We start from the raw sequence: 57,671 nt of genomic DNA, 5'->3' as shown, positions 1-57,671 counted from the left end.
CGACGCCAGCGCCAACTCCGACACCCAAACCGACGCCAGCGCCGACTCCCGCGCCCAAACCGACTCCTAAACCGACTCCAGCCCCCAAACCGACTCCCGCACCCACTCCCGCACCCAAACCGACTCCTGCACCAACACCAGCGCCTTCGCCGGAACCTGCCCCAACTCCCGCACCGTCGCCGGAACCTGCCCCAACTCCCGCACCTTCGCCGGAACCTGCCCCAACTCCCGCACCTTCGCCGGAACCTGCCCCAACTCCCGCACCGTCGCCGGAACCTGCACCAAGTCCCGCGCCGTCGCCTTAACTCTAAACTTCTGGCAAAATTCCCCTAGACTGAGGTTGAGGCCAATTACTTGTTAGCTATTTGCCAATGAACTCGCTGCTAATTGCTGGAACTGATACCGACGCGGGCAAAACTGTTTTGACCACCGCTCTGGCTGCTTATTGGCAAATGTATTTTCCCGATCGCAGTTTGGGAATTATGAAGCTGTTGCAAACGGGAACGGGCGATCGCGAACTCTACACCCGTTTGTTTTCCCTCGACCAATCCCCCGAAGAACTCAATCCGGTGCACTTTGATGCACCTCTAGCACCGCCGATTGCCGCCGAACGGGAGGGGAGACGTATCGAACTCGAAAAGGTCTGGACGGCTTGGCAAAGCCTCTCGGAGCGCAAGGATTTTGTATTGGTGGAATCTTTGGGAGGATTGGGATCGCCTGTAACGCGGGAACTGACGGTGGCCGATATTGCCAGGGATTGGCGGCTGAGAGGGGTTTTGGTAGTACCTGTGAGGTTGGGGGCGATCGGGCAAGCTGTGGCGAATGTTGCTCTCGCCAGACACACTGGTTTTAAGCTCAGAGGAATTGTGCTTAATTGCGTTCAAGCTTGTTCCGAACAAGAAATGGCCGATTTAGCGCCCGTTGATTTGATCCAGTCGCTGACTCAAATACCTGTGTTGGGTATTTTGCCGCATTTAGATGACCCGACTGACCTTGCTAAATTAGCTAAAGTTGCTTCAGATTTAGATTTAGAGCGGTTACTGCCAGGGGTTAATTTAGTTCCTCAAACTTCTAAATAACCCTATTCTCAACACCTCTCTTTCTCATTCTTCTCTTCCTCTGCGTACTCTGCGCCTTCTGCGGTTCATAAAAAAATCTCCTGCACAACTCAGATAGGATTGAAGAAGATTTTATTTGAACCGCAGAGACCGCAGAGAGCGCAGAGAAAGAGAAGAGAGAGTTTCACAAATTATTCAGAATTGCTATAAGGAGAATAAAACATGGTTTCTACTTTACCGAATTTAACCTCTGTCGATTTATCTCAGTTGCGGCTGGAGATTAGAAATTTGCAGCCTCAGCTAGTCGAATGGCGTCGCCTTTTGCACCAAAAGCCGGAGTTGAGTTTTGATGAAAATTTAACGTCGCAGTTTATCTCGCAAAAGTTGCAGGAATGGGGCATAGATCATGAAACTAATATTGCTAAAACTGGTATTGTTGCAACTATAGACAGCGGCAAACCGGGGCGGGTTTTGGCAATTCGGGCGGATATGGATGCTTTGCCTATTCAAGAAGAAAATGAGGTGGATTATCGATCGCAGCATGATGGAATTATGCACGCTTGCGGCCACGACGGTCACACTGCGATCGCCCTCGGTACTGTTTGTTATCTGGCAAAGCACAAACACAGCTTTTCGGGTAAAGTAAAATTTATCTTTCAGCCCGCCGAAGAAGGGCCAGGAGGCGCAAAACCGATGATTGAAGCGGGTGTTTTAAAGAATCCTGATGTTGATGCGATCGTCGGCTTGCATTTGTGGAACAATCTACCTTTAGGCACTGTAGGCGTCCGCAGCGGCGCGCTGATGGCTGCTGTCGAAGTTTTTGACTGCACGATTTTTGGCAAAGGTGGACACGGCGCAATGCCACATCAGACTGTGGACTCGATCGTAGTTACAGCCCAAATTGTCAGCGCTTTGCAGGCAATTGTCGCGCGTAACATTGACCCGATCGACTCAGCGGTAGTAACTGTCGGCCAATTCCACGCAGGCCACACCCACAACGTCATTGCCGATACTGCTCAAATCGGTGGCACTGTGCGGTATTTCAATCCAGCATATCAAGGTTATTTTGCAAAGCGAATCGAGCAAGTAATTGCCGGAATTTGTCAGAGTCACGGGGCAAATTACCAATTAGATTATTGTGCGCTTTATCCGCCAGTTATTAATGATTCGAGAATAGCTGAATTAGTGCGCGGCGTTGCAGAATCCGTTGTAGAAACTCCTGCGGGAATCGTTCCCGAATGTCAAACAATGGGCGGCGAGGATATGTCGTTCTTTTTGCAAGAAGTCCCCGGTTGCTATTTCTTTTTAGGTTCAGCAAATCCCGAGAAAAACTTGGCTTACCCGCACCATCACCCGCGCTTTGATTTTGATGAAACTGCGCTGGGGATGGGTGTAGAAATGTTTGTGCGCTGCGTGGAAAATTTTTGCGGTTAGCTTTATATGTAGGGTGCGCGCCGCGCACCTTACCGCTATTTAATTATCGAGTTTGAAAGATATTCTGCACCATTTTCTTATCTACACTCGCCGCCGCCTTATCCAATTCTGCAATCTCGCCCGAGTCCAACTCCCACCCCAAAGCACCAATATTATCTCTCGCCTGGGCCACAGATTTCGCCCCAGGAATCGGAATAGTTTCTTTGCAGATGCACCAGTTGATTGCTACCTGCGAAACAGTCTTGTTTCTGAATGCCGCTATTTCTCGCAAACATTCCAAAAGCGATCGCATTCCCGGAAGTAGCTGCTTGCACGCCAAACCTCGAATACCTTTAGGAATAGAGCCATTTTCCGAGTATTTACCCGTCAGCAAACCCAAGGCTAGAGGACTGTAAGCAATCAATTTTATCCCCAATTCATCGCAAACATCTTTCAACCCGAGTTCTGTCACCGGATAGGTAGAAAGTAGCGAATATTGCACTTGTAAAGTAACAATAGGAATTTGGCGATCGCTAAATTTTCGATGCACCCATTTCAGCCGTTTCGGCCCGTAATTAGACAAGCCCACTCCCTTAACCAATCCTTGCTCATAAAGATCAGCCAAACCGTCTAAAAGAGCGCTTTCTTGCCAAGGAGCGTAATTGGCTGTAGACCAGTGCATTTGCACCAAATCTACATTTTTTCCGAGGCGCGCCGCAGAGGCGTTGCAAGCCGATATCATTGATTGTCGCGTCAGTCTCCAAGGATAAGCAGCCAGTTTTGTCGCAATATAAATACCGTCTTTATTGACCCCTTGATATTGTTGAGAAAATTGCCCCAAAAGCTGCTCGCTGCGTCCATTTAATTTGCCCGTTCCGTAAGAGTCGCCGGTATCGAATAAAGTGACGCCGTTACTAACACAAAGATTGAAAACGGCTTGCAATTCCTCGTCCATACTTTCATTGTAGCGCCAGAGGAATCTGTTACCCCAAGCCCAAGTGCCGCAGCCCATTTTTGGCAGTAAAATTTTTTGGTGAGTTGGCATTTTTATTGATGGTAGTTGTTGGTAATATGGATATTTTATAGGAACATAACTCGGTATCCCCTAGCCCCCAGCAGAGCTGTTTCATTCTGCCACGGGCCGCCAGGGACTCAAGTCCCTGTCTAATAGCATAAGTCGGTTAAAACCGACTCAAATAGTAATCTCAATTTGGAAAATTAGAGTTACACATATATTCTGCGCTAACTTTATACAAAAACAGCTTTGATAGAATTGCTAGAGTCGTCTTTAGACGACTTCAGCTATGAGACAGGGGTTTAAACCCCTGTTGGACTGTCGGACTAATGGCACACCCTACAAAATTACCAATGACTGATGACTCTTTAATTCTTTTACGTGGTGGGCGAGGGCGAAGGTGCGCTGTTTTTGGTAGGTTGATCTGGCTTAGCTTTCGGCTCTGGTTTGGGTGGCGCAGGCGGAGGGAAAGTCGCCGCGCGTCTGGGTATTTGTAGAGCTGTTCGGAATGCAGAAGACGGGAAGAAATCGCTAAATTGAGCAAGTCGATGGGCGATGGGTTCTGGCGCATTTTCCCACAAGCTTTCGTAGTAGAAGAAAGCGACGCCTAAGCCGTATCCTTGGACTGCTTGCACCTGAGATTTAATTTGATGAATCGGTACTGGATTATTTCTCAAACCTGTCATAATCCCCACTCCGGTGGGAATTTTTTGCTGTGCTTCTTGCATTTCTGGACGGTTAATCTTGTCCACAAATGATTCTAGATTGGGATGGTAGACTTGTACGATTAGCTCGTCGGCAATATCCAAACGCACCCAAGCCAGCCAATCTTGGAGGTGATGTTTGTAAGCAAACTCGTAGTAATTGGGAGAAATCGAGAAAATTGCATTGGGTTTGGCTGCTTTGACGGCTTGATTTAGCTGCGACATAAAAGCAGTGATTTTATTGGCTCGCCACTGCACCCATGCTGGGTTTTGAAAATCTTTGGGCGGAGCTTTTTTTGTTTCTTTGGTATACAAAGCAACTGTGTAGTCATCGTAGCCAAATTCCGACGGCAAACTCATGTGGTCGTCAAATTGAATGCCGTCCGCGTTATATTGAGTGGTGATTTCTAGTACAAGTTCGGTAATGAATTGCTGCACTTCTGGATGAAAGGGATTGAGCCAAACTACTTCGCCGCCGGCGTCGTTTGATGTTTGGCTGCCGTCCTGTTTTTGTGTCAGCCACTCGGGATGAAGTGTGGCTAATTCTGATGTGGGAGGAGCCATGAAACCAAACTCAAACCAAGGAATTACTAGCAGGCCTTGGCGGTGAGCTTTATCGATTAAATCTGCGAGCATATCTTGTCCGTCTAACCCTCTGTAAACAAAGGGTTGAATGTCTCTTTGCTGCGCTACATAGCTGGGATACATGGCATAGCCCGAATTCCAGGCTACAGGATAAATAGTGTTGAAATTTAACCGCTTTAATTGGCTGACAGCATCTCCTAGTTTGCGACGATCTCTGAGGATGTCTTTGTCGTTTGTCGTCATCCAAACGCCGCGAATTTCCTGGCGGGGTTGCTGGGCGATCGCCGGAATGAAGTTGTTCGCCAGCAATACTATAATCAATGATAGGGCAAACAGAAGCGGGAAAAGAGTTTTAATCGATCGCTGCCAACTGCGCGGAATGATGCGTAATGTCATAGTTTTGAATGGTGAGTTAGCTATTGAAACACACCCCGGCATAATTTGGTGATAAAATTTGCTCGCTCTACAGTCTACAGCCATTCGCGTTGAATGTGAAATCGGTTAAGTGCAATGGGTGGATTGATGTTATGCGATCGCAAATGAGCTAAGTATAATCTCAGAGACAGAGGGTAAGTGAGAGCATTCTGTCTAACTGCTGGGAAATCATTAATTACGCACTGCAAGCTTTCCTTACCGGATAGTGCGGCCCAAGGAGTTCGAGTGCTGTACAATATCGGTGCTGGAACATTTCGATCGAACATCTGTAATTGTGAAACATTTAGTGTTAATTGGTGGCGGTCACAGTCATGCTATTGTATTAAAAATGTTCGGCCTCAAACCGCTGGCAGGAGTGCGTTTGACTCTGATTACCGACGTACTGCACGCGCCTTATTCGGGGATGCTGCCGGGGCACGTTGCCGGATTTTACGATTATGATGAATGTCACATCGATTTGCGATCGCTCGCTGAATTTGCCGGGTGTCAAATATTGGTCGATCGGGCGATCGCGATCGACCTTAACAAAAATTTAGTTATTTGTCAAACTCACCCTCCGATTAATTTTGATGTGCTTTCTGTGGATATCGGCACCACTCCTGAGACTTTATCTGTACTGGGTGCTGCTGAATATGCAATTGCAGCTAAACCCGTACCGGAGTTTTTAGCTAGCTGGAATCAGTTAATTTCCGAAAGAGCAAACCATCCCCAAAAACCGCTGCGTACCGCGATTGTAGGCGGCGGTGCAGGCGGCGTAGAATTAGCATTAAATATGCAATCTCGATTGGGGAAGGAAGAAGGAAGAGGGAAGAGGGAAGAAGGAAGAGGGAAGAAGGAAGAGGGAAGAGGGAAGAAGGAAGAAAATTTAGAATATTTATCCTCAGAAATTCATTTGTTTCACAGCGGGGCTGAATTGATGCAGGGACACAATCAGCGCGTGCGCCGCCGCCTTAAAGAAATTCTGATTAATCGTGGCGTTAAAGTGCATTTGCAGGAAAAAGTCTGTGCAGTAAAAAAGATTGAGAGAGAACCCAATCCTCAATTCCCTACCGATTACCAAATTTCCTGTAAATCAGGTTTAGAATTAGAGTGCGATCGCATTTTTTGGGTAACACAAGCATCGGCAGCCAATTGGATCAGAGAATCCGGTTTAGCAGCGGACTCAAACGGCTTTATGCAAGTCAACGATTGCCTGCAATCAGTCTCTCACCCCAACGTATTTGCGGCTGGCGATATCGCTGCGATGGTTAATTATCCGCGTCCGAAAGCAGGCGTGTTTGCTGTGCGTCAGGGCAAACCGCTGTTTGAAAACTTGCAGCAGTTTTTATTGAAAAAACCGCTGAAACCCTTTGCACCGCAAGAACAATACTTAGGGTTAATTGGTACTGGGAATAAAAGGGCGATCGCATCTCGCGGATCTTTCATGTGGGAATCGGCGCTGCTGTGGTACTGGAAAGATTGGATCGATCGCCAATTTATGCAAAAATTTAGCAATCTGCCCAAAACCCGCAATACCAAATAGCAAGACATTCCCATCTCATCTTCTCTTCCTCTGTGATCTCTGCGTACTCTGCGATAAATAAAAAAAGTCTTATTCCAAAACCCTTTAAGCTTGCTATACTAATATCAGAAATAAGAAAAACTAACTATGTTCAGAAAAATTGGATTTTGGCTGCTTTGGATTGCATTTATCACCTACGCCTTTGTATTTGCACCACCCGACAGCCCAGAAAAAACCATCACACTAATTACCAATATTTCCACAGGCAAAATAGCAGACATCAACCCTTTAATTGTAGCGTTATTCAACCTCATGGGAGTCTGGCCACTCATCTACAGTTGCGTCTTATTTGCTGACGGCAGGGGGCAGAAAATACCTGCATGGCTATTTGCCACTTTATCCTTTGGCGTCGGCGCCGTTGCCTTGCTGCCTTATTTAGCCCTGCGCGAACCGAATCCAGAATTTCCCGGTCATAAAAATATCTTTTTAAAGATATTAGACTCCCGTTTTACTGGAACTTTCTTAACATTAGCTGCTGTTGGTTTAGTTGCCTTTGGCTTGACACAAGGCGATTGGTCTGATTTTATTGGACAGTGGCAAACCAGCCGTTTTATACACGTAATGAGTTTAGATTTTTGTATGCTTTGCCTACTATTTCCTGCCTTATTGGCAGACGATAGGGCGCGCCGAGGAATGCAGAACTCTACAGCATTTTGGGCTGTAACATTATTACCGCTGTTCGGGCCGTTGGCTTATCTGTGTAGGCGCAAACCGCTGCCGGAAACTAATACGGAAACTGTTACAAATTAGACAGCAGTGCAGGCAATTCTCACTTTAATCTAGGAATCAATCACAAGTAATCAGACAAGAAACAGGCAAGATACCTGTTCCACAATAAGTAAGTTTTATTGTGGGTGGGCTCCTAGCCCGCCCATGAAACACTGATTACAAATAGTGCCAAATCTGAGTATTAATGTAAATAATTATCTCCCAGTCTCTAGCAAATGAAAAAATTTCCGATTGTTGGCATCACAACATCCAACCGCTGTCCAGCAGGCGAATATCGCTTAAATGGAACTTATATTGATGCAGTTCAGGCGGCTGGTGGCATTCCAATTTTACTGCCGCCCAATCAATTAGATCCGGCTAGTATTTTGGATGCAGTAGATGGTTTAATTTTTTCCGGGGGCGGAGATATTAACCCAGAACTTTATGGCGGTTATGTCGATCGCACAGTTTACTCGGTTAATGCAGAACGCGACAATTTTGAATTAAACTTAGCAAAGCTAGCTTTGAAGGCTGACATACCTGTGTTGGGGATTTGCCGGGGAATGCAAATCCTCAACGTAGCCAGCGGTGGCAGTTTGGTGATTCACGTACCGGATGCTTACGGAGACGAGGTTAATCACGGATCGGGAATTCCCCCGCGTGCGATCGAGCATACCATTGAAATTGAGCCAAACAGTCGGCTAGCAAAAATTATGGGAAAAACTTCAACAACAGTTGTTTCCTGGCATCATCAAGCAGTGCGGAAAGTAACATCCGATTGGCGAATTGTAGCCAACGCACCTGATACTTTGGTAGAAGCAATGGAACACTGCTATCACCCTTGGATGATAGCAATTCAATGGCATCCCGAAATGTCGCCAAACTGTTCGTTCAACTCTCGAATTTTTCAGGCTTTTGTGGAAGCAGCAGCTTCAAGATTTATGAATTCTACCCAATCAGCTTTAAAATTGTCGGCGTGAATTTTGCACATTTAGTATCTCATGCTAAATCGGGCTTAAATATCCCCTTACTCTCTTAGCCTGCGAAGGCAGACTTCGTTTGTATAGTAGCGGTTTCAACCACCTACTCTTGATAGTCAGTATCTATTTCAATATCCAGGGTATCTTCATCTATTCTGACATACAGAACATTCGGGCGACAGCAAACCTGACAATCTTCGATATAAGATTGCTCCATACCACCGCTGATATCAACAAAAGTTGTACTCGGTTCGCCGCAGAAAGCACAGTAATATTCAGCCGTTGTTTGCATCTTTCTCGCACTCTCTTTTTGTGACTTCGTGGCGGTAGCGAAACATATCTGTTAACCGCATTTCCACCCACCAACCTAACAACAAATCGACAATCGGGCCGCCCGGTATCGAAAATGCGATCGCATCTGTCAATCTAGTCTTGCCATTTTCTGAGGTAAACTCGTGTCGGTGAACCCAACGTGCCATCGGCCCCTCAGTTTGTTCATCAACAAACAACCGATATTTTTCGCACTCAGTGTGAGTCGCCACCCATTTTACAGGAATCGGCCCCAATAACAGACGAAATTCTGATACAGCACCCACATCGAGTCCCCCTTCGCGGCGAATGATTTTCACCGGTTGCCAAGGCGGAGTCAAAAGTTGCAGAATATCCCGCCTTTCGTGAAAGTTCCAGACTGCTTCAACGGTGGCATTAATCAGCGACGAATATTTAAAATTGGGCATTGTATCGTTGGGCTAGACAGTTAAGTGCGATCGCGTTTCAGCATTTGCAGTATTATCCTCTGTATCAGTACAAACAGCAACTGTTAGTTTCAATCCCAAAGCATTTAGCCAAGTTCCCAGATTGTAAACCGCATCACTTCCTTGCTGCGACAGCAATTCCTCCAGTTTTTTTAAGTGCAATTCATATTCTTCAGGAGTCATTGTTGGTTGACCTAGAGCTTCAGCTACATTGCTGAGAGCAAGTCTGAGTAATGCTTCGTCAGGTTCTTCGCCTTCATCTAATTCAAAATGAGTTTCGAGATAGACTGCCGCATAACTGGGGCTTTTTAGCCGTGCCATCAAAAAGTCATGATATGGTAAACTTTTAGGCATTTTTTTAACTCCTATAATCTGTCCAGTATTCTATGGCTTGGCGAATGTCTCGGTCTTGAGTGCTTTTATCTCCTCCGCACAGAAGAAGTATAATTTTTGTTCCTACTTGCCCAAAATAGATTCGGAAACCAGGACCATAGTCTATCCTTAATTCAAAAACTCCATTTCCAACTGATTGACAATCTCCCAAATTCCCCAAAATAACTCGGTTAAGTCTTTTATCAATAATTGTTGAAATTTTGCTATCTCGGAGCGAATCATACCAGTTATCAAACGGCACTTGACCGTCTGAGGTAACATAACGCTGAATTTCCCTCGGTTGGACTTCTGCCATAATTGTATTATAGTATGTCGCTCCTCATCTTATCTTGAACCGGTTGCCAAGGCGGAGTCAAAAGTTGCAGAAGGTCCGGCCTTTCGTGAAAGTTCCAGACTGCTTCAACGGTAGCATTAATCAGCGACGAATATTTAAAATTGGGCATTGTATCGTTGGGCTAGACAGTTAAGTGTGATCGCGTTTCAGCATTTGCAGTATTATCCTCTGTATCAGTACAAACAGCAACCGTTAGTTTCAATCTTTTGCATCCCGCTATTTCCTAAGTCGTCAACTGCAAATCCTTCGTCCTAAAATGACTCATCGCGTCAGCCAAATGCTTCTTCAAAGTCGCCTCCGGTAGCGGCCCTTTTAAATGACTCCAAGGCAAAACCCGATCCAATTCCCACTCTTGAAAAACATAAAAATCCATCTCCGGCAACTGTCCCCGCAACTCCTTAAATGCCCGCCGATAACTGCCCAAAGTATCGCCGTAGTGCCGCACTAATTCCAACAGCCGAGACAACCGCCGATCGCCCCTGGAGAGCAACCCTTGAATCACAGACCAGTTATAGCTTTCAGGTCTAAATTCTAAACCCAGCTTACGCAATTCTTTATCTAAAAACTTCAGCCTCTTTTCAGCATCTTTATTCACTCCAAACCACTGAAAAGGAGTGTGAGATTTCGGGACAAAAGAGCTGCATCCCAGAGTCAACCGCAAACCGGGAACGGCTTTTCTAATCGCCCGCATCATCGCCACCGTCTCCTCTAAATCCTCCATTTCTTCGCCGGGAATTCCTGCCATCCCGTAAAGTTTAATTCCCTTTAAGCCGCCAGCCTTAGCATTGATAGCAGCTTGAATAATTTCATCATTAGTGAGTTTTTTGTTAACGATTGTGCGGAGGCGATCGCTCCCGCTTTCCACCGCAATTGTCACCGATTTGCTGTCTCTGTTGGTCAATATTTCTGCTAGCTTAACTGTCACCGTATTCGTCCTTACCGAAGAAAGACTCAGCCGCACGCCGTCGTATTTCGGATGATTCAAATGATCCAGCAACGCTTCAAATTCCGGGTGCTGAGTAACTGAAGCACCCAACAAACCCAAACGATTAGTCACAGCTAAACCGCGATCGATCGCCGGAATTAGCGAACTCTCCAAACTCGCAGTTCTAAACGGCAAAGTCAGATAACTTGCCAAACAAAAACGGCACATTTCTGGACAACTCCGAACCACCTCCACCATGTAAATATTTTCCCAAGCAGCTTTTTCTGTCACCACAGTGGAAGCAGATAAAGTATTGCCGCGATAAGTCTGTTTTTCAACCATACTGGGAATTCCCGAATCGACAGGCTGAATCGATTTAATCCCCTCAGCCGCATCCAGATAAGTTACTTCGTACAAACTGGGGACGTAAACTCCCGGAACTTGGGCTAAATGCCGCAATTTAGTTGGTCTGTCGGCGGTACGGACTTGTTTACAAGCATCAATAAAATTGTCTATGAGATTTTCGCCATCTCCGAGCAAAATCACATCAAAAAAATCGGCAAAAGGTTCCGGATTAGCAGTAAAAACCGGGCCGCCGCCGAATACGATCGGATGATTATCAGTTCGTTTTGACGCCCAAATGGGAATTTCTAGAGATTCCAATAAATTGAGAATATTTACATAGTCTAGTTCCCAAGAAAGCGAAAATCCGAGTAATTCTGGATGTCGGGGAAGTTGTTCGCGGATATCAGTAAATAAACGGCCCACTTCAATATCCGATCGCACAGCCAAAGTTGCCCACACTATCTGATAGCCGAGACTGGTAATACCCACCGTGTACTCGTTGGGAAAAGCAAAAATAGTCGGGATAGCATCAGCATCGGGGGTTGCTGGGGCAAATAGCAAGCGTTCTTGAGCAAAGGGATTAGGAGTCATCCGATTTTAGATTTTAGATTTTAGATTTTAGATTAGGGAATTTATCCCACGGATAAATCCGGGGGTTTGTGACCACATTGCTTAGAATCGCGAGCAAGTTTAGCTTTAGCAATAAAAAATCTAATTATAGCTCATAAATGACTCTAGCCTGAAGTTGACACCTCTACCTTCTGATAACTGACTATTGACAAATCACCGAAAGCTATTGGTTGCGAAGCCTCCCGATCCATCAGTGGATAAGCAAAAAAGAGTTCCCCAGCCGATAAACCTGAGAACGGTACAGCCCGTGGGTGGGTTAATTTAAAATCGAAAATCGAAAATCGAAAATCCATTGACTTGTTGAAAGTTAGTCTGAAATAGAATTGCGATCGTCCTGACTTCTAGGTGGCGGTGCACTGTGAAAAGTTGCAATTAGCAAACAGATAATCCCAGCATTAATAAACACATCTGCCAGATTAAACACCGGGAACCGAATGATCCGAAAATCGATAAAATCTACAACATGGCCCGAAACAAATCGATCGATCCCGTTCCCCAGTGCTCCCCCCAAAATCAAACCGTAGCCAGCTTGTTCCCAGCGGTTAATTCGCGGCCCGAACCAAGCCAGCACAATCAATCCCACACTAACGCCCAAAGACAGCCAGCGCAACCAAATCGCCCCGCCATTGCTGAAGAGACTAAAAGCGGCACCAGTATTAACAACATAAGTGAAGTGGAACACTCCGGGTAACAGCGGCTGCGTCTGCGGAGGAATCGTCAAGTCAAAATTTTGCACCACCCAAAACTTAGTCAGGTGGTCTAAAACTAAACTGATAACAGCAGCAATCCAGAACAAGGGATTTCTTTTAAAACGCATGAATTAAGCAATTTAATAGGGGGCATCGGGCATGGGATAATTTACTCAAATTTAGCTGGTTATTGTCACTAGAATGCAGTGAAACTCAGCAATCCCAGCCTTAACGGGATGACTCTCCCGTTGGGCAATGATAGTATAACCTTATTTTGCACAATTCCGAGTTATCTCTTCCTTTTTCCTTCTTCCTTCGCAATTAATAAAACATCAACCGACGTAAAGTAAATGACAGCACTGCGATCGCACAAACAACCGCCAATTGTCCCGGCAGAGGATAAACCGAATATTTAAGAATCTCATCCAATAAAGGTGTTTTTTTTGCCGGAGGCAGCAAGTAAGTAAAAATTAGATAAATTAAGCCGATCGCATGAACAGTAAACAAACCGCACAAACAGCTAAAAGCCATAGATTCCAGCCGCGAAGCTACCTTAAAAGCCACCCAGCCGCACACCCAAGCACCAGGCACAAAACCCAGCAAATACCCAAAACTCGCTTCTTTGAGATAGCCGATGCCGCCGCCTTGAGAAAAAACTGGCCATAAAGTTAATCCTAATGCTAAATAAGCAATTTGCGAGAGAGCCGCAGCATTTTTTCCCCCCATGCAGCCTACTAGCAAAACGGCTCCAATTTGATAGGTAACACCTAAAGAGTACGCCTGAAGTCCTCGATCGTCCCACAAACCAATAGGAATTGTGACAGATGCAGGCAAAAAAGTGCCTCCTATCGTCAGGAGCAAACCAATAACAGCCCAGATTAATTCAATAGGAGCAGGCATTATCATCAAACGGCAGTCGTCATTCGGTATAAGGCAGAAGGCATTTGTCAGAGGCAAGCTTCCATGCCCGCAGCTTTTAAATTCTTAATAGTAGCACTACTGTCCAAAAAACCACCATTCTAGGGTTTTCTGGTTCTCAAGGCTGGATCTTGTGATAATTTAATGGGGAATATTTCGCGATCGGGCGATCGACTGCTTGTTTTCGTAGCTATTTCTCTGCCATATATAGCCATCCTAAATCATTTGTGAATTTCTTACTCCCTCCCCTTGATAAGGGGAGGGTTGGGGTGGGGTCAAAAATTTACGACTCATGTAGGATGGCTATATCTTATAAATGCACAATCGTCAAGCTCATAAATAACATTCATAATATTAATTAATATTAATTTGCGATTAAGTGTAAAGATTCTTAACCTAACCTTTACTTTTGCGCGCTATGCTGATGCGGGACACCCATATAACGATCGCAGATTTTTTATACCTATGCTTTTTCGTCTCAACTTGATTAATCCAAACCGTCTGACTACAGCAATTTCGGCTATGGCGATCGCCCTGAGTTTAGCAGCTTGCGGTGGCGGCAGCACAACCAGCAGCAGCCCCAGCCCCGGCGACACCGCAGCCTCCCCCGGCGCATCCCCCGTTGCAGCCACGGGCACAGCGACAAACACCAAACTTGCCCTCGCCTCAGACGTAGCCATCACCGCAGCCGGCGCGTCATTCCCCGCCCCCCTGTACCAGCGTTGGTTTCAAGACTTCAACAAAATCAACCCCAAAGTACAAATTAACTATCAATCAGTAGGCAGCGGCGCCGGAGTCGAACAATTTACCAAAGGCACAGTAGACTTTGGGGCCAGCGACACCGGCATGAAAGACGACGAAATCGCCAAAGTTCCAGCAGACAAAGGCGTCATCTTGCTGCCCATGACAGCCGGCAGCATCGTCATCGGCTACAATTTACCAGACTTAACCGAACCACTGAAACTGCCCCGGGATGTTTACGCAGATATCTTCGCCGGCAAAATTACCAACTGGAACGATCCCAAAATTGCAGCCGCCAACCCCACCGCTAAATTGCCAGACCAAGCCATCACAATCGTCCACCGTTCCGACGGTAGCGGTACCACCGCCGTCTTCACCAAACACCTGAGTGCCATCAGCCCCGACTGGAAAAGTGCAGTAGGCGACGGCAAAACAGTACAGTGGCCCGTAGGCGTAGGCGCAAAAGGCAACGAAGGCGTCACAGCCCAAGTCCTCCAAACCGTCGGCAGCATCGGCTACGTAGAATACGGCTACGCCAAAAACAACAATCTCAAATTTGCATCTTTGCAAAACAAAGCAGGCACATTTGTAGTACCTACCGACGAATCAGCTTCTCAAGCTTTAGCAACTGTGCCGCTGCCGGAAAACCTGCGAGCATTTATCGAAGACCCCGAAGGCGCTCAATCCTATCCAATTGTCACCTACACTTGGATGCTCGTCCCCAAAAAAGTTACTGACCCCAACAAAGCCAAAGCCATCGAGGCAATGGTTGAATACGGCTTAACTGAAGGTCAAAAAGTTAGTTCCGAATTGGGCTACGTTCCTCTACCCCAAAGCGTTAAAGAAAAAGTAGCAGCGGCCGCGGACGGCATCAGCCCAGATTACAAGATTGAGGTTGGCAAATAGTAATTGTTGACTGTTGACTGTTGACTGTTGTCCGTTGTCAGAGGGAAAAAAGCCCTTGGGCATTGCGCGTGCGGGTAAACATCAGGAAGAACGAAGAGAGATATTTCTGTGGGGCGGGTTTTATCAGAAATATTTGTTGAAAAGTCAGGGGATTAATAAATCCGCCCCTCTTCTATGTAACAATCGGTGCATCTGTGTAGGGGTGGGTTTGACCAGAAATATTTGTTGAAAAGTCAGGGGATTAATAAACCCGCCCCTCTTTGATTTTATTTATGGTCTTTCTTTCTGCTTCCTTCTAGCTTTTTCGGAAACAGACTATTTTTCGCTACTATAGATTTGGTTTTTTTTCTATGATTTCAGATAATAACAGCGCTCAACCACAGACCCGATCGCGCTCTGGGGCAGAAAAATCCTTAGACCAAGGCTTTATCTGGCTCACGCGGATTTTGGCCATAGGAGTTGGTGTAATTTTGCTCGTAATCGCGCTCACCGTTGCTTATCGGGCTTTACCGGCGATTCAACAGTACGGTTTGGGATTTCTATTTGGCAGTAGCTGGAATCCGGTTAAAGAAGAGTACGGTGCGCTGCCAATGATTTACGGGACGATCGTCAGTTCGGCGATCGCGCTCTTAATTGCAGTACCATTAGGAGTAGGGACTGCCATTTTCTTGAGCGAGGACTTTCTGCCGCTGCCAGTGCGTACAGCTTTAGTTTTTTTAGTAGAACTTTTAGCCGCCATTCCCAGCGTAGTCTACGGTTTGTGGGGAATTGCTGTATTGATTCCCATGATTACCACTCTCGGCAAGTTTCTCAACGGCACTTTCGGATGGCTGCCGATTTTTAGCACCCCGCCAGTGGGCCCGGGAATGTTACCAGCCGGAGTAATCTTAGGAATCATGACTTTGCCCATTATTACTGCTATCTCCCGCGACTCTTTGGCAAGTCTCCCCCCCGAATTGCGGCAAGCATCTCTAGGTTTAGGAGCTACTCGCTGGACAACAATTTTTAGAGTGCTCGTACCGGCGGCTTTTTCCGGCATTGTCGGCGGAATTATGCTCGGGCTGGGTCGCGCCATGGGAGAAACAATGGCTGCAACTCTGTTAATTGGCAATTCCAATCAGTTAAGTTTTTCGGTACTAGCTCCCGCAAATACTATTGCTTCTTTGATGGCCAATCAGTTTGCGGAAGCCTCCGGGTTGCAAGTAGCAGCTCTGATGTACACTGGGCTAATTCTGTTTATTATGACACTGATTGTTAATATTTTGGCAGAGTGGATTGTTTCTCAAGTAAGAGCGAAGTACAACTAGAAGTTTGCCGCCATTTCCTACATAGTCTTAGTTTATGTCAAATAGCGTCTCCGACGAGAATCCTTTGGTATCAAAAACAGGCAGTTTAAAGAAGGTTAAAAACAGCCCGCAAGCGCTGTTTAATCTGGCGATGACTGTACTGGCTGGATCTAGTCTGGCCATCACTCTGCTACCTTTGTTTGCGGTGCTTTCCTACGTCACCGTACAAGGTTTCAATCGCCTGAATTTAGATTTGTTTACCAAGCTGCCACCGCCGCCCGGACTATCGGGAGGCGGTATCGCGAATGCAATTGTCGGTACGTTAATGACCGTAGGAATTGCTTCTCTAATTGCTGTTCCTTTTGGTGTATTGGCCGCCGTTTATTTATCTGAATTTAGCAAAGGCTCAATAGCTCGCTGGGTACGCTTTGCTACTAATGTCCTCAGCGGCGTTCCTTCGATTATTGCCGGGGTATTTGCCTACGGTTTGTTCGTGGTAAATATGGGAGGTTTTTCGGCAATTGCAGGGGGTGCGGCGCTGGCTGTGCTGATGTTGCCCACGATTGTGCGGACTACTGACGAAGCTCTACAAATCGTCCCGCAAGATATTAGATGGGCGTCGGTTGGTGTGGGCGCTTCTAATTATCAGACGGTGTTGCAGGTGGTTTTGCCTGCGGCAATTCCGGCTATTTTAACCGGTGTGACTCTGGCAATTGCTCGCGCTGCTGGAGAAACTGCTCCTTTGATTTTCACGGCGCTCAATTCGCCTTTTTGGCCCGCAGGATTTGATAAGCCAACTCCGAGTCTTTCGGTTTTGGTGTACAACTTTGCAACGGTTCCTTTTAAGGCACAGAAAGAATTGGCCTGGGCGGCATCTTTGATTTTGGTGTTGATGGTTTTGCTGACGAGTATTCTTTCTCGCTGGGCTACTCGCCAAAAAGTTTATTGAAGTCATTAGTCATTAGTTATTAGTTATTTGTTAGTCGCTGGGTAAGGCTAATAACCAATAATTAACAACCGATAACCAATAACATTTTCGGCTTAGTTTGTAAAATTCGATTGGATTGTTACTTGTATGATGATAGATTTAGACCAGCAAACGGAAACAGTTTTACGGACAGAAAATATCAATGTTTTTTACGGCGCTTTTCACGCGGTTAAAAATGTTTCAATGGAGATTCCCAAAAATCGCATTACTGCCTTGATTGGGCCGTCGGGCTGCGGTAAAAGTACAATTCTGCGGTGTTTTAACCGCCTCAACGATTTAGTTAACGGTTTTCGTTTAGAGGGTAGAATTGATTACCACGGTCAAAATCTTTACGATCCTGATATTGATGCTGTGGCGGTGCGCCGCAAGATTGGGATGGTGTTTCAAAAGCCGAATCCTTTTCCGAAGTCGATTTATGACAATATTGCTTACGGTGCGAGGGTGAACAATTATAAGGGGGATATGGATGAGCTGGTGGAAAAATCGCTCAGCCAAGCTTATTTGTGGGATGAGGTGAAGGATAAGTTGAAGCAAAGCGGTTTTTCTCTTTCGGGTGGCCAGCAGCAGCGTTTGTGTATTGCTAGGGCGATCGCGATTAATCCTGATGTAGTGTTAATGGATGAACCTTGCGCTTCTCTTGACCCGATTTCTACGATTAAGATTGAGGAGTTGATGCGAGAACTCAAGGAAAAGTATACGATCGTGATCGTTACTCACAATATGCAGCAGGCTTCTCGGGTTTCTGACCTGACTGCTTTTTTCAATGCTAAACTTTCTGACGATGGGAAGCGGTTTGGCTATCTTGTGGAGTGTGACAAGACTGAGGTAATTTTCCAAAGTCCGAAAGAAGAGTCTACTTTGGATTATGTGAGTGGCCGTTTTGGTTGAGTCCGCGACAGGTTTTAAGCTATCGCTACACAAACGAAGTTTCTTTCTAAGAGATTAAAAATATTTAATTTGCTGAGTCTGGTAGCGACAAAAAAAACCCCGTAAAGCTTTTGTGAATTCAGAATCCCCCTTTCTTGGAGAAAGCGGGATTCTGGATTTTATGATTAAAAGCTCGATCGCACTTTTTGCAGATACAAGCCACTGATTTTTGTGAAGAAATGCTCGAAGAGTTCACATTTTCTTCATCCAATACTTGAACAGGTTTTCTTTGACCATGTTTTGCCGCATAACTTCGAGCAAGTATTCCTGAGCTTGGTCTTGGCTTAACCTTTTGACTTCTTCGCGCAGCACTTGAAGTTTGAACTGCTGTTCCATGCTGAGGCTGGTTGTAGGCATATCCATAAATCGCTCCTCCAGTTTGCTGAGATTGATGCGAAATTGATCGGAATGACGTTTCGCAGGATTTGTTGTGTCTCCTACATTGTAAACTATCATAACATTCCCTTGACAATATGTCCAAAGTACACATTTTGAAACTAATTTGTGTCGCAAAAGTACATCAAAGTGGGGGGAGCCTTATCATAAAAAGGCGTAAAGACAGGGAAGCCTAAGCCAAAGGAGCTAGTTCGTATGGATGCAATGGAGTTTTTTCAAAGCAGTGCTGGGGAGTGGCGTTCTCAGCGCAGCACTCACCACCTCGCTTTCCGCCAAGCGGAGATTGGGGATTCAAATATTCAGGTAACGGCGCTGGGTGCGGATGACGCGAGAGTCGCCGAGATTTGCAAGATGCACGAAGTCGATCCGAGCCGGGCTGCTGGGGGGGCTTTTGTGACTTGGCACGGCTCGATGGCGTGGGATAAGGATGATGAGAATCATAAAGGGTCTACGGTGTTCGCGATCGTCCCCGATCCTGAAAATCCCCGGCAGGGTTTGATGTTGCGCGAACGCGGCTATGCGGAAATTGTGCCGGTGGCTGGCCGTTTTGAGATGGATGAGGAGGATGGGCTGCTGCTGATTACCGAATACGAGACGATGAGTTCGATCGAGCGTTTCTGGTTTCCTAATCCGAACGTGCGGATGCGGACGAGTACGGTAAAGCGCTTTGGCGGTTTCAGCACTTCGACTTTTTGCACCGAAATTCGGGTGCAACCAGACTCGGATGCAACATCAGAAGCAGCAGCCGATCAAGTACCCGCCAGCGAGTTTTATTCGGCTCTGGGCTGGTAATTTGTAAGCTCGTTCCCCAGCTCTTAGGCTCGTTCCCCCAGCTTGCCTGGGAATGCTTGGCGGGAGCCGTTTGCCTCCTGTTTGACGAGGCAGAGCCTCGCCGAGTGGCGTTCCTGCCCGCTTCCGGGGAACGAGCCTTCTTTCTGCATAACTTCCCTCTCCCCTCTTCCTCCTTCCCTCTTCCTCCTTCCCTCTTCCTTCTTCCTTCTTCCTTCTTCCCTCTTCCTTCAACCTCCCCAAAGTCAACAAATGTTACAGATTGTTGCAAAAATTCAGGAAAATCAGATTTAGATTGCGGGAATCCCCTAATCTGTATGTTGGTTAGTTGTATCCGTTATGCTGGCAGCTCACGGTGTCAACTATTTCTGAAATTTGAGATAACGGAGATTTTAACGTGGCGCTACCTTTATTAAGCTACGCCCCCAAGAGCCAAAACCAGCGCGTTGCTGGTTTTGAAGTGGGGAGCGACGAGCAGCCGAGAATTTTCACAACTGAAAATGTGCTCTCGTCTGGAGACATGGAAAATTTGATTTGGGCTGGATATCGCCAGATTTACAGCGAACACCAAATCCTCAAGAGCAACCGCCAAAAGTCTTTAGAGTCGCAACTCAAGTTCGGCCAAATTACTGTGCGGGACTTTATTCGCGGTTTGGCGACTTCTTCTCCTTTCCTAGAGCGGAATTACCAAACTAACAGCAACTATCGGTTTGTGGAAATGTGCGTGCAGCGCATTTTGGGCCGGGATGTGTACAGCGAGCGCGAAAAGATTGCTTGGTCGATCGTGGTAGCCAATAAGGGGCCTCAAGGCTTTATTGACGAGTTGGTCAATAGCGAAGAGTACCTGGAAAAGTTCGGCTATGACACAATACCTTACCAGCAGCGCCGAATTTTGCCTCAGCGAGTTGGAGGGGACACTCCTTTCAACTTGAAGACGCCCCGCTACAGCGAATACCACCGTTCGCAGCTTGGCTTCCCGCAAATCATCTGGCAGACTGGCGTGCGCCGTTTTGTTCCTCAAGAGCAGCAACCGAAGGCTGGCGATCCGTCGAACTATTTGGGTATGGCGCGCAATATGCCCCTGCCTGCTAGTCCGCCGCAGCGCGTGCCTCTGGCCAATATCAATATCGAGACCATGGTTCCCCGTCGCCGGTAATTGATGCTGTCTGATGCAATTAGTTGTGTCGGGCGAGCGACTGAATCGATCGGCTTTTAGGCTGAGAGAGTTTTGAGTCTTGAGTTTTGAGGTTTGAGTTTTTTACTAAACTTGGAATCCAAAACTCGGGACTCATAATTTTTTGTCAGTTGACTGTTGACTGTTGACTGTTGTCGGTTGACTGTTGTCATTACCAATTACTAATGTTCTATGCCCTATGCCCTATGCCCAATTATCAAATGTGCGATCGCAGGCGCAATATTTTTAACAAAGTGTTGAATTGATCCGGTAAAGGTGCGATCGCCTCTATTAATTCTCCTGTTACGGGATGCTGCAATGTCAGCCGCCATGCGTGGAGAGCTTGTCCGGTTAAATTGACGCCGATAGAACGGTTGGAACTGTACATCGGGTCGCCGACAATGGGATGTTTTATCTCCGCTGTATGCACGCGAATTTGATGGGTGCGGCCGGTTTCTAATTGATAGTGCATTAAGCAATAGTTGCCGATTCTTTCTTTGATTGTCCAGTGAGTAACTGCGGGGCGACCGCCTTTTTCTACTGGTACTACCGCCATTTTTTTCCGGTCTGTGGGATGCCGCCCTATGGGTAGGTCTATTGTGCCTGTTTCGGTGTTGGGAGCGCCGTAAACTATGCCTAAATATTCGCGGCGGGCTGTTTTAGTTTTGAGTTGGGCTTGCAGGTGTTGGTGGGCTATGTCGGTTTTGGCGATCGCGATCGCACCTGTTGTATCTTTGTCTAATCTGTGTACGATTCCCGGCCGCTGAACTCCGCCTATTTCTGCTAGGGGACAGTGCGCTAACAGAGCGTTGACTAATGTACCGTCTTGGTGTCCGGCGGCTGGATGGACTACTAATCCGGCGGGTTTGTTGATAATAATTAGGCTGTCGTCTTCGTAGAGAATGTCGAGGGGAATTGCTTCGGCCTGCAAGGAAGTGGGCTGGGCTTCTGGTAATGTGAGGTGGATGCGATCGCCCGTTTTTACTGATATTTTTTTCGAGGTGCAGGTTTCGTCGTTGACTTTTACATTGCCTTGTGATATGAGGCTTTGGATTCGCGATCGGGATAAGTCCGGTATCTGGTTTGACAGCCAAATATCTAATCGCTGATTGACATTACTGCGATCGAATTTCTCTGTATTTTCTACTGTGTAAATCTGTGCCGCAGTGTCTGTTTCTATCATTTACTTTTTACTATTTTTTGCCAAGTGTGTAAAGCAAATATCTTCATCATAACATCTGTGAGTTAGTTCGCGATCGCACGGGTAGCGAGAAACCGGGTTTTTTCACTGCAATACTTCGTTTCTGCCCGCAGACTGGGTAAAAAACCCGGTTTCTTTGGTCGGAGTGGTTAAGTCGTTTGAGTATAATCGTCTTTTCTATCGACAATTGTCGCAGTGGCCGCACTGCATAGATTTTGCCTCATTTGCAAACCCAAAAGCTTGCAGCAAAAATTGCCACCTACACTGGCGATGTTTGAGATATTTTGCCATTTCTTCGGCTGCGGTAAAATTTGATTTTTCGGCTTTTTGCTGTGCAGATTTATCGATCGCATAATTAAAAGGATCTTGCCATGTTAATTGTCCGCTGCTGTGCAAGATTGAAAGGGCGAGATCGCTTTCGGGAAATTCGCGGGAAACTGCTTCTATATCGCCTTTAACTGGCAGTTTTTTGGCTAATTGCTGAGCTTCTCGATATTGCGATCGCAATTTATCTTGAAAAAATTGCCCTCTTTGTTTATCTTCAGGATAAAGCAAACCCGTCGGTTCGCTAATCAATGTCAGGGCGATCGCCGATTTGCCGTCGCGTCCGCCTCTACCAATTTCCTGAATGTATTCCGATAATAGCAAAGGTGCTTGAAAGTGAACAACCCACCGGACATCGGGCTTATTAATTCCCATCCCGAATGCTGAGGTACAAGTCACAAATTTAAGCTCATTGTTCAGCCAAGCTTTTTCTATTTTTCTTCGTGATTCGGGGCTCAAACCTGCATGATAGGCGGCTGTTTCATAACCTGCTTCTTTCAACAAATCCGCCAAGTTCTCGCTATCTTTTCTGGTGCGGACATAGACTAAACCGGCTTGTTTTGGTCTAGCTTTGATAAAATTTAATAACTGCTGCTTGCGTCCTCTCCGTGTCCACACAGTCTGCACTTGCAGGTGCAGGTTAGAACGGTAGGGACTTAGCAGAAAGGCTTCTGGTTTTTGCAGTTTCAAGACATTTTTGATTGTTTTTTGTGCTTCCGGGTTGGCGGTAGCGGTGAAAGCTGCGATCGCAATTTTACTATTTGCTGGTTTAGCTTTCAACAAAGCCGATCGCACTGTGCCCAAACGGCGGTAAGCTGGTCTAAAAGTATCGCCCCACTGCACTAAACAGTGAGCTTCATCTAATATTAAACCGTTGATTTGGATGTGCGGCTGACTGATAATTTCCCAGACAGGTTTGCTGAGTAATGTTTCGGGAGACAGGTACAGCAATCTTAATTTGTTTTGTTGCAGCGACTGCATAGTTTGTCGGCGCTGCGCTGTTGGCAATTGACTGTGGAGGAGGGAAGCGGGAAGATTGCGATCGCGCAATTCTTGCACTTGATTTTCCATCAGTGCGACTAACGGCGAAACTACCAACGTTAAGCCTGTTTGTAACAAAGCTGGCAGTTGAAAGCAGATTGATTTGCCACCACCTGTCGGCATAATTATAATTGTATCTTTTCCGGCTAATAAACTGCCGACGATTTCTCCTTGGGGTGGTCGAAAGTCGTCGTATCCCCATATTTTTTGGAAGGCGGCGCGGGCTTGATTTAATGATGTTGGTTCTGGTTGGCATTTCATTTGATTTATCCCCAAATCAGACGTAATGTGAGCAGTGCGTGCCCTACATAATTAAATTTTGTGTAAGTCCTGATGTACCAATAAACCGGGTGGTTGGTTTCATAGTATGCAAGTATCGAGCAGAATAAGTGTTAATTTAATAACAGTTAATAATTTTACTTTTGGAATTATGAACGCAAGCACGTTAAGCGAAGTTTTCAGCTATCGGCAAAAGACTTGTGATCTTTTGGATACCGCAGGTCTAGCAGAAGCAGTGCATGAAGATGGTTTTGCGCTGATTCCTGGTGTACTCAGTCCGTCGGAAGTGGCGCAAACCAAGGAAGCACTCGATCGCCTGCAACCCTTCGGACTCGACGGTAGCAGTTGGAGTGAATTGAACCAGCATTTTAAGTGCGTTTTTAATCGCGATCGCCTGTGGCTCTCCTATGCCGATCGACCCGGTATCATTGAATTAGCCGAAGCATTAATGGGCAGCGATTGCCACATTATCGGCATGACTGCGTGGAAAAGCGGGCCCGGTTATGATGGTTGGCGCGTCCACGTCGATCAGGTGTTTGTACCCGTGCCCGAAAGCGTGTTTGCCGATCGCACTTTTCAACTGCCAGTATGGATTTGTACAGCCCATTTCTATCTCAGCGACATCGCAGAAGACCTCTGTCCTACCTACATTATTCCTGGTAGTTACAAGTCTGGTCGAAAACCAGATCGCGGGGAAGAAACTTGGAACGGACACTCCCCAGAACCAGTTTTATGCAAAGCCGGAGATGTGTTATTTTTTCGCAGTGAAATTTGGCACTCCGGCGGCCGAAATACGACCACAGATGGAACTCGCTACTTACTGCAAGTGCATTATTCCCACCGCAACATCGCCCAGAAATTTTCGCCTTGGCCGTGGCAGTTTAACCCCGAAATTATCGCTACCGCTACTGAACGGCAACTGCGGCTTTTAGGCAAGCATCCCGAGTCAAATTACGGGTGAAATATATGATAAATTTGAGACTTAAATTGCATTAATTGCCTCCCCATAACAGGCAATTATCTGCGTTTATCTGTGTTTATCTGCCTTAGATCTGCGGTTGACGGACCCTCTCAAAAATTTATGTAATTGCTCGTCTATTTTAGATTTTGAGTTTTGGATTTGAGAAGATCGTCCATTCTAGAACCCTGCGAATTCCCGAATATCTTCAGCAATCCAAAATCCAAAATCCAAACTCTAAAATCGCCTAAGATTGACCGTCACGGCGGCCGAGTTCGTAAACGCCGCCACCAATACAGGCGATCGTACCCATAGATACCGCCCAACCAGTGCCCAGAGACAATTCGACCCCCCAATTGCACAATCCGCCCACAATCAAAAAGGGCAAAATGCTCAACAGCGAAGCGTAAAAGGCATTTTGAGCTTCTCTCGCTTGGCGGGTTCTTTCAAACTCGGCTTCCGACGTGTAGAGGGATCTCTCGGCAAAATTCATCCAGCGGTTGAGTTGCAGGATTACCCATTCTGTCAGGGGCGACAAACCCCAGTACAAAGCCAAAGACCACAAGGACGCACCGGCGATCGCAGTTGCATCTATCGCAAAACTAAAGGGAAAAATTTCAGTAAGCATTGCTTGATGTGTGTTATGAATTTGAGATGTTGGATGAGATCCAAAATCCCCGAACTACTATAGTGTTAAGCAAAAGCTCGATCGAATTCAACCGCAGCACGAATTCCTCGGCCAATTTTTTTTTATCACCCCTGGGCATTTACCCGGAAGCCTTGACACGGGTTTTGGATGGAGTAAGATACACGTTGTTGATAAACTGATTCGCGATCGCGGGTAGAGCTCAAAGCCAATCTTGCAGCGAATTGGCATAATTTACATCTTGCGCCCTTCTCAACAACGGGGAAGATACCCGTTCCACAAAGAATGATTTTTTTGGTGGGCCGGAAAGCCCGCCCCTGAAAGCTTTATTGACAAGGGTGCAAGATGTGAGCCTAACAGACAACGCACACTCACACACACATTTAACTTTGAGCCGTGAAAAAAATCCTGCAAGACTCTAGAGGCCCGCTGACGGTAAAACGCTTTTTTCGTCTCAGACAGATGCTGCTGCTGGCACTTTCGATCGGCATTGTGTTAATCAGCCCTTATTTGCAGCAGCAGGTGGTCAAAGCTCAGTCAGGCTTACCAAGCAGAGTAGCGACGGGTAATTTGTGGCAAGAAGCTTCTTTTCCAGTCGAAAACTTTGAAACATACACTTCCGCCTTCGGCCCCCGCGGGGGAGATTTTCATTACGGTTTGGACATGGCGGCCCCGGAAGGCAGCTATATCCGCAATTGGTGGGCCGGGCAAATTGTGGAAGTTTGGGAAGATGGCCGGTGCGGCACTGGTATGGTGGTGCGATCTGGAAATTGGGAACACATCTACTGTCACCTCAGAGGCCGAGTGCTAACGGCTAACGGCGGGCGTTATTATACCGATAGCGAAGGTACCTTGCAAATTTGGCAGGGTCAAACTGTGCCTGCGGGTGCGAGAATTGCCAGAGTTGGGATGACCGGCCGCACGAGTGGGCCTCACTTGCACTGGGGATTGAAGTACGGCGGCCGCTGGGTAGACCCGGCTTTGGTACTCCGGGAAATGTACGCGCAACAATCTTAAACAGTTGACAGTTGACAGTTATTACCAATAATATATTGTCCGGTTAAACACTTGTCATTGCGACCGTAGAGAAGCAATCGCAGAAACATTGCGATTGCTTGGTTTCACTCCCTGCGGACATATCGTAAGTGATTAGGCGGACATGATATAACGAATGACCACTGACCACTGCCAACTGACTCTTTACCTCGGTGTCAACTCTTTTTTGGTCAACTCGCTGTACCGAGAGACAATTTGACGGAATTCGTCGCCGTCGATCGTTTCTTCATCCAACAGCGCTTCGACAAGTTTGTCTACCAAATGGCGGTTTTCACGGATAATCCGGCGAGCTTCTTCGTAGCAGTTAAAGGCAATTTCCCGGACTTGCCGATCGATCTTGATTGCCATTTCTTCGGAATACTCTGATCGCGAATTCCAGCTCTGACCCAAAAAGACCTCATTGTTCGGACTTTCCAAAGCCACAGGCCCCAAATCCGACATTCCATAAAGCGTTACCATCTCCCTCGCGAGACTGCTAACTGCTTTGATATCGCCGCTGGCACCCATGGTTACTTCAGCATCGCCGTAAACTTCAGCCTCTGTCGCCCGTCCCCCCAAGGCTACTGTAATCTGGCTTAACAGCCAAGCCCGACTCCTCAGACCTTCACTATCGAGCATTTCGTCGTCGAGGGCAAACTTAGCAAAGCCTGCGATACCGCCGGAACGGGGAATAATCGTTACTTTTTCAAGTGGATCGGCATTTTTGAGCATGGTCGCGACTAGGGCGTGTCCGACTTCGTGGTATGCTACTATCCACTTTTTCTTGCTATCTAGCAGCGGGTTGAGGCTAAGCCCGATCGTGATCCGGTCGAGCGCGTCGTAAACTTCTAAGTTGCTAATAGTGTCTTTACGACGCCGCGCGGTGAGAATTGCTGCTTCGTTGAGCAAGTTTGCCAAGTCGGCGCCGGAAAAGCCGGGAGTGCGACGGGCGATCGTGTCTAGGGCAACTTCTGGGTCGAGTTTTTTGTTGCGCGCGTGAACTTGCAAAATCCCTAAACGCCCTTTGTAACTGGGCAAATCTACCGTTACTTGGCGATCGAACCTGCCGGGCCGCAGCAGGGCGGTATCGAGTACGTCGGGGCGGTTAGTAGCTGCAATCACAATCACGCCACTGTTACCCTCAAAGCCGTCCATTTCTGTCAGCAACTGATTGAGAGTTTGTTCGCGTTCGTCGTTGCCGCCGCCGATACCAGCGCCGCGCTGCCTTCCTACGGCGTCTATTTCGTCGATGAAGACGATGCAGGGCGAATTTTCTTTAGCTTTGCGGAACAAGTCGCGGACGCGGGAGGCGCCAACTCCGACAAACATTTCGACAAATTCGGAACCGGAGATGCTGAAGAAGGGGACGGCTGCTTCGCCTGCGATGGCTTTTGCCAGCATTGTTTTGCCGGTTCCTGGAGGCCCGATTAACAGAACTCCTCTGGGAATTTTGGCGCCTATGGCGTTGAACCGTTCGGGTTTTTTGAGGAAGGTTACGACTTCTTGCAGTTCTTCTTTAGCTTCTTCGATGCCTGCTACGTCGTCGAACATCACGCCGGTTTTGGCTTCCATTTGGAAACGAGCTTTGGATTTGCCGAAGTTCATGGCATTTCCTTGAGATTGGGTCGATCGGCGCAGGATTGCCATCAACACTGCCAACACTGCAAAAATCACTAGCAAGTTTACTACTAAACTGACTGCGGCCGCGTTGTCGGCTGTTTGTTTGACTTCAAAGTCAATCTTTTTGGCGCGGATTTGCGAGTACAGTTCTCGGTTGTTGTAGTCGAACAGACTAACTGATTGGGTTAAATCGCTTTTTTGATTTTTTAGCTTAACCTTGGCAGTTTTTTGAGTTTCGTCTACTTCGATTTTACTGACTTGCCCTTTTTCTATGTTGTCGATCAGTTGGCTGTAACTCATGGTGTTTGGCGCGCTGTCGGCAAACACCGGGGTCGAGAGCAATATTCCTTGAGAAATCACCAAACTGCCCAGGATGCGCCAAAGATTCCGTCCTGGAATTGATTTTTTAGGATTCTGGCTCGATTTGTCTTTGTTTACAGCTAGATGCCCCAGCCATGCGTGTTTCCAAGAATTTTTCATATTGCTTTGCCCAAGGTTGAAGACTGCCAAGATTGACCGCTTTTGGTTTGCTACGTTCATTTATTTTAACAAGATGGCGAGTGTTGAATGGGTTTATCTCTCGCTGGATCTCAAGAGACCCCTCAAGAGGGGGGTTTTGAATCCACTGTTCCTCTAGAAACCGGGTTTTTTACCTAATCTGGGGGCTGCAAGGAAGTATTTTGCTCAAAAAACCCGGTTTCTGGGCCCCATCCGTAAATCTAAAATCTAAAATCGATTGACAGTTGTCTATCGAACTTGCTATGTTAATCATACTCGTAATGAGTACGTTTTAGAAAAACAGTTATTGTTTTTAAGCTTTATGGTAAAAATAGTCGGCATTGGTGGAAGTTTGCGGGCTGGCTCCTACAGCCAGTTAGCATTGGAGGTGGCAGCAGAACGGGCGCAGGTCCTGGGCGCAGAAGTTGAAATCTTCGATTTGCGATCGCTAAATCTGCCATTCTGCAATGGTGAGAATGATTATATCGATTACCCGGATGTGGAAAAGCTGCAGAATGCGGTTAAGCAAGCCGACGGCTTGATATTGGCAACACCGGAGTATCACGGTAGCGTCAGCGGTGCTCTCAAGAATGCCCTAGATTTGATGAGTTTTGAGCATTTGGACGGGAAAGTTGCGGGTGCGATTAGCGTTTTGGGAGGGCAAGTTAACAGCAACGCACTCAACGATTTGCGCGTGATTTTGAGATGGGTGCACGCTTGGGTAATTCCGGAACAAATTGCGATCGGACAAGCTTGGAAAGCTTTTAGTCCTGATGGTAAATTGTTGGATGAAAAACTGTCTGAAAGGTTCGACGAATTTGCTCGGAGTTTGGTAGAAAATACGCGGAAATTGCAAGGAATTTCGTAATTGTATTTCAGGAAAAACGCACTCCTGGACGCAACTGGCCTATTATTCGGATGCGTCAGTTGCCATAATTTCTCGATTTGAAGAGCTTTTTTCTCTAGTAGAGCACCCTACAAGCTGTAATGTAACAGTCAACAGTCAACAGTCAACAGTCAACAGAGTTAAAATGGCATATCGATCATGTCTCCGAAAGGATGGGGTACGTCGATCGGCATTCTTCCGGGTTTTGACTCATATTTGTCAATCCAGTTTTTGGCCAATTCCAAAGCTTCCTCCTCAGTCTTGGCATTTTGGACGGCGACGTGGCGGTTGCCGCGACTATCCCAAACCTCGACGTAGAAGACTTTCTGAGATTGAATAATCCAACCTTTATAAGTGTCTGCTGGTTCCATAGTGAGAATCCTAAAATAATCGGGCGGGGAGTTCCACTGGCGAGCTAATTGTAAATATTGCCCTGCATAAAATGAATTTTACGGAGGTTTCTATAGTATTTTTGGAAAAAAGTCAGTTTTACGGTTAACCTCATGACTCGACTCCTGAAGCAATTATTTAACTGGAGAAAATATCTCCAACCTTTGGCGACGACGATCGCGATCGCCCTAATCGCATCGCAGATGGCGGTATTGCCAGCATTGGCGACGGGTGTATACGAAATCCCACTGTTGTCGGCGGGCGATCGAACTTGGGTGTTCGACAAAGGCGACGTGCTCAGCCGCAGCAGCGAAAGCAATATCAGCAGCGTGCTCGACAATCTGGAAAACAAAACAGGGAAACAAGTCAGATTTGTCACCATCCACCGCTTAGACTACGGCGAAACGGCTGCCACTTTCACCGACCAACTGTTTGAACAGTGGTTTCCCGCAAAAGAAGACCAGACTAATCAAATTTTACTCGTTCTCGACACTGTTACCAACAGCGCGGCAATTCGCACCGGCGAAGGGGTTAAGTCCCTGCTAACCGATGAAATTGCCCAGAGTGTAGCTGGGGAAACCGTGCAAGTGCCGCTGCGGGAAGCCAATAAATACAACGAGGCATTTACGGCTGCAAGTACGCGCATTGCAACTGTTTTGTCGGGCGAACCCGATCCGGGTCCTCCTGAAGTTGTGGACAACATTCAAGTTGAAGGCACGTTTAAAAAAGCTGAAGAAACAGACCAAGGCAATGCCACAGTTGTTGTGGTTGTGCTGTTGGTATTGGCGACAGTGATTCCGATGGTGACTTATTTCTGGTATCAAGGTTTTTCTTGAACAGTTGACTGTTGACTGTTGACTGTTGACTGTTGACAGCGAGGTTTTTAAACAGTTGATGCTTCGACTAATCTTGAACGTATTCTCGATCGCTCAACAATGCAATTTCTGCCCGTACAAATTCCCGTCCCAGATAAGCCGCGTGATCTAACATTGTCACCGGGCTGGGGCGGGTTTCTTCTAGGATTTTGACGCAAAGCTCTTTGGCGGTTCTGCCGGTAAAAAGTGTGACTTCTGTGCGTTCTACTTTGCCACGGGCGGGGATTGGTTTACCAGTTTCGGGATCGACGGCCAGGCCTCGATCGTCGATGATGTTGGTGAAATGTTTGGCACAAATTAAGCTGGTTTCGCGATCGAGATAGATGATGAAGTAGCCGCCTGGATCGAGGTCGATGTGGCGTTTGGATAGCTTGTCATCAATTGCGGTGAGGTTTTCCAAGGTTTGACTCATGGTTGGTGAAAGAAAGTAAACAATAGCTGTAATTTTTGCTGCTATTTCTAGTTTAGTCGGCTGCGGGACAAGTTTGGGACATTGGTTGGATGCGGGGGAAAGTTTGGGCGATCGACATTCTCTGGGATATCTCTGGGGACAGGGCTGAGCCTAAGTCCGGTGCGGGGTTGTGCGATTTTTAATGAGTGGTATAAGATTGAGGGCTGTAGGAAGAGTTGTTGAAATTGATAGAATGAACCGCAGAGAGCGCAGAGAACGCAGAGTGAAATAAGAGAGAAAAATAAAATATGTTATCATTGGGATGAATAACATTTTGTATTAAATTAGAGATGAAATTTATAGATTTGTTTTCAGGAATAGGAGGTTTCAGACAAGGTTTTGAAAGAGTTGGCTTTGAATGCGCTTTTTCCTGCGAAATTAACAGCAAATGCCGAGAAGTTTACCAGGATAATTTCAGTGACGTTCCTTTTGCCGACATCAGTAACATCAATCCCGCCGATTTAGCAGACTTTGATGTTTTAGTCGCCGGCTTTCCTTGCCAACCTTTTAGCATCTGTGGCAAAAAGTTGGGTTTTGAAGATACGAGAGGCACACTGTTTTTCGAGATTTGTAAAATTATTAAAGTAAAACAACCTCAAGTAATTGTCCTAGAAAATGTCAAGCACTTAATCCATCACGACAAGGGAAATACATTAAAAGTAATTATTGCCAGCCTGAGAGAGTTGGGATACAGCGTGAAGTACAAAATGCTGAATGCTAAAGACTTTGGAATTCCTCAACATCGTGAAAGAATATTCATTATTGCAACTAAAGGTAAAGACTTCAATTTTTCTCGACTTAAAAGCAAGTTTCCTCCGCAACTCAGAGAATTTCTAGACGAGACAGGGCATTTTGAAATATTGGACAAATCTGAGTATACTTTAATTGAGTCTCCGAGAAAGCAAGATTCGGGACTGGTATTTGTAGGTTACAGAAATAAAGGTACTTGGAAAACGGGCGTGAGGCCAAATACAGAACATTTATCGAGAGTTCACAGACAGCCTAATCGCATTTATTCGGTAGATGGAGTGCATCCCACAATTCCTTCGCAAGAAACCTCGGGCAGGTTTTTTATCTACATTCCTGAGCAAGATATTGTGAGAAAGTTGACGCTTAAGGAATGTTATCGACTTATGGGTTTTCCTGAAGATTTTAAAAGTTATCCGAGTGCAGGGGAAAGTTACAAGCAAATTGGGAATTCGGTTTGTGTACCGGTTGTGGAGGCGATCGCCAAAGAAATATTAAGTCAAAATTTATTATATGATGAAAAGAAGGAACTACAAAGATGCCCAGAGTTTCAACTGCTTGTAGAAGCCGGGACTCTAGTTAACACTATTACTTGAAATAAATTTTGTTATTAAACAATTTTAGCCTTAACCAAGCGCTAACTTTGAGCTATAATATAAGTCACCCAAGATAGATATAGTTGTCATGGAAGAATTACTCACCTTAAAAAGCTTACTGCTAAAAGGGGATATACCTGGGTCATTAGCTATAGTTGAAGAACTAGAAGAAATGAGCAAAAAAGACATCATTAAAACTATTCGCAGCTATGCAGTGATTTTACTATTGCATCTGATTAAACAGCAAGCTGAAAATCGTACAACTCGCTCTTGGGATATCTCGATTCGGAACTCGGTTTTAGAAATTCAGGAGGAAAATAAGCGACCGAGAGGCGCGGGATTTTACTTACCTCTAGAAGAGTTACTCATTGTTTTAGAAATGGCGTATCGACAAGCTATTAATAAAGCTTCCCTAGAAGTGGAAGAAGGGCGTTATGAACCAAAAGAATTGTCGCAGTTAGTGAATCAAGAGGCACTTATTAATCAAGCAATGACTTTAATTTCACAAGAAGCTGAAGATAAGGACTAAAGTTACCCAAAGTCAGGAGACGGCAATGCCGTTTCCCTACCTCAATTAATTGTAGGGAAACGGCATTGCTGTCTCCTCGATTTTTGTAAGGACACGCCAGTGCCGTTTCCCTACTTGATTAGGCGGGAACTTGGATTTTTTCGGTGCCGGCCAGTTCAAAGGCTGCGTGAATTGCTTTCAAAGCAGTTACACCTTGTTCCTCATCCACAACGCAGCTAATTTTAATCTCAGAAGTTGCAATCATTTGAATGTTGATTTGCTGGCGGGAAAGCGCTTCAAACATCTTTGCCGCTACTCCCGGATGCGCTACCATCCCGGAACCGACAACGCTAACTTTGGCAATTTGTGTATCGACTGCTACTTCGCCCCATCCGAATTCAAGCGCCGATTTTTCAAGGGCGTTTTTAGCAGCTTCGGCGTCAATTTGCGCTACGGTAAATGCAATGTCGCGAGTTAATATGCCGTCTATATTGTGGCAGCGCTGCGACTGAATGATCGTGTCTACGCTGATATTTTCCTCGGCTAAAAGTCCGAACAGTTTTGCTGCTACTCCGGGGCGATCGGGCAATTGGCGAATTGCTAGACGCGCTTGATTGATATCCAACGCAACGGCGCGGACTGCGGGCGGTTTTTGGGATGATGAACGCAGCCCAATAGGGGAGTTGGCAACATCAAATGTTTTGCAGAGTTCGGCAACGGCCCGATCGCAATCTTCGGCATCGATCGCACAACTAACTTTCACCTCGGATGTAGAAATCATTTGAATGTTAATTCCCGCATCCGCTAAAGTCTTAAACATCTGCGCCGCTACCCTCGGACGACCGATCATTCCCGCACCCGCAATGCTAACTTTAGCTATTGGCCGCTCTTCTGCTTTCACTTCCGGTTCTCCCAATTCTGGGCGAGAATTCTTGCCGAGGGTGGGAATAATTGCATCTGCAACCGCAGTAGCTTGTTGGAGAGATTTTCGCGTCACTGTGAAGGCGATATCGTTAGTATTTCCTTCATGAATTGACTGGATAATTAAGTCTACATCGAGGTTTTGTTGGGCGATCGCACCAAACAACCGCGCTGCTACGCCGGGGCGATCGGGCAAACGCAGCAGCGACACCCCTGCCTGATCTAAGTCAAATTCCACCGCATCCACCGCGGTTGCGAGCTCCAAACCCTCCAAAGGCCGAAGTTTCGGGGGTGGGGACACTACCCGCGTACCGGGGGCGTCACTCCAGCTAGAAAGCACTACCAGCGGCACGCCGTAATTTTTGGCAATTTCTACCGCGCGCGGGTGCAGGACTTTTGCGCCCAAACTCGCCAATTCAAGCATTTCGTCGCAGGTGATTTCGTCCATTAATTGGGCGTCGGCAACCAAGCGCGGATCTGTAGTCAGAATTCCGGGCACGTCGGTATAAATTTCGCACCTGTCTGCCCGCAGCGCTGCGGCGAGGGCAACTGCTGTCGTGTCGGAACCGCCACGGCCCAAGGTGGTAATTTCCAATTCTCCGGCATCGGCTATGCCTTGGAACCCCGCAACCACAACGACTTTACCGCTTTTTAACTGGCTCTCAAGCCGATTTGGGTCGATTCGCAAAATCCGGGCGCGGGTGTGGGCTGCTTCGGTGACAATGCCGACTTGGGCGCCGGTGAGGGAAATGGCGGGCTGTCCCATTTCCTGCAATGCCATGCTCAAAAGTGCGATCGAGACTTGTTCCCCAGTGGAAAGCAACATATCCATTTCCCGCTTGTTGGGATTTGCGGAAATTTCCTTGGCGAGTTTAACTAAACCGTCGGTGGTTTTGCCCATCGCCGAAAGTACGACAACGAGAGAGTTGCCAAGCTGTGCTGTTTTTACTACTCGTCGGGCTACTTCCAGAATGCGATCGACTGTGCCAACCGAGGTTCCGCCATATTTCTGAACAATTAGTGCCATAGGACTTACACAAAAAGTGATGCAATACTTAAGTTAATATACGCAAATTTTTGATAATAACCGATGAATGTTTATATCGTTTCTGAGGAGGCTGCTAGGCGATCGGGTTTTTACAGCACATGCAGTATTGTCCGTCGGGATGAATTTGGTCTAAAATGGGTCGAATTGATGTTGTTAATAGGATGCTTTGAGGGTGTTCTTGAAAATTTTTCACAAAAGTACCGTCGGAGTCTGGTAATTGAGTGTGGTCTGGGAAATCAGTTGCTACAATTTCGGGTTTTTCGGTGACACTCATGTTGACCTCTTGAATGTTGAAAAATTATACTTATAATTGGTGAAGGAGAGATTAATTATGCTATTATGTCGTGGCCAACCTCCGATTGCTATCTAGAATATTTTAAATAATATGAGTCAGTACAAGTTAATTATTTTTGACTTCGACGGCACTTTGGCAATTACTCACAAAGCTATTGTATTTTGCTTTACCAAAACTTTTGAAAGTTTCAATATTACCCCGCCTGCTGCTGATACTATTATAGGTACGATTGGCATCAATTTACCCAATAGTTTTAAAATCCTCCATCCGGCGATTGAGGAAAGCGCAATTCCCGAATGGGTTGAAACTTATCGCTCTTATTATCGGAGGGAAGGTGAAAAGCAGGTAGATTTATTCCCGGGGACAAAGCAAATTGTGCAGTTGGCGCGCCATTCTGGATTGAGCCTGGGAGTTTTTAGCAACAAACACGTTAGTTTTGTGAATTTGTTACTGCAAAAATTGAAAATCCAGAGTTTTTTTGATTTAATTTTAGGTGATGACGGACAAATTCTTCTGAAGCCGAATCCGGCTGTTTTTCACTCGATTATTAAACCGCTGTTCCCGGAGTTGGATAACAGTCAAATTTTAATGGTGGGCGATACAGCGATTGATTTGCTGTTTGCTAAAAATGCTGGGATAGATGTTTGTTGGGCAGCTTACGGATATGGCGATCGCGCTCAGTGTCTCGCCCTAGAACCGACTTTCGCGATCGAGGATATTTCGGAATTGGTCGCGCTCGTTCAAAATTAATCTTGACTCTGTTTTTTTTAGAAGAGTGTGAATCCTTTAAATAAAAAAATAAATAAAAAAATATTTTACTAGAGCCGGACGCTCAATTTGTTTTGATTCACTCGAAAAAATAAATGCGCGAACCTGTAAGCCGCCCAAACTCTGCCAAGTAAACCATACCAGAGATAGAGTGATCGCCGGAACAGCTATTATAAATTAACAAGTAGGATTCCTATGAAGGTAGAAGGCAGAAGCAAAAAAAGATGGATGCCAGATTTTTTGTAGGTATAATTTATCGCTCAAATTTTGCATAATAACCTTCTAACTTCTGCCTTCGCTAAACAGGCAATTCTGTTAAACATTAGGGTGTGCTGTCAGTCGGGATCGACAATAAACTCAATATATAGAAACTCATGCAGATCGATATAAGCATTCCTTCTGAAACGCTATCGCCGACTCGCACTGGCGGCAATGCACCGAATTTAATAGAAGAAGTATTTCGACTGTACGATCGCGCCCTGGCAGCTACCAGCAACGGCATCGCGATCGCGGACGCTACCCGGCCGGACAAGCCAATAGTCTACTGCAACCCGGCTTTCGAGAAGATTACAGGCTACGATCGCAGCGAAATAATTGGGAAGAACTGCCGCTTCCTGCAAGGCCCGGATACCGATCGCGCTGCCGTCGATCAAATCCGCGTAGCGCTGAAAGAACAACACGACTGCAAAGTAGTTCTGAAAAACTACCGCAAAGACGGCACCCCATTCTGGAACGAACTCACCATCTCGCCCGTGCGCGACAGCAGCGGGCTCGTCACCCACTTCATCGGCGTCCAATCGGATATCAGCGATCGCAAACAAGCAGAAGAAGCCCTCAAACAAACCGAGGCAAAATACCGCAGCATCTTTGAAAACGCCACCGAAGGCATATTTCAAACCACCCCAGACGGGCGCTACCTCAGCGCCAACCCGGCACTCGCCCGAATGTACGGCTACGATTCCCCGTCAGAACTGATTGCAAAATGTTCGGCAAAAAACCTTTACGCCGATCGCACCCGCCGCGCTTCCTTCATTGCAGAAATCAGCAAAAATGGCTCCCTGAAAGAGTTTGAGTCCTGCGTCCGCCGCAAAGACGGCAGCACTACCTGGATCTCGGAAAACGTGCGCGAAGTCCGCGACGAAGGCGGCGAACTCCTTTACTACGAAGGAACCGTCGCCGAAATCGCCGCCCGCAAACAAGCCGAAGCAGCCCTGCGAAATCAAGAATACTGGCTGAAAACCGCGATCGACGCCGTGCCCGACGCGATCAACCTCACAGACAGCGAGGGGCGCTGGCTGATTGCCAACGACTGCGCCCTGCAACTTTTGGGCTGGGAAACCGCAGACTACCAGGGCAAAACGACTGCCGAACTCGCTGCCGTCGCCACTGGGAGAGTCAGAGAAATCCTCCTAACTTGGCAGGAAACCGACGAAACCACCTGGGAAGCAGGCACTCTTACCTCCAGCCGCCAAATTGTCTCCTTGCCCACAGGCGGCAGCAATTTGTTTGAAGTGCGGAAAGTGCCACTGTTCAACCCCGACGGTTCGCGCAAAGGTTTGGCAGTGGCGGGGCGGGACATCACCCAGGAAGTGGCAGCGGATGCAGCTTTGCGAGACAGCGAACAGCGGTTTCGGGCAATTTTTGAACGCGCTGCGATCGGCATGGTAGTCGCTACCCTCGAAGGTGTTGCGATCGCCACTAATCCGGCATTTCAAGCTATGCTGGGGATCTCGGAAGCTCAACTGCGGGGTATGGGACTCGACGACTGCGCGCACCCGGAAGACGCGCCAGTTTCGCGGGAGTTGCACCGACAGTTGGCCGCGGGTTCGCGCGAAGCTTACCAAATCGAGAAGCGCTACCTCCGCCCAGACGGCAGCATCAGGTGGGGACGCCTCAGCGCCTCTGTCATCGATAGCAGTCAGGGAACGCCACAGTTTATTTTGCAAATGGTAGAAGATATTACCGATCGCAAACAAGCTGAGTCAGCTTTGTTGCAAAATGAGGCTAAGTGGCGATCGCTGATTCTCAACAGTTCCGACATCATTACTATTCTCGACAAAAGCGGTCGCATTGTTTACGAAAGCCCTTCTGTAGAAAAAGTGTTGGGCTACGAACCAGAGGAACTCGCCCGTCAAATTGCCGTCGATTTCATCCACCCTGACGACCTTCCCTCCCTGATGTCCGACAGCGAAAAAATGATCGCAAATCCAGGCGATCCCATCGCCGTAGAAGGTCGCTTCCGGCGCGCTGACGGTTCTTGGTGTTTTCTCGAAGGCGTGGGCATTAACTTGCTAGCAGACCCCACTGTGAGGGGAATTGTGATCAACTCCCGCGACATGACGGCGCGCAGGCAAGCAGAGTACCGCCTCAGCAAAATCAACGAGTGCTTTTTGGGATTCACCACCGACGCCGCTGACAACATCCAGCGCCTGACATCCTTAGCCGGCGAGCTTTTGGGCGGAAGCTGCGCCATCTACAGCCATGTCGGTGACGGTCTGCTGCGCGCGATCGCAACTTGGCAAGCGCCGCCGGACTACCCGCTGGTCGATCGCGCCGAGGGCCACATCTGCACCGACGTATGCAGCAAAGGAAGCGATCGGGCTGTAGCCATTCCTGACTTGCAGAACACGATCTACGGCCAAACCGATCCCGCTGTCATCCGCTACAAACTGCAAAGCTATCTGGGACAAGCAGTGCGGCTGGGCGACAATTACGTGGGTGCGCTGTGCGTTGTCTACACTGAGTCGATCGCGCCCACAGAAGCCGACTGCAAGCTGATCGGAATTATTGCCGGGGCGATCGGAGTTGAGGAAGAACGGGCCGCCGCTGCCGATCGCGATCGGCAAAAATCCGAAGAACTGCAAACAGCTTTGCACGAATTGCAGCAAACTCAAATGCAGTTAGTACAAACCGAAAAAATGTCTTCCCTCGGACAGGTGCTAGCAGGAATTGCCCACGAAATAAACAACCCAGTTGGCTTTGTCGCCGGCAACCTCTGCCACGTCCGAGGCGACGTTCTCGACTTGTTAGAAATCGTGCAGGTGTATCGAGAAGAGTATCCAAATCCCCCAGCCAAAATTCAGCAACAAGCCGAGGATATAGACTTAGAATTTCTAGCAGAAGACCTGCCCAAATTGCTTAATTCGATGCAGACAGGATGCGAACGCATTGTAGAAATTATTCAAACTCTGCGTAATTTCTCGCGGGCGGACGAAGCGAAAATCAAAACTGCCGACATTCACGAAGGTTTAGAAAGTACCTTGTTAATGTTGAACAGCCGACTGAAAGCCAAGGCAAACTGGCAGGGCATTAAAGTGATTAAAGAATACGGAGAATTGCCCCAAATCAACTGTCATCCCGGACAGTTAAATCAAGTATTTATGAATGTATTGGCAAATGCTATCGACGCCTTAGAAGAAAGCAGCAGCCAAGCAAAAGATACCGCAAATTCTATCTGTCTTACTATTACAATTAAAACTGAAACCATTGATGACAAGAGCATTTTAATTCGGATCAAAGACAACGGTCTGGGCATTCCCGAAGATCAGATTGTGCGTTTGTTTGACCCGTTTTTTACCACAAAACCCGTAGGTAAAGGCACAGGTTTGGGTTTATCAATTTCGCACCAAATTGTCGTTGAAAAACACAACGGCAAATTGCAGTGCCTCTCAGAACCCGGTAAAGGCACTGAATTTATCATCGAAATTCCAATTAAGTAGAAGGAATCAGGAAGGCACTACACGGATGAACATGAAGACACGCATTAATTATCGAGTCTGTGTCAATTCATGTCATGTCCGTTTGATTCGGACTTGTATGATGTTAAATTGTGTAGGGTCGGGTTCGCCTATATTTTTGACAATTATCGACAAATTATATAAACCGGCCCCGCCTATACTTAGAAACCGGGTTTTTTACCTTGGGTGGGGGCTAGAACGCAGTATTTTCGTCAAAAAACCCGGTTTCTGGGTTCCCATGCGTGGAATTAAAAACTAAACTGCGTCCGCAAATTGCCCACAAAAATTGTCGGGTTGTTATCGAAATTATTGGCATTGCTGATCGCATAAAATGCCGGCACGATCGAAATATAGTCGGTGAGGGGCAAATAATAAGTTGCCTCAATTTCGTACTGCGTGCCACCATTCCCTCCGCCAGAAACCAGAAACCTCCGACCGCCAGTAAAGTCAAAAGGTACTAAATATGACACCGTAAGCAAAGCTCCTTCTTTGAATAAATCGGGAAATGCAAGTCCTAACTGATAAGATTGATTTTTGATCGTGCCGTCGGGTCGGTTAGTTTTGGGAAATATATTGGTTTCGGCGTAGCCGTAACGGCCGAAAAGACCAAAACCGCGAGTGACTAACCAATCGAAATTGAAACTATAAGTATTCGCAGTCGCATTCCCGAGGCGGCCGCCGAAACCGTCATCTGCCACACCGTTTAACGGCTTGCTGTTAGGAGATCCAATTAAGCCACCGATTTGCTGGATGTTGGAACGGCTGTACAGAAATCGCAAATTAGCCCGTTCCGTCGGACTGAATGTTAATTCTGCCGTAGTCGTATTTGTCCCACCAAACAAGCCTTGAGAGGGATTGGAAGCGGAATTAAACACGGAAGTGGGCAAAAATTCCGTACTCTCGCCCAAATAGCCAAAACGCAGTTTCAATGCGCGGCCGATATCCCACAAAACCAAAGCACCGGCACCGCGTCTGGTAGCGCTTAATAGAGGGCTGTTGTTAGAATTAAAGCTGCTCGCACCCTCTACGAAAAAGTTAAACCTATTGTTGTCAAAGTAGCGGTAAAAATTAATCCGCGGCCCGACTACTACTTGCAAGCTGTTGGTAAGTGGGAACCGATAGGAAAGTTCCCGCAGGATAACTTCATTGGGATTTCCTCCCGCAGTTTGATCGAGAAAAGGAGTGCCGAATGTATTGAACAGACCAGTTGAAGTATACTGATTGGCTGGGGAATTGCCGTTACCTACAGCTAGCTGGGTAATCAATTCGTCTTTCCCTGTAAAAGAAGTAGTGAGGGTCAACCAAACTAACTGGCTGAAAGTGATTTCTGGGTCGTCCACTCTCTGCACAATTGGTCTGTTGGTGACAGGATCGCGTCCGGCTACTCGATCGAGCGGAGCAGCATTTCCATTTATTGCTTCCACTCGGACTCGATCGCCCGCAAAAGCTCCAGTCAGGTTAAACCAAGCAAATCCGTTTAGTTTAGTGGTAGTTGAAAATTGGTTGGCTTCCAATTCGGCAGTGCGGGCTTCTAAAGCATCTACTCGACCGCGCAAAGTAGCTAATTCTGCTGCAAATTCTTCTTGCAATCTTTGCAAAGCAAGTAAATCTTCTCGCTGGACTAAATTACCAGTAGCACCGCCAAGTTGTTTGGTAATTTGGTCTAAGCAAGCGTTTAATCCGGCGGCGAATTCGTAGCGAGTCATTGCCCGATTGCCTCGAAATGTGCCGTCTGGATATCCCGCAATGCAGCCGTATCTTTCTACTAGGGATTGCAAGGCTTGAAAAGCCCAATCTGTCGGCCGCACGTCGGAGAGTTGGGACACAGAGGTGACTTGTGCCGCGTCTTCTTGTATGCTGAGGTCATCAGCGGTGCCAGTCTCGCTGTAGATCTCGGCAACTTTGCTGGCTTCAGCAACGTTTTGAGACTGAGGAGAGTTTGCAATTTCTAACTCCTGGGGGGGCAATTCGCGAATTGCCCCCGTTATTTCTGGGGCTGTTGTTGCGAGATCCTGTGTTGCTTTATCTTTTTTGGGTAAAGGGCGATCGACTGTTGCTATATCTATTTCGGGTAAAGCACGATCGACTGTTGCTATATCTGTGTCAGTTAAAGCATGATTCACCCATGCTGCATCTGTGTCAGGTAAAGCGCGATCGACTGTTGATTTAGTCTCTGCTGTGATTGCCGCTAACTGCGGTATCTCAATCTTAACTGCTGCCAGCGCTGCGTCTGGGTTAGCCTCCGGGACGGCACTCGCTTCTAGCGCAACTTCTGGAGTTGAGGTATCCTGAATTTGAGCTGTTGCTGCGATCGACCCCAAAGGCACCGCGGCACCAGAAATCAAGAAAGACAGCCAAAAAGCTTTAAGGGAGGTTGAATTATTCACCATACCACTCACACCACTTGTTGAAAATTAAATTTGGGCAATCTTAAACGATAAGCTTGCTTATAAATGTGTTTGGTTTAACAAATTCTTATAAATATTTAAAATTATTTTAGGAAGCAAGCGATTCCCAATCACTAATCACTGATGACTACTGACTACTGACTAATTCCCAAAATGAAGTTTTTATTAGTTACAGATTTAGACAACACGCTAGTCGGAGATGACGAAGCAACTCAAGTTTTAAACCAGCGCTTGCAATCAAAGCTATCGCAAATTTGTTTGGTTTACGCTACGGGGCGTTCTTATGCTTCCACTTGCGAATTAATTGCCCAAAAGCAACTACTAGCACCCGACTATTTGATCGCAGGTGTAGGCAGCGAAATTTACCAAGACGGAATCCTCGATTTAGATTGGGCGGAGTATCTTTCTCAAGACTGGGATAAAATGGCGATCGCCTCTTTAGCTCAGCAGTTTTCCCAGCTTAAACCCCAATCCCTAAAAGAACAAAATCCTTGGAAAATCAGTTATTGTCTGGAACCAGCAGCAGAAAATAGTTCGACTCTCCAGACTTTGCAGCAAAAGTTAACTGAATCGCGACTACCAGCTCAAATCATTTTTAGCAGCAATCGCGATGTAGATATTTTACCGCAAACTAGCAATAAAGGCAATGCCCTTACTTATTTACAAAAGCGCCTACAAATTCCATCTGAGGCAACATTAGTTTGCGGTGATTCTGGCAATGATATCAATATGTTTGAACAGGATGTCCGGGGAGTAATCGTCGCTAATGCTCTGTCAGAACTCTTAGAATGGCATCGCGAATGTGGCACTGAAAATCATTATTTAGCAGGTTCTGCTTGCGCTTGGGGAATCATGGAAGGAATGGCATATTTTTGGGAATTTTGATTGCCGAAAATCCGGTTTGGTTTGTAGTCAGCAGTGAAGTCCTCCTACAAATCAGACGACTGAAGTCCTCAGTACAAACGCACCCCAAGCACCCCAAGTCTTGCAAACCGTTAAAATCTGTTCAGCAATCTCAACCGCGTATCGAGCGAACCTGCGAGTTGCGAAACCATCAGCGTGTACTGCTTTATCAAAGCTAATCGAACTTAACTTTAGTTACCTCAAGCGAGTTGAAGTTTATTTCCTAGCCCTGTTGGTTAGTCGGCTATCCGCCGATCGCCAAAGGTTCTATAGTTAAGTTTAGCGCTTCAACCGAAATTACTCTCTCTAGAAGAAGTTATCTTCCTAGATGAAGAAAATGTCGGTTTAGGCAACTATTTGCCCCTTTAGTTCAGTTCGCGAACGCACCGCCACATGGAACAAAATACTTTACCCGTAGAGGTGATTCTCTCTCACCCCCGCCAATATTTAGGTAGCATTCGGCTGGATTGGACGCCACAACCGGGGAACTATCTAGATTTAGAGGGAGAAACCTATGCTGTTTTGGAACGCCACCACCGCTATCAACTCCAATCCGGCCGCTACCGACTGCAAAAAATTGCCCTGTACGTGCAGTCGGCCACACCGCCGACGGAAAGAACTTTTGTAAGTGGCATCTGGGTTATCGGAGATTCTAGCTGTCGCTTTAATGCTCGATCGGAAATTCTGCGCTGTGCTGTCAAACCTAATGGCCCGTGCGACGGCTGCGGCGATTACCAAAAGTCTTGAATCATCGAGTCCGTGGACAATTCCACCTCGCCCAACCGAGAGTGCCGAGAATCTCGGCGTCTCCCTCATTTACGACAAACTATCAAAACCCACTAGCAACTCTGGAATCGAATTTAACTTCTTCAGGAAGGCGATAATCTATCTTTTGATAGCTGTGCAGCACGTCGCGAATGCCAGTATGAATCAAATTTTCTATGTGCAGCAACTGCTCAGAAGAACAGCGAACCTGAACTGTTTGGTTTGACACAGACTCGCCGGAGTCGATCGCAGTATATCTATTAGGAACTCGGGTGAGCACGTAAGCAATTAAATCCTGTCGCAAGCCAGAAGGCGAAAAAGCTTGTTGGTAGGGGTGCGTGGGATAAGACTCCAAGATAATTTCTACTTCCTCTGTGACTACTGCCAAGGTAATATTGACAAGATTTTTCTGCATTTTTCCCGTCCCAAAATACTGGTTAACTACTATTTTTTTTGCCGCTCTCGCTCTCGTGTGATTTCTGCTGAATCTTAGCCTGCTAATACCGCACATCGTCCTTCGGGAATAACAAGTTCGATCTCGGAACTTACCTCTTCTATAACCCGCAGCACGTAACAGGGAATCTTGTCAGATAAAATAGCAGTTGCCACCGCACCCGTGTGAATTTCTAAGACTGCTTCGGCAGCAGCTTCAAACATCAGTCGCTGTCCCGGAAACATCACTCTTTCAAAGTACCAATTAGGAATGTTCCCAATCCGAACCACCTGAACTAGGTTGGTAACATTTGCGTAATAGCACAGAATCTGGTTGTTACCTTTAGAAGATAGCTGATCTGACATTTGAAAAATCTCCACACTCTTTCAAAAACTTACTGAGACTTTGCTTTGCCTGTTAGTGGCTATTGCGAGTTTGGCTCTTGACAAAACGACCGACGTATTTGTGGGGTGTTATTCGAGAGCGCGCATCACATCTTCAGTTATTAATTTTTTTACCATTGAGTTCTCCGGCTAACACTTAGAGGACTGGCGCGCCAACCCCGTTTTTCCCAGTTAAAACCCGGTTTTTGTGGTAGGCACTGCCTAACCCCTGACTTATGCAGGCTGGTTGTGCTGTGGCACCAGTTAATCAAAAGTACCGTCACTGACCCGAAAGCTCCTGACAACAGGTTCATTCTTTGGCAGCGGAATGGTGCTGAGATGGCATAGACTTTCAACTCAAGAGCTTGGACTAAATATTATCTAAAAAATATGAGGAAATTATGAAGGTCATAATTTTTTTTGATAAATATACTTTTGCCGAAGCAGGGATTACAACACTTAGGCAACAACCGGGTTTTTTACCAAAAAAATTGGCTGCATCTGTGATGGTAGGTTAAAAAACCCGGTTTCTGAGGGAACTCTCCGTAACTCTTGGATTAGCAGCCTGAAACCGGGTTTCTTACCAAAAAACTTCGCTGCCTCTGTGATCCCGGCTTAAAAAAAACCGTTCTTGAGGCAAGTGTGCGTAACTTCTGGGGCAGTTATTCTACCTGTAAATACGGTGTTAGCCTTTAGGCTTTGCGGGTAACAAAAAACCCCGACTCCCTGAGAGCATCTCTGGAACTTCTAGGGAATCAGAGTTTAAATTAACCAATCACCGATCGATCTCAAAGCTAAATCAAAAAAATGAGGAAATTCTGAATACACCAGGAAAAACTAGGACTCTCCTGGACACACAAACCCCGTTTAATAACATAATTGTGTGATTTTTGCAAGAATCAAGGGAACGAGAAAGCGAATTTTCGATCGTCATCCGGCTTTAATGCCCCCTTGATTCTTCAGTCGGGCGGGGCCAACTTTGTTTGTCTAGTAAGGGTTTCAACTGCCGAGTTTGATATGCTATGTGCGATCGCATTTTACCCCAGTTTAAAGCAACGGTTCCCAACCCAGAATTTCCGCAACTTGCTGTGCCAAACTCAAAGGATCGAAAGGCTTTGCAATCACCCCCGCTACCCCCAAATCAGCAAATTCGCTCAAATCCAGTGCCTGCACCTTAGCAGTCAGGAAAATAACCGGAATCCCGCGAGTAGCCGCATTGTTTTGCAGCAAACCAAACAGAGTAAGTCCGTCCATATCGGGCATCATCACATCTAGCAGAATAGCGTCAGGGAGTTGAGTTTCAGCTAAAAGCAATCCTTGGCTGCCGGAGGGCGCGCTTAGTACAGTCCAGCCGCCTAAATGTTCCAGACAAGCCTGAATCACGCTGGAGAGGTTTTTTTCATCATCGATTACCAGAATGCGCTTTGCTGACATAATTGAAACTCAACTTTTAAATTAATCATGGCCAACCGAAAGAGGACTTACGCACGCTGCCTCATCAACCCGGTTTCTTCACAGATATAGCAGAAGGAAGAAGCAATAAAATTAAGAGTTTCAGCACTTAAGAACATCCTAATCGTCGAGCGCGGTTGCTATATTTTGCCGCTCACCGACTTAAACCAAAAACAGAAAAATCGACATATAAGCCTCCCAAACTCATCCTCCCCGCGTGCGTTGCGAGGAACGTTAGCTGTCGCGATCTTTTATCAAAGCAATCTCAAAACTCCAAACTTTTTCCCCCTTCGCCTTCCAACGGTGCAGGCACTGTGAAATAGAAACTGCTGCCTTCTGAGACAACACTTTCGGCCCAAATTCTGCCGCCGTGCTGCTGTACGATGCTGCGACAGATAGCCAAACCCAAACCCGTACCTCCTTTTTGGCGGGAGTCAGAAGCATCGACTTGTTGAAACCGTCCAAAGATAGTTTCTAGTTTATCTGCAGGAATCCCCCGCCCTCGATCTTTGACTTCAAATAAAACCCGTGAAGCGTAGCTATCCCGTAGGGAATCGCCCAAATCTTCAACCCTGACAGTTACTGTACTCCCTGGAGCGGAGAATTTAATCGCATTGCTCAACAAATTTACCAGCAGTTGAACGATTCTGTCGGGGTCAGCCCAAATTTGGGCTGTTTCTGGCAAAATCGACAAATCAATGTTATTTTCAGCAGCAAAAGAAAGTACAGCTTCTGCAGACTTCCGCATCAAAACCTGGGCATCGCACCACTGCTTGACGAGGATAACTTGGCTCGAATCGAGCCGTTCTAAGTCGAGAATATCGTTTACCAAACGCACTAACCGTTCAGTATCGTTAGAGGCGATTTCTAACATTTGTTTGGCAGTTTCCGGTTTATTTTTGAGTACCCCAGCCGCCAGCAAACCTAAAGAACCACGAATGGAGGCAAGGGGAGTTCTCAGTTCGTGGCTGACAATCGAAATAAACTCATTTTTCATTTTTTCAATTGCCCGACTTTCTGTGATATCTGTGACTGTGCCGACGTGACCAATTAGTTGAGATCTGTCGGAAAAAATCGGAGCTGTTTTAAGCCGACAAAAGCGGATGGTTCCGTCTCGCTGGATGTGGCGGAATTCGCAGGAAAATTCCCCATCTAGCGATTGCGATTGGGACCACTTAGACAGAATTAGTTTGAGGTCTTCGCGGTGAACAAACCGCCTCCAGCCGTTTCCTAAAGCTGCGGCAGGTGTGAAGCCACCAATTGCTTGACAGCGAGGATTTGTATAGGTACATTTCCCCTCAGTATCGATTTTGAAAATACCCACGGGGGAACTCTCGCTCAGAGAGCGAAATAAAGCTTCGCTTTCCCGGAGTTCTGCTTGAGAGTTTTCTAGTTCTCTGGTTCGCTGCAAAACTCGTATTTCTAACCGTTCGTTGAGCTGTTGGAGGGCGGCTTCAGCAAGTTTGCGATCGCTAATATCGCGCTGCACTGATACCCAATGGGTAAACTCACCATTTTTGTCAGCTATGGGCACAATACTCATTTCTACCCAAAATTCCGTCCCGTCTTTGCGGTAATTGATCAAGTCAACCCGCACCGGTTGCCAGGTTTCCAAAGCGGTCCGAATTTGATCGAGACTGGCGCGGTCTGTTTTTTCTCCTTGCAAGATGCGCGGTGTTTTACCCAAAACTTCTTCTAGCGTATAGCCGGTCATCCGCGTGAAAGCTGGGTTGACATAAAGAATTCGCGGGCCCGGTTCGTCAATCGGTTCAGCTTCGGTAATTAACACGGCGTCGTCAGTGGTGGTGACTGCTGATTCCAACAGGCGCAACTGTAATTCTATAGCTTTGCGATCGGTAATTTCTGTAACTGTCCCCACCATCCGCACTGCATCGCCTGCTTCGTTGTAAAAAAACTTACCTTTCCCCTCTATCCAGTGAATGCTGCCGTCGGGCCAAACCACGCGGTATTCCAGAAAGTAATCTGCTCGCTGGGCCAGGGTCTGATTTATAGTATTATCCGTATTTTTTAAATCTTCTGGGTGAATGCAAGCTGCAAAACTTTGATAAGTTCCCGCAAAAGTTCCCGGGGCCAACCCAAACAACTCTTCGTGTTCCCTCGACCAAACAATGCGATTTTTCTGCAAGTCCCAGTCCCAAAATCCGATTTTGGTAGCCGACAAAGCTAAGCTAAGCTGCTGATTAATTTTCCGCAACTCCAAGCTAGTAATAGCAACTCGAAGTTCTCGGGCTATTTCGATTTCGCACTGCTGCCAAGGCAAAGATTTTAACCTCACAGTTTCTTGCCACAAATCAAAGGAAGTGCGAGGAGACCTCGGTCGGGTGCCATCCGGTTTAAATTCAATTTGCCCGTCTGGTTGACCGGCCCAGTTGACAGTTTGAATTGCTTCGGGACGGAACCACAAAATGTAATAATTTTGCATCTCGGACATGGCAAGCACCAGCAAACCGCTAGCAACTTCTTGAAACTTCTCGGATGGCGGATACAGTTTTGAGAGAGAATCTGTATAAAAAACATCATTATTTATTTGACCTTTTATCCAAGTAATTAAGTTTTTTATTTCTCCCAATTCCGGGGTTTTGCCGATGGTTGTTAAATTTTCATTGGCACACACAACTCCACCCGTAGCGCCCACTAAGGCTAGCAATTCATCGGGCAATGTAAGCAAACCTTCTACAAAGCAGTTTTTTCGAGAGATTTCTGTGATAAATTTATGGCAATTTTTTTTTAAATAAATTCCATATTCCCAGTCTTCGCTATCTTGTTTGTAGCTAAGTTCTAAATTCACAAACTTTGCTAACATTTCGCAAGCAGATCTTGTTTCGTAGTTTACATACTTTCGTGTTGGATGGTGACAGGCGAGCAATCCCCAGACTTTTTTATCTTTGATTAATGTCAGGGTCATGCTAGCGGCAACGTTCATATTTTTGAGATATTGAACGTGGCAAGGCGAAACTGTTCTCAACAAAGAATAGGCCATATCCAGGGGGCGACCCGTCAGCGGATTGCAGTGAGGAATTAGTTCGACAGGCTGACAGTTAATATCGGGAATAAACCGAATTAAATTCATGTTAAACAAATTTCTTGCCAGGGGGGGAATATCGGTAGCTGGATAGTGCAGCCCTAATAAAGGAGCCAAACTTTCTACTTTGTCTTCGGCGATAACTTCCCCCGCCCCGGTGGCATCAAATTGATAGACGATCGCCCGATCGAAACCGATCATCCGCCGCACTTCTGCAACTGCTGTCTGACACAGCACTTGCAGGTTTGGTGTTTTGTGGATTTTGTCGATCGGCTCTTGGACTAAATTATAATAATTGAAACAATCGCTCGTTTTTGGGGAAACAACCGACTCTAGTTCAACAATTAATGCTGAATTTGATTGATGTAGCGTCCCCTCAAAAAAAGACTTGCGGTCTTGACTTGTGAATGATAATCTGATACTGTTACGTTGGTGGTCGTTTTCAAATAAAGCTTTTTCAATAGCCTCAATTTCGTCAGTCTCGACAAATTCCTCTAAACATTTATCCAAAAGTTGTTCGGGGTAAAGGCCCATCGCCTCAAAAGTATTGTTGCTAACTTGCAAAATTTTCAACGCCGGAGATTCCAGCACCAAAAGGATGCCGTGTGGTTGAATCGAACCCGGGGCGTAAATTAGTTCGCAGTCGCTGTTATTGAGAGTGCCTGTGTCTGAGGGCAATAACATTGCTTTCATCTGATTAATACTTCTCTAAATTAGCCTGTGTTCTTGATCAGCGACCAAGCATCAATCAATAGCACCGCGTCGGAATCACACAATCTAACAATCCCAAGTCTTGGCTAAGGCTTCCTGATTTGTTTCGGACACGCACTGCATATTGGCTCCTAGTTATCCCATTTTAAAAAAAGAATACAACTGTAGGTACGTGATCGAAACCCATATCTCATCAGTCATTCCCACTTTTTCAATTCTTTAATTCTTTAAATCTAAAATGGGATTAGCGCTGTGCCTGAGCCAGTCTGTTTCTGAGTTGAGTCCGCTCCAAACGATTGAGGAGGCGAGCAATTAATTCCGGTTTCACGATCGGCTTGTTCACGTAGTCGTCAGCACCTGCGACAAACATTTGGCGCACTGTTTCCGACTCCGAATGAGCAGTCAAAAATAGCACGGGGAGCTTGCTCCAGCGCAAATCGTTACGCACTGCCAAACACAGCTCGATACCGCTGTAACCGGGCATCTCCACATCTAAAATTAGCAAATCCGGACAAGTGGTTTCGAGTACCTCCCAGAACTTTTCAGGATCGTCCAATGTTGTTACTTGAAATCCCCAAGGCTGTAGAATCACTTTCAGTGCAGCCAATAGATGCACGTCATCGTCTACCACCATAACTTTCGCTTCAGCAGGGCCAGTCTGGTCGAGGACTTGGGCGACTGCTTTGAGTATATCTGCTGGGGGGATAGATTTGTGTAAAAAGCCGGAAGCTCCCAAACGAGCAACTTCTATTCGATCGCTCAATTGATTGTGCCCGCTAAAAACCATCACCGGAATTTCGGGTTTTTCACTGCGGAGTTCGGCTAGGAGAGCAAGTCCGTTTTCCTGAGATCTGGAAAATGTCAAATCCAGCAAAATCGCGTCGGGAGGCTGTTGAGAAATCGCATTTCTTGCCGCTTGCGGAGAGTTGGCGACTTCTACCTGGAAGCCAAAACCGGATGCTGCTATTTTCAGTTGCTCGCTGCCAAAAGTATCATCATCAACAATTAGCATTCGGCGCTTTGGGGAAACCTGAGCAGCCAAATCGCCTTCTGGTTCGGGCGACGGGCGATCGAATATCTGTTTGAGCTTATGCAGAAATCCCTCAATTTGCTGATCCGTCCCCGGTTTCAAGATGTTTTCCGCCTTGAACAAATGTTCTATCTGGCGCGCCACTTCTGAACCTTTGGGCAGCCCTAAAGTTCCCAAAGAACCGACTAATTTGTGAGCCTGAGCTTGGGCTTCCTGGCGCAGTTCGTCCTCCAAGCTTCCGTTTTTGAGTTGAGCGATCGCGCGATCGAAGATCGCCACCTTTTCTATAAAATTTGCTTTTAAATTTACCCGCATTTGGGCAACCACATTCAGGACTTTGAGGCGGCGGTCGTCATTGTTTAATTCCTGGCTCGACCCGCTGGATTCAGCAGATAAAGTCTCTGGACTTTTAGCAGTTTCTGCCGTTTCTCCCGCAATTTTTGGGTTCTCCATATCCTCCGGCCGGCTTTTGAGCCGATAGCCCAATCCGTACACGGTTTCCACTAAATCTACAATCATCCCGGCTGCTTTCAGCTTCTGCCGCAGCCCCTTGATGTGAGCGGTAACGGCTTCTTCCTGAGGAAATTCGCCGGCCGACCAAATGCGATCGAGGATGGCACTGCGACTGAAAATACGCCGGGGATTTCTCAGGAAAAGTTCTAGCAAATTGTACTCTTTGGGAGTCAAGTGCAGCACTTTTTCAGCATAAGCTACTTCGGTAGTGTCGGGGTTGACTTGCAGTTTTTCCCAGGTCAAATTTTTACTCGACAAAGTTGCCTTGCCCCGGCGCAGCAAAGCTCGAATTCGAGCGATTAATTCTTCGAGATTAAAGGGTTTGACCACATAATCGTCTGCACCCGCTTCTAAACCTTGGACTCGATCGTTGCTGCTATCTAGCGCTGTCAGCAGTAAAATCGGCATTTGGCAGCCGGACGATCGCAATTTCCGACACAAACTAATGCCGTCGAGTTTAGGAATCAGCACATCCAAAACAATCAGGTCGTAATCGTATGCCTGCACCAAATGCAACGCTGTTTCACCGTCTGCTGCCGCATTCACATTGTAATTGTGAGACTCCAGCGCTTGAGTCAGCAAACTGACTGTAACTGTGTCATCTTCTACCAGCAGGATTTTCATAAACGTCACCTGTCCTTCCAACTCTTCTTGGAACTTTATTCTCGGTTTTTGGGGCTAATTAAATATCCTTTTTACAACTGAATTTAAGAATTACCCACCTTCATTATAACAAATATTATTCTTGAAATAGTATAAGGGTCAATTATTATGGTGATTTTATTTGTTTTCCTCTCGTAATATTTCATTAGATTCGCGCTGGGACTTTAGGGCTTTTTGGACTTCAGCGCCTGCTGAATCTTTTGAATCAGATATTGCGACGAATCTTGATGTTTAACTAAGTTTTCCAACTCGGAAACCGCGACTTCGGCGTGTTCTAGTTCTTGAACTAAAGAATCAGCGGTAACACTTTTTATGACTCCCAAAGGTTCTTGGATAGCGGTCAAGGAATTGAATTTTTTTTCCGCTATTAATTCTTCCAACTCTAACAGGGCCATTTCTGCGCGATCGATCTTGATAGTCACGGATTTAGCCACATTAGCACCCGCTCTTGCTGCCTCCGTGAGTTCGTGAACTCGAAGTTTAAACCGACTGGCAATTTGCTCCATTTGAGTCCCCAATTCAAACGTTTTACTTGCCAGTCTGCCAATTTCTAGACTCACTTTGCTCAGACCGCTGGGCTGACTTCCCATTTGATTGGTAACTACAGCCACCTGTACTGCTAAATGCCTGACTTGTTCGATCGCCTCCCGGATGGTTCGGGAAGTGCGGTTAACCGTTTCTAAATCATTAGCTATTGCTTTGCCCACTCCCAAAATTTTATCTGTATTGTTGCAAATAGAATTAGCACCTTGAAAAGTAGCTTGAAATGCTTGGCGACCTTCCGAAGAAATCAGTTTCGCAATCCTCACAAATCGCTGATTCATTTGAGCAATTTCTTCAGCTTGTTTGACCAGTGCCAATTGCTGGGAGCTGGGATTGGTATGCGACTTCTCTGCTTGACGTTGGTGGATTTTTAAAAGCTCATTACATTGATTAAACTTAGCCTGTTCTTGTTGAAATAACGCCAAATACTTGTGTCTTTCTACTCGGTATTTTTGAATAACTTTGTTAGCTTGCGCTAACAATTTTGACTGTGCAATCACCAGAGTATGAACGTCCAAAAGGCGGTGACTCTGGTCTTCCATTACCACAATAATCGGTTCATAAATCAAGTCTTTGTGCCTGTTGAAGGACGCTTGGACGGCATCATCAACTTTCCAGTTTTCCGAAAGCAGCAAAGGCGGAATTCTAATAAAATCTAACAAGGCTCGAATCGGGTGTGACCCGTAAAGTTCTACGCGATCGGGAAAACTCATTTGCTCTCGAAATTTGACGCGAGAAATCATGCCCAATACCTGTGATTCATGAGTAATAATGACTCCCGGCAGGTCTGGTTCTTGCTCAAATCTTTCAGCCACTACCTGTCCTGGAGTTGCAGCGCTCACTTGGAAGTCGTGACACGGCAGATGTCCGATCCTGAAATCGGGGGTGAGTTGAGTTGGATTGCTCATTTACCCGGATAGTGTTAAGTACAAGTTAACAAATTATATATTAATATTATACTGGAATAAGATTGTTGAAAGTAGTCAACGAGCCAGCACGGAAGTGACTGGGCTTCGGGCCTAAAACTTCATTTTCCGTTGACCAGCCTGAGACCTTTGATGTCTGGTTTTTTGAGTAATGACACCAAGCGGATACGTAGCTAGTCCCCTGTTGTGTCGTTAAGGGTTAAACATTTTTATTTGGGTTAAAGACGTGCCATTAGGCGAATCAGCTCAGAAAATAAAGGCGCGTGCTAACTTCACCCCAGCAATGGGAGTGGAATTCCTTAGTTTCCATCAACAACCCGGTTCACAAACACAACCAGAAGCGATCGATTATATAGCCGTATCCCTTCCGGCCGTTTCCTCCTACCGCTTTCGCGCTCGTAAAGCGCTGGAGCGCGGGTCACTCGCCCAGAAGAAACATGACAACTATCGGGAGAAATTAGCTCTCTGGCTCCGGGGCCTTCTATTACCTACTTTCTGACTACTGTCATCTCAAGTTTGTTGGATCGGCCGCGCCTGCTGTGCCTCAGGTTCCGTCCTCACAACAGGGACACTCATATTTTGTTCTTTAAAACAACCGGGAAAATATCTAGATTGAAATCAAAAACCTTAAATCGGACTTTGCCACTAGCAACCTTTGAGGCTGCTTACCAGTTGTTACAGCAAATGGCTGAACACCCCGGGGCGATTTGGCTGAGCGACGATGCTTACGCGGATTCTCAAAATCTGGAAAATTCGTCGGAAAGGTTTGCAGCAGTGATATCAGAGCATTTTAGCGCGCTGCTGCGCGGCAATCTATTAGATGAGTTCGCAACAAACGGACACAAGCACAGCGAAAAAAATCTCCATTCGCAATTGAATGTGCAGTTGACTTTCGATCCCGGAGCGATCGCCAATTTCCTGTCTCCCCTCGCAGACAAACTCGCAGAAATAACCCCCGCACCCTCGTGGCAAATTGACATTCGCGCCCTCAAACAAGGAATTAAAAATATACAGCCCAACTCAGCCGTTATTCAAAGCGAATTTACCCTAAATTTGCTGGATATTCTGGCTGCCAATGCCAGCCCAAATAATCCTCGGCCCCTACACAGCCAAACAGAAATAGAGGGAAAATCAGCGCCCAAAGTTATAGATCCAGAACTGCTACAGAGCCAGATTGCCGAAGCCGTCAATCAATTACAAATTGCTAGTCCCTGCATTTCATTTTGTCAGCCAGTAGAAGATGCTTTGCAGCAGCAGCTTGAACAAGAGCGACTTTTGAATCAGGTGACAACTCAAATCCGCCAGAGTTTGGAATTGCCTGTAATTTTGTCAAAAGCAGTCGAGCGAGTGCGAGAGTTTTTGGAGGTCGATCGCCTGTTAATTTATCAATTTGAAAAAGTGCCAGCGCCGCACAATCGTGAGTTAGCTAAAGAAATATTTGCGCCGGTTTCTGGGTCTGGCGAAATCCCCAAAAATTCCGGGTCTTACTTGTATTTAGGTCGTGTCACCTACGAAGCTTTAGCTAACGATACTATCTCGTCTGTACTGAATTTTAGTGAAGGCGCGCAGTGTTTTACCAATGGAATAATTGACAGAGAGAAATATCGCAAAGGTTTGGCTTTGTGCGTGGCGGATGTGGAAACAACTTACTCTTCGCAGCCGTGTTTTTTAGAGTTAATGCGGCGGGCGAAGGTGCGGGCGAAGTTGCTAGTGCCGATCGTAGTTCAAGACGAGTTGTGGGGGCTCCTAATTGCCCATCAGTGTACTGTTCGGCATTGGGAAGAAAGCAAAAAAACATTTTTGCGGCACATAGCAGAACATTTGGCGATCGCCATTTACCAAGCCGAACTTTATGCACAAGTCCAGCAGGAAAAGCGCACCTCAGAACAGCGCGTAATAGAGCGCACGCGAGAACTGCGCGATGCACTGGTCGCCGCCCAGTCTGCCAGCCTCGCCAAGAGCGAATTTTTGGCAGCTATGAGCCACGAATTGCGGACTCCTCTCACCTGCGTCATCGGCATTTCTGACACGCTGCTGCGGTGGTCTTACGGCAAAGTTGGCAGTAAAGAAGTGCCAGTGCAAAAGCAACGGCAGTACCTGCAAACTATCCGAGACAGCGGCGACCACTTATTAGAATTAATTAACGATATTTTAGATTTATCGCAAGTAGAAGCGGGCAAAGCAGTATTAAAAGTTAGTGAATTTTCACTTTCCAAATTAGCTTCTCAGAGCCTGCACGCCCTCAAAGAAAAAGCGGCGGTTAAAGGCGTGGATTTGGTGCAAGAGCAGCGGATAAAACAAGAGTGCGATCGCTTCATCGCTGACCCGCGCCGCTTGAGACAAATTCTCTTCAATCTTTTAGGAAATGCGATTAAATTTACTCCCGAAGGCGGGCGAGTAATCCTGCGAGTTTGGGTGACAGAAGATAAAAATCGAAGGCCGGAAGTACGACATCCCGGTATTGCACCTGCTGGCAGCACCGCTGTTTTTCAAATCAAAGATACTGGCATTGGAATTCCCGAAGATCAGCGATCGCTTTTGTTTCAAAAATTCCAGCAGTTGGATTCCCCCTACCGCCGCGAATACGGTGGCACCGGTCTGGGATTGGCTTTAACTAAACAGTTAGTAGAGCTTCACGGCGGCGCGATCGAAGTCAACTCAACAGTTGATGTCGGCTCTACTTTTACCGTTTTTATACCCATCCAAACTCAAAGCAAAGATGAGTCCACAAAATTCACCTATGAAAAATCGAATTCATCTCTACCGCTGCATTCTTCCTCGCGGGGCAGCCTCGTCCTCATCGAAGAAGATGAAGAAATTGCCATGCTGATTTGCGATATCCTGACAGCAGCAGGACTGCAAGTAGTGTGGATGATTGAAGGTTCGGCTGCGGTCGAACAAATTGAACTTTTGCAGCCGACTGCTGTGATTGTTGATATGCGTTTACCCGGTATGAATGGCTGTGAAATAATTCACCAACTGCGCCAAAAGCCCGCTACTGAAAATATCAAAATTCTGGCTTTAAGCGCTAAAGAGATTCCCGCAGATGAGATATCTTCAGTGACGGCTGGAGCTAACGATTGTTTGGTTAAACCAATTGACCCTGAACAATTGCTTGACAAAATTATTTCTTTAATGGCCGGGATTGGTAATGGGTAATTGGGGATGGGGCATTGGGGATGGGGCATGGGGCATTTAATATAATTGAGTTTTTGAGGTAATTATGGGAAGACCTGATTTTGAGGAATTAGAGGTTTATAAGTTGGCGGGAAGTTTGGCGAATCAGATTTGGGAGATTGTTAAAAAATGGGATTACTTCACAAAAGATACTATGGGCAAACAGATAGTTCGGTCTGCTGATAGTGTCTGTGCTAATATTGCTGAAGGAAGAGGTCGTTATAATGACCAAGATAATAGGCGTTTTGTAAAAATTGCGCTTAGGCTCTTTGTACGAAACAGTAAACTGGTTAAGATTAGCCTATGCTAGACAACTTATCACCAGCGAAGAAGTAAGCAAATTTAAACCAATTATCGATAAACTACTACCAAAACTTAACGCTTATTTGAGTTCAATAGGACACAGGGAATAAATTACAAAAAAAGCCCGATGCCCGATGCCTCCTGCCCGATGCCCGATGCCCAATTCCCCATCCCCAATTCGCCATGATTAATTGTCAAATTCCTACAGGATTAATTGTTTCTTGTCAAGCACCTGCTGATTCGCCGCTACACGATCCGATCGTAATTGCAGCAATGGCTCGAACCGCCATCAATCGAGGTGCATCGGGCGTGCGGATTGACACTCCGGCTCACATTGCAGCGGTGCGAAAACAGATATCCGCTCCCATAATTGGGATTTGGAAGCAGCAATTGCCGGGATGCGAGATTTACATTACTCCTCGGTTTGAAGACGCGCGGGCGATCGCCGCTTCTGGAGCCGATATTATCGCCGTTGATGCTACTCTGAGAAGCCGTCCTGCTGGCGGCGAAGACTTAAAGACATTAATCGCGCAAATTCACAGCGAATTGGGCAAATTAGTGATGGCGGATGTAGATACGATAGAAGCTGCGATCGCGGCAAGCGAAGCTGGTGCAGATACTGTAGCAACAACTCTTTTTGGCTATACTGCCCAGACGGAAAACTTATCGCCACCGGGATTTGATTTGCTTGCGGAAATGGTAGAAAAGCTTAAGGTTCCTGTTATCTGCGAAGGCGGGATATCGGGGCCGGAAATGGCTAAAAAAGCGTTGGATTTAGGAGCAGCGGCTGTTGTTGTCGGGACAGATATTACTGGGATTGATCTTAAGGTGACAGCCTATAAGTCCCTGATGGGGAAGTAATAAGGAAGTTCGGCAACGGATTGTTTAACGGATGTAACGGATGTAACGGATAGAAGGAAGTTCGGCAACGGATTGTTT

Annotated in this window: 51 protein-coding genes and 2 pseudogenes (1 of these 53 only partly in view); 26 read left to right on the top strand and 27 right to left on the bottom strand. The window is 46.5% G+C overall.

The window, feature by feature from the left end; genetic code table 11:
* The 3 genes from QT996_RS11255 to QT996_RS11245 form a co-directional block, all read left to right on the top strand.
* Positions 1–305: the 3' portion of a serine/threonine-protein kinase gene (locus QT996_RS11255; protein WP_333046598.1), read on the top strand. 1,393 nt of this gene lie to the left of the window's left edge; the window shows 305 of its 1,698 coding nt (coding positions 1,394–1,698); the start codon falls outside the window, past its left edge; its stop codon occupies positions 303–305.
* A gap of 66 nt (positions 306–371) precedes the next feature.
* Positions 372–1,079: a dethiobiotin synthase gene (gene bioD / locus QT996_RS11250; RefSeq protein ID WP_333046596.1), complete on the top strand. Its 708-nt coding sequence runs from the start codon at positions 372–374 to the stop codon at positions 1,077–1,079.
* A 201-nt stretch (positions 1,080–1,280) separates the two neighbouring features.
* Entirely contained in the window at positions 1,281–2,492 is a 1,212-nt protein-coding gene (locus QT996_RS11245; protein WP_333046595.1) for a M20 family metallopeptidase, read from the top strand.
* A gap of 43 nt (positions 2,493–2,535) precedes the next feature.
* Here QT996_RS11245 and QT996_RS11240 read toward each other — a convergent pair whose 3' ends face one another.
* The 3 genes from QT996_RS11240 to QT996_RS11230 all read right to left on the bottom strand — a co-directional run bounded on the left by QT996_RS11240 (position 2,536) and on the right by QT996_RS11230 (position 5,476).
* On the bottom strand, positions 2,536–3,516 hold the full coding sequence (locus QT996_RS11240; protein ID WP_333046594.1) for an aldo/keto reductase: 981 nt from the start codon (positions 3,514–3,516) through the stop codon (positions 2,536–2,538).
* Positions 3,517–3,863: 347 nt separating this feature from the next.
* Positions 3,864–5,255 (bottom strand): glycoside hydrolase family 10 protein, encoded by a 1,392-nt coding sequence (locus tag QT996_RS11235; protein WP_333046593.1) that lies wholly within the window; start codon positions 5,253–5,255, stop codon positions 3,864–3,866.
* The gene (locus QT996_RS11230; RefSeq protein WP_333046591.1) at positions 5,246–5,476 is read right to left on the bottom strand and encodes a hypothetical protein; all 231 of its coding nucleotides are present in this window, start codon (positions 5,474–5,476) and stop codon (positions 5,246–5,248) included. Before QT996_RS11230 ends, QT996_RS11235 begins: the two co-directional genes overlap by 10 nt.
* 8 nt (positions 5,477–5,484) lie before the next feature.
* Here QT996_RS11230 and QT996_RS11225 point away from each other — a divergent pair, with 8 nt between their 5' ends.
* The 3 genes from QT996_RS11225 (at position 5,485) to QT996_RS11215 (ending at position 8,459) form a co-directional block, all read left to right on the top strand.
* Positions 5,485–6,732, top strand: coding sequence for an FAD-dependent oxidoreductase (locus tag QT996_RS11225; protein ID WP_333046590.1), 1,248 nt, complete (start codon positions 5,485–5,487; stop codon positions 6,730–6,732).
* A gap of 126 nt (positions 6,733–6,858) precedes the next feature.
* Positions 6,859–7,521 carry a DUF2834 domain-containing protein gene (locus QT996_RS11220; protein WP_333046589.1) on the top strand — a complete coding sequence of 221 codons (663 nt, stop codon included), beginning with the start codon at positions 6,859–6,861 and terminating at the stop codon, positions 7,519–7,521.
* 194 nt (positions 7,522–7,715) lie between these two features.
* Positions 7,716–8,459 carry a gamma-glutamyl-gamma-aminobutyrate hydrolase family protein gene (locus QT996_RS11215; RefSeq protein WP_333046588.1) on the top strand — a complete coding sequence of 248 codons (744 nt, stop codon included), beginning with the start codon at positions 7,716–7,718 and terminating at the stop codon, positions 8,457–8,459.
* Positions 8,460–8,562: 103 nt separating this feature from the next.
* On the opposite strand, the gene QT996_RS11210 is transcribed toward QT996_RS11215, so the two are convergent.
* From QT996_RS11210 to QT996_RS11175, 8 genes and pseudogenes are all read right to left on the bottom strand, one after another.
* On the bottom strand, positions 8,563–8,751 hold the full coding sequence (locus QT996_RS11210) for a CPXCG motif-containing cysteine-rich protein (RefSeq protein ID WP_006635525.1): 189 nt from the start codon (positions 8,749–8,751) through the stop codon (positions 8,563–8,565).
* Positions 8,735–9,196, bottom strand: coding sequence for an SRPBCC family protein (locus tag QT996_RS11205; protein ID WP_333046587.1), 462 nt, complete (start codon positions 9,194–9,196; stop codon positions 8,735–8,737). The genes QT996_RS11210 and QT996_RS11205 overlap by 17 nt, the downstream gene beginning before the upstream one ends.
* A 12-nt stretch (positions 9,197–9,208) precedes the next feature.
* Positions 9,209–9,568 carry a transcriptional regulator gene (locus QT996_RS11200; RefSeq protein ID WP_333046585.1) on the bottom strand — a complete coding sequence of 120 codons (360 nt, stop codon included), beginning with the start codon at positions 9,566–9,568 and terminating at the stop codon, positions 9,209–9,211.
* Positions 9,569–9,572: 4 nt separating this feature from the next.
* On the bottom strand, positions 9,573–9,902 hold the full coding sequence (locus tag QT996_RS11195) for a type II toxin-antitoxin system RelE/ParE family toxin (RefSeq protein ID WP_333046584.1): 330 nt from the start codon (positions 9,900–9,902) through the stop codon (positions 9,573–9,575).
* Between the two features lie 34 nt (positions 9,903–9,936).
* Positions 9,937–10,050: pseudogene (locus QT996_RS11190) on the bottom strand (SRPBCC family protein); the annotation flags it as partial.
* A gap of 114 nt (positions 10,051–10,164) precedes the next feature.
* Complete coding sequence (locus QT996_RS11185; protein WP_333046582.1) at positions 10,165–11,802, bottom strand: radical SAM protein; 1,638 nt, start codon at positions 11,800–11,802, stop codon at positions 10,165–10,167.
* Positions 11,803–12,148: 346 nt separating this feature from the next.
* On the bottom strand, positions 12,149–12,658 hold the full coding sequence (lspA, locus tag QT996_RS11180; protein ID WP_333046580.1) for a signal peptidase II: 510 nt from the start codon (positions 12,656–12,658) through the stop codon (positions 12,149–12,151).
* A gap of 193 nt (positions 12,659–12,851) precedes the next feature.
* Positions 12,852–13,430 carry a biotin transporter BioY gene (locus QT996_RS11175; protein ID WP_333046579.1) on the bottom strand — a complete coding sequence of 193 codons (579 nt, stop codon included), beginning with the start codon at positions 13,428–13,430 and terminating at the stop codon, positions 12,852–12,854.
* A gap of 483 nt (positions 13,431–13,913) precedes the next feature.
* On the opposite strand from QT996_RS11175, the gene pstS reads away from it, so the two are divergent.
* The 4 genes from pstS (at position 13,914) to pstB (ending at position 18,257) form a co-directional block, all read left to right on the top strand.
* A complete protein-coding gene (gene pstS / locus QT996_RS11170) occupies positions 13,914–15,095 on the top strand; it encodes a phosphate ABC transporter substrate-binding protein PstS (RefSeq protein ID WP_333046576.1) in 1,182 nt (393 codons plus the stop codon).
* Between the two features lie 350 nt (positions 15,096–15,445).
* Positions 15,446–16,402, top strand: a complete 957-nt coding sequence (gene pstC, locus QT996_RS11165) for a phosphate ABC transporter permease subunit PstC (protein ID WP_333046575.1) — start codon at positions 15,446–15,448, stop codon at positions 16,400–16,402.
* A gap of 34 nt (positions 16,403–16,436) precedes the next feature.
* Entirely contained in the window at positions 16,437–17,330 is an 894-nt protein-coding gene (gene pstA, locus QT996_RS11160) for a phosphate ABC transporter permease PstA (protein WP_333046573.1), read from the top strand.
* A 126-nt stretch (positions 17,331–17,456) separates the two neighbouring features.
* Positions 17,457–18,257 (top strand): phosphate ABC transporter ATP-binding protein PstB, encoded by an 801-nt coding sequence (gene pstB, locus QT996_RS11155; RefSeq protein WP_333046572.1) that lies wholly within the window; start codon positions 17,457–17,459, stop codon positions 18,255–18,257.
* A 231-nt stretch (positions 18,258–18,488) separates the two neighbouring features.
* Here pstB and QT996_RS28630 read toward each other — a convergent pair whose 3' ends face one another.
* Positions 18,489–18,752: an NblA/ycf18 family protein gene (locus QT996_RS28630; protein WP_006635534.1), complete on the bottom strand. Its 264-nt coding sequence runs from the start codon at positions 18,750–18,752 to the stop codon at positions 18,489–18,491.
* 135 nt (positions 18,753–18,887) lie between these two features.
* On the opposite strand from QT996_RS28630, the gene QT996_RS11145 reads away from it, so the two are divergent.
* Both QT996_RS11145 and QT996_RS11140 read left to right on the top strand, forming a co-directional pair.
* Positions 18,888–19,484 carry a phycobiliprotein lyase gene (locus QT996_RS11145; RefSeq protein WP_333046571.1) on the top strand — a complete coding sequence of 199 codons (597 nt, stop codon included), beginning with the start codon at positions 18,888–18,890 and terminating at the stop codon, positions 19,482–19,484.
* A gap of 394 nt (positions 19,485–19,878) precedes the next feature.
* Positions 19,879–20,637, top strand: a complete 759-nt coding sequence (locus tag QT996_RS11140) for a phycobilisome rod-core linker polypeptide (RefSeq protein ID WP_333046569.1) — start codon at positions 19,879–19,881, stop codon at positions 20,635–20,637.
* Positions 20,638–20,872: 235 nt separating this feature from the next.
* On the opposite strand, the gene QT996_RS11135 is transcribed toward QT996_RS11140, so the two are convergent.
* The gene (locus QT996_RS11135; RefSeq protein ID WP_333046568.1) at positions 20,873–21,838 is read right to left on the bottom strand and encodes an RluA family pseudouridine synthase; all 966 of its coding nucleotides are present in this window, start codon (positions 21,836–21,838) and stop codon (positions 20,873–20,875) included.
* Positions 21,839–22,033: 195 nt separating this feature from the next.
* Entirely contained in the window at positions 22,034–23,482 is a 1,449-nt protein-coding gene (locus QT996_RS11130; RefSeq protein WP_333046566.1) for a RecQ family ATP-dependent DNA helicase, read from the bottom strand.
* A gap of 169 nt (positions 23,483–23,651) precedes the next feature.
* Between QT996_RS11130 and QT996_RS11125 the strand changes: the two genes are divergently transcribed.
* Positions 23,652–24,461, top strand: coding sequence for a phytanoyl-CoA dioxygenase family protein (locus QT996_RS11125; protein ID WP_333046565.1), 810 nt, complete (start codon positions 23,652–23,654; stop codon positions 24,459–24,461).
* Positions 24,462–24,705: 244 nt separating this feature from the next.
* Here the strand turns inward: QT996_RS11125 and QT996_RS11120 are convergent, their stop codons facing one another.
* Positions 24,706–25,086, bottom strand: a complete 381-nt coding sequence (locus QT996_RS11120; RefSeq protein ID WP_333046563.1) for a hypothetical protein — start codon at positions 25,084–25,086, stop codon at positions 24,706–24,708.
* A gap of 414 nt (positions 25,087–25,500) precedes the next feature.
* Here QT996_RS11120 and QT996_RS11115 point away from each other — a divergent pair, with 414 nt between their 5' ends.
* Complete coding sequence (locus QT996_RS11115) at positions 25,501–26,121, top strand: M23 family metallopeptidase (protein ID WP_445243923.1); 621 nt, start codon at positions 25,501–25,503, stop codon at positions 26,119–26,121.
* A 183-nt stretch (positions 26,122–26,304) separates the two neighbouring features.
* On the opposite strand, the gene ftsH is transcribed toward QT996_RS11115, so the two are convergent.
* Positions 26,305–28,239 carry an ATP-dependent zinc metalloprotease FtsH gene (ftsH, locus tag QT996_RS11110; RefSeq protein WP_333046562.1) on the bottom strand — a complete coding sequence of 645 codons (1,935 nt, stop codon included), beginning with the start codon at positions 28,237–28,239 and terminating at the stop codon, positions 26,305–26,307.
* A gap of 340 nt (positions 28,240–28,579) precedes the next feature.
* Between ftsH and QT996_RS11105 the strand changes: the two genes are divergently transcribed.
* A complete protein-coding gene (locus QT996_RS11105; RefSeq protein ID WP_333046618.1) occupies positions 28,580–29,125 on the top strand; it encodes an NADPH-dependent FMN reductase in 546 nt (181 codons plus the stop codon).
* 158 nt (positions 29,126–29,283) lie between these two features.
* Here QT996_RS11105 and QT996_RS11100 read toward each other — a convergent pair whose 3' ends face one another.
* Complete coding sequence (locus QT996_RS11100) at positions 29,284–29,514, bottom strand: hypothetical protein (protein WP_333046561.1); 231 nt, start codon at positions 29,512–29,514, stop codon at positions 29,284–29,286.
* A gap of 132 nt (positions 29,515–29,646) precedes the next feature.
* Here QT996_RS11100 and psb32 point away from each other — a divergent pair, with 132 nt between their 5' ends.
* The gene (psb32, locus tag QT996_RS11095; RefSeq protein WP_333046560.1) at positions 29,647–30,369 is read left to right on the top strand and encodes a photosystem II repair protein Psb32; all 723 of its coding nucleotides are present in this window, start codon (positions 29,647–29,649) and stop codon (positions 30,367–30,369) included.
* Positions 30,370–30,436: 67 nt separating this feature from the next.
* Here the strand turns inward: psb32 and QT996_RS11090 are convergent, their stop codons facing one another.
* The gene (locus QT996_RS11090) at positions 30,437–30,820 is read right to left on the bottom strand and encodes a DUF4346 domain-containing protein (protein WP_190734275.1); all 384 of its coding nucleotides are present in this window, start codon (positions 30,818–30,820) and stop codon (positions 30,437–30,439) included.
* A 329-nt stretch (positions 30,821–31,149) separates the two neighbouring features.
* Here QT996_RS11090 and dcm point away from each other — a divergent pair, with 329 nt between their 5' ends.
* Entirely contained in the window at positions 31,150–32,202 is a 1,053-nt protein-coding gene (gene dcm, locus QT996_RS11085; protein WP_333046559.1) for a DNA (cytosine-5-)-methyltransferase, read from the top strand.
* A gap of 88 nt (positions 32,203–32,290) precedes the next feature.
* Positions 32,291–32,731 carry a DUF29 family protein gene (locus QT996_RS11080; RefSeq protein WP_333046556.1) on the top strand — a complete coding sequence of 147 codons (441 nt, stop codon included), beginning with the start codon at positions 32,291–32,293 and terminating at the stop codon, positions 32,729–32,731.
* 118 nt (positions 32,732–32,849) lie between these two features.
* Here QT996_RS11080 and QT996_RS11075 read toward each other — a convergent pair whose 3' ends face one another.
* Together QT996_RS11075 and QT996_RS11070 are read right to left on the bottom strand one after the other, a co-directional pair.
* On the bottom strand, positions 32,850–34,658 hold the full coding sequence (locus tag QT996_RS11075) for an aspartate kinase (RefSeq protein ID WP_333046554.1): 1,809 nt from the start codon (positions 34,656–34,658) through the stop codon (positions 32,850–32,852).
* Between the two features lie 118 nt (positions 34,659–34,776).
* Positions 34,777–34,953, bottom strand: a pseudogene (locus QT996_RS11070) (Uma2 family endonuclease); the annotation flags it as partial.
* Between the two features lie 111 nt (positions 34,954–35,064).
* Between QT996_RS11070 and QT996_RS11065 the strand changes: the two are divergent.
* Positions 35,065–35,724, top strand: a complete 660-nt coding sequence (locus tag QT996_RS11065) for an HAD family hydrolase (RefSeq protein WP_333046553.1) — start codon at positions 35,065–35,067, stop codon at positions 35,722–35,724.
* Between the two features lie 392 nt (positions 35,725–36,116).
* Entirely contained in the window at positions 36,117–39,461 is a 3,345-nt protein-coding gene (locus QT996_RS11060) for a PAS domain S-box protein (RefSeq protein WP_333046551.1), read from the top strand.
* Positions 39,462–39,727: 266 nt separating this feature from the next.
* Here the strand turns inward: QT996_RS11060 and QT996_RS11055 are convergent, their stop codons facing one another.
* Positions 39,728–41,869, bottom strand: a complete 2,142-nt coding sequence (locus QT996_RS11055) for an iron uptake porin (protein WP_333046549.1) — start codon at positions 41,867–41,869, stop codon at positions 39,728–39,730.
* Between the two features lie 171 nt (positions 41,870–42,040).
* Between QT996_RS11055 and QT996_RS11050 the strand changes: the two genes are divergently transcribed.
* Together QT996_RS11050 and QT996_RS11045 are read left to right on the top strand one after the other, a co-directional pair.
* A complete protein-coding gene (locus tag QT996_RS11050) occupies positions 42,041–42,772 on the top strand; it encodes a sucrose-phosphate phosphatase (protein WP_333046548.1) in 732 nt (243 codons plus the stop codon).
* Between the two features lie 411 nt (positions 42,773–43,183).
* Positions 43,184–43,537, top strand: coding sequence for a DUF6464 family protein (locus QT996_RS11045; RefSeq protein ID WP_333046547.1), 354 nt, complete (start codon positions 43,184–43,186; stop codon positions 43,535–43,537).
* 82 nt (positions 43,538–43,619) lie between these two features.
* Here QT996_RS11045 and QT996_RS11040 read toward each other — a convergent pair whose 3' ends face one another.
* From QT996_RS11040 to QT996_RS11015, 6 genes are all read right to left on the bottom strand, one after another.
* Positions 43,620–43,970: a late competence development ComFB family protein gene (locus tag QT996_RS11040; RefSeq protein ID WP_333046545.1), complete on the bottom strand. Its 351-nt coding sequence runs from the start codon at positions 43,968–43,970 to the stop codon at positions 43,620–43,622.
* A gap of 74 nt (positions 43,971–44,044) precedes the next feature.
* Positions 44,045–44,353, bottom strand: coding sequence for a DUF1830 domain-containing protein (locus QT996_RS11035; protein ID WP_333046543.1), 309 nt, complete (start codon positions 44,351–44,353; stop codon positions 44,045–44,047).
* A 1,065-nt stretch (positions 44,354–45,418) separates the two neighbouring features.
* Positions 45,419–45,805, bottom strand: a complete 387-nt coding sequence (locus tag QT996_RS11030) for a response regulator (RefSeq protein WP_333046542.1) — start codon at positions 45,803–45,805, stop codon at positions 45,419–45,421.
* Between the two features lie 283 nt (positions 45,806–46,088).
* Entirely contained in the window at positions 46,089–49,559 is a 3,471-nt protein-coding gene (locus QT996_RS11025; RefSeq protein ID WP_333046541.1) for a PAS domain S-box protein, read from the bottom strand.
* 262 nt (positions 49,560–49,821) lie between these two features.
* A complete protein-coding gene (locus tag QT996_RS11020) occupies positions 49,822–51,744 on the bottom strand; it encodes a response regulator (RefSeq protein ID WP_333046539.1) in 1,923 nt (640 codons plus the stop codon).
* A gap of 203 nt (positions 51,745–51,947) precedes the next feature.
* Positions 51,948–53,234 carry a chemotaxis protein gene (locus QT996_RS11015; protein WP_333046538.1) on the bottom strand — a complete coding sequence of 429 codons (1,287 nt, stop codon included), beginning with the start codon at positions 53,232–53,234 and terminating at the stop codon, positions 51,948–51,950.
* A 630-nt stretch (positions 53,235–53,864) separates the two neighbouring features.
* Between QT996_RS11015 and QT996_RS11010 the strand changes: the two genes are divergently transcribed.
* The 4 genes from QT996_RS11010 to QT996_RS10995 all read left to right on the top strand — a co-directional run bounded on the left by QT996_RS11010 (position 53,865) and on the right by QT996_RS10995 (position 57,593).
* Positions 53,865–56,411, top strand: a complete 2,547-nt coding sequence (locus QT996_RS11010; RefSeq protein ID WP_333046537.1) for an ATP-binding protein — start codon at positions 53,865–53,867, stop codon at positions 56,409–56,411.
* A 64-nt stretch (positions 56,412–56,475) separates the two neighbouring features.
* Complete coding sequence (locus tag QT996_RS11005) at positions 56,476–56,739, top strand: four helix bundle protein (RefSeq protein ID WP_333046536.1); 264 nt, start codon at positions 56,476–56,478, stop codon at positions 56,737–56,739.
* Entirely contained in the window at positions 56,684–56,842 is a 159-nt protein-coding gene (locus QT996_RS11000; protein ID WP_333046535.1) for a four helix bundle protein, read from the top strand. The genes QT996_RS11005 and QT996_RS11000 overlap by 56 nt, the downstream gene beginning before the upstream one ends.
* Before the next feature lie 73 nt (positions 56,843–56,915).
* On the top strand, positions 56,916–57,593 hold the full coding sequence (locus QT996_RS10995; RefSeq protein WP_333046534.1) for an N-acetylmannosamine-6-phosphate 2-epimerase: 678 nt from the start codon (positions 56,916–56,918) through the stop codon (positions 57,591–57,593).
* Positions 57,594–57,671: the final 78 nt, after the last annotated feature.

The organism is Microcoleus sp. S13C4, from assembly GCF_036700865.1.
In the GTDB taxonomy this organism is placed as follows: Bacteria; Cyanobacteriota; Cyanobacteriia; order Cyanobacteriales; family Microcoleaceae; genus Microcoleus.
This window is presented reverse-complemented; position numbering and strand designations above follow the sequence as displayed.

What these genes read in the sequence shown, in the direction of transcription:
- bioD (WP_333046596.1), top strand. Translation starts at nt 372, where the DNA reads ATGAACTCGCTGCTAATTGCTGGAACTGATACCGACGCGGGCAAAACT.
- QT996_RS11245 (WP_333046595.1), top strand. Translation starts at nt 1,281, where the DNA reads ATGGTTTCTACTTTACCGAATTTAACCTCTGTCGATTTATCTCAGTTG.
- QT996_RS11240 (WP_333046594.1), bottom strand. Translation starts at nt 3,516, where the DNA reads ATGCCAACTCACCAAAAAATTTTACTGCCAAAAATGGGCTGCGGCACT.
- QT996_RS11235 (WP_333046593.1), bottom strand. Translation starts at nt 5,255, where the DNA reads ATGGCTGTAGACTGTAGAGCGAGCAAATTTTATCACCAAATTATGCCG.
- QT996_RS11230 (WP_333046591.1), bottom strand. Translation starts at nt 5,476, where the DNA reads ATGTTCGATCGAAATGTTCCAGCACCGATATTGTACAGCACTCGAACT.
- QT996_RS11220 (WP_333046589.1), top strand. Translation starts at nt 6,859, where the DNA reads ATGTTCAGAAAAATTGGATTTTGGCTGCTTTGGATTGCATTTATCACC.
- QT996_RS11215 (WP_333046588.1), top strand. Translation starts at nt 7,716, where the DNA reads ATGAAAAAATTTCCGATTGTTGGCATCACAACATCCAACCGCTGTCCA.
- QT996_RS11210 (WP_006635525.1), bottom strand. Translation starts at nt 8,751, where the DNA reads ATGCAAACAACGGCTGAATATTACTGTGCTTTCTGCGGCGAACCGAGT.
- QT996_RS11205 (WP_333046587.1), bottom strand. Translation starts at nt 9,196, where the DNA reads ATGCCCAATTTTAAATATTCGTCGCTGATTAATGCCACCGTTGAAGCA.
- QT996_RS11200 (WP_333046585.1), bottom strand. Translation starts at nt 9,568, where the DNA reads ATGCCTAAAAGTTTACCATATCATGACTTTTTGATGGCACGGCTAAAA.
- QT996_RS11195 (WP_333046584.1), bottom strand. Translation starts at nt 9,902, where the DNA reads ATGGCAGAAGTCCAACCGAGGGAAATTCAGCGTTATGTTACCTCAGAC.
- QT996_RS11185 (WP_333046582.1), bottom strand. Translation starts at nt 11,802, where the DNA reads ATGACTCCTAATCCCTTTGCTCAAGAACGCTTGCTATTTGCCCCAGCA.
- lspA (WP_333046580.1), bottom strand. Translation starts at nt 12,658, where the DNA reads ATGCGTTTTAAAAGAAATCCCTTGTTCTGGATTGCTGCTGTTATCAGT.
- QT996_RS11175 (WP_333046579.1), bottom strand. Translation starts at nt 13,430, where the DNA reads ATGCCTGCTCCTATTGAATTAATCTGGGCTGTTATTGGTTTGCTCCTG.
- pstS (WP_333046576.1), top strand. Translation starts at nt 13,914, where the DNA reads ATGCTTTTTCGTCTCAACTTGATTAATCCAAACCGTCTGACTACAGCA.
- pstC (WP_333046575.1), top strand. Translation starts at nt 15,446, where the DNA reads ATGATTTCAGATAATAACAGCGCTCAACCACAGACCCGATCGCGCTCT.
- pstA (WP_333046573.1), top strand. Translation starts at nt 16,437, where the DNA reads ATGTCAAATAGCGTCTCCGACGAGAATCCTTTGGTATCAAAAACAGGC.
- pstB (WP_333046572.1), top strand. Translation starts at nt 17,457, where the DNA reads ATGATGATAGATTTAGACCAGCAAACGGAAACAGTTTTACGGACAGAA.
- QT996_RS28630 (WP_006635534.1), bottom strand. Translation starts at nt 18,752, where the DNA reads ATGATAGTTTACAATGTAGGAGACACAACAAATCCTGCGAAACGTCAT.
- QT996_RS11145 (WP_333046571.1), top strand. Translation starts at nt 18,888, where the DNA reads ATGGATGCAATGGAGTTTTTTCAAAGCAGTGCTGGGGAGTGGCGTTCT.
- QT996_RS11135 (WP_333046568.1), bottom strand. Translation starts at nt 21,838, where the DNA reads ATGATAGAAACAGACACTGCGGCACAGATTTACACAGTAGAAAATACA.
- QT996_RS11130 (WP_333046566.1), bottom strand. Translation starts at nt 23,482, where the DNA reads ATGAAATGCCAACCAGAACCAACATCATTAAATCAAGCCCGCGCCGCC.
- QT996_RS11125 (WP_333046565.1), top strand. Translation starts at nt 23,652, where the DNA reads ATGAACGCAAGCACGTTAAGCGAAGTTTTCAGCTATCGGCAAAAGACT.
- QT996_RS11120 (WP_333046563.1), bottom strand. Translation starts at nt 25,086, where the DNA reads ATGCTTACTGAAATTTTTCCCTTTAGTTTTGCGATAGATGCAACTGCG.
- ftsH (WP_333046562.1), bottom strand. Translation starts at nt 28,239, where the DNA reads ATGAAAAATTCTTGGAAACACGCATGGCTGGGGCATCTAGCTGTAAAC.
- QT996_RS11105 (WP_333046618.1), top strand. Translation starts at nt 28,580, where the DNA reads ATGGTAAAAATAGTCGGCATTGGTGGAAGTTTGCGGGCTGGCTCCTAC.
- QT996_RS11100 (WP_333046561.1), bottom strand. Translation starts at nt 29,514, where the DNA reads ATGGAACCAGCAGACACTTATAAAGGTTGGATTATTCAATCTCAGAAA.
- psb32 (WP_333046560.1), top strand. Translation starts at nt 29,647, where the DNA reads ATGACTCGACTCCTGAAGCAATTATTTAACTGGAGAAAATATCTCCAA.
- QT996_RS11090 (WP_190734275.1), bottom strand. Translation starts at nt 30,820, where the DNA reads ATGAGTCAAACCTTGGAAAACCTCACCGCAATTGATGACAAGCTATCC.
- dcm (WP_333046559.1), top strand. Translation starts at nt 31,150, where the DNA reads ATGAAATTTATAGATTTGTTTTCAGGAATAGGAGGTTTCAGACAAGGT.
- QT996_RS11080 (WP_333046556.1), top strand. Translation starts at nt 32,291, where the DNA reads ATGGAAGAATTACTCACCTTAAAAAGCTTACTGCTAAAAGGGGATATA.
- QT996_RS11075 (WP_333046554.1), bottom strand. Translation starts at nt 34,658, where the DNA reads ATGGCACTAATTGTTCAGAAATATGGCGGAACCTCGGTTGGCACAGTC.
- QT996_RS11065 (WP_333046553.1), top strand. Translation starts at nt 35,065, where the DNA reads ATGAGTCAGTACAAGTTAATTATTTTTGACTTCGACGGCACTTTGGCA.
- QT996_RS11060 (WP_333046551.1), top strand. Translation starts at nt 36,117, where the DNA reads ATGCAGATCGATATAAGCATTCCTTCTGAAACGCTATCGCCGACTCGC.
- QT996_RS11055 (WP_333046549.1), bottom strand. Translation starts at nt 41,869, where the DNA reads ATGGTGAATAATTCAACCTCCCTTAAAGCTTTTTGGCTGTCTTTCTTG.
- QT996_RS11050 (WP_333046548.1), top strand. Translation starts at nt 42,041, where the DNA reads ATGAAGTTTTTATTAGTTACAGATTTAGACAACACGCTAGTCGGAGAT.
- QT996_RS11045 (WP_333046547.1), top strand. Translation starts at nt 43,184, where the DNA reads ATGGAACAAAATACTTTACCCGTAGAGGTGATTCTCTCTCACCCCCGC.
- QT996_RS11040 (WP_333046545.1), bottom strand. Translation starts at nt 43,970, where the DNA reads ATGCAGAAAAATCTTGTCAATATTACCTTGGCAGTAGTCACAGAGGAA.
- QT996_RS11035 (WP_333046543.1), bottom strand. Translation starts at nt 44,353, where the DNA reads ATGTCAGATCAGCTATCTTCTAAAGGTAACAACCAGATTCTGTGCTAT.
- QT996_RS11030 (WP_333046542.1), bottom strand. Translation starts at nt 45,805, where the DNA reads ATGTCAGCAAAGCGCATTCTGGTAATCGATGATGAAAAAAACCTCTCC.
- QT996_RS11025 (WP_333046541.1), bottom strand. Translation starts at nt 49,559, where the DNA reads ATGAAAGCAATGTTATTGCCCTCAGACACAGGCACTCTCAATAACAGC.
- QT996_RS11020 (WP_333046539.1), bottom strand. Translation starts at nt 51,744, where the DNA reads ATGAAAATCCTGCTGGTAGAAGATGACACAGTTACAGTCAGTTTGCTG.
- QT996_RS11015 (WP_333046538.1), bottom strand. Translation starts at nt 53,234, where the DNA reads ATGAGCAATCCAACTCAACTCACCCCCGATTTCAGGATCGGACATCTG.
- QT996_RS11005 (WP_333046536.1), top strand. Translation starts at nt 56,476, where the DNA reads ATGGGAAGACCTGATTTTGAGGAATTAGAGGTTTATAAGTTGGCGGGA.
- QT996_RS10995 (WP_333046534.1), top strand. Translation starts at nt 56,916, where the DNA reads ATGATTAATTGTCAAATTCCTACAGGATTAATTGTTTCTTGTCAAGCA.